The following is a 57,671-nucleotide window of genomic DNA, read 5'->3' on the forward strand; positions in this document are numbered from 1 at the left end:
GGCGGGAACGTTGTCGGGCCGCAGCGCAGAGGCGGCGTTGAGCAGGTGAGCGCGTGGGGCGGGAGCCTGTACGGGGATGTCGATGACGAGCTTCCCCGGGGACCCCGGTTCCGGTTCCCAGGTGATGGTTCCCGGTACTTTCACGGACGCGGCGGTGGGTACCGGAAGGGTGGCGGCTTCGCTGCCGGGCGGCGAAGCCTGGGCGTAGCCTTCCATCCTGCGCTCATGGTGCTCGATGACCTCGGCAACCGTTACCCGGCTGTAGGCATCACTGACGTCTGATGCGGGGGGAATCTCCTCCGCAACAAGCAGGGCCAGTGCCTGGGCATGCGGGCGTTCGTGAATGGGCAGGACGAGTTCCATCGTTTCGGCCAGGGCCGGTACCAGGGCTTCCTGCCATGAGGTCAGTAGCGGATACTCTTCGCCGTCCCCGGTCCTCGTGGGGTCGGGTGCGGGGACTGCCGGGAGGTCCATCGTGATGGTGATGGCGTAGCCGTCATCGACGATGCGAGCGGATGTCGGGGCGAGTTCCTGCAGGTGTCGTGTGGCGACGTCGGCGATGCTCCATTCGACCTGGGCAGCGTCCTCGCTGCTGAGGGCGGCGTGGGCGGCTTCCGTGCCTGCCGGGTCCGCGCTAACGCGGTTCCGGTCGACGAGGATTTCGACGCTGACGTGAGCCGGGTACAAGTCGTTCGCCCGCTTGTACGTGGCGGTCGAGACGTAGTGTTCCTGCTTCACTAATTCGGGTTCGTCGACAAAGGCGTGTTCGTCCGCAAGCGCGGCGGCTTCCCGGTCTTCGTCATCGTATGCCCGGGCGTTGGTTCTGATCGCTTCGAGCGTTTCCGGGGTCGTGCGGGCTGCGTCCAGCGCTGCTTGGAGCGTGGCGTCCGGGAGGAAGTCCCTCGCGACCATGTCGGCGATTTGGTTGGCAGACCAGGCTGGGCCGAAGACCAGCTCACCTGCTCGCACGGTGATGTAGGAGTCCCAGTCTTTGATGAGTGCTGGAACGGTGCTGTTGAGATGGTCGGCGACGGACTGGTCGGCGCCGTTGAACGCTGTGCCGGACCCGTCGCTGCGGACCGTGTCGGCGAGGGCCGTCCAAGCGGTGACGACCTCGCTGCTGTGTTCAAAGGACCGGGTCTTTTTCGGTGCCCAATAGTCGGCTGCATCGGCGGTAATGTATTCAGCCCGGCTGGCCGGGTCGTTCATATTGTGGATGTAGTCCTGCCGCATTACTTCCCCCTCAGTGAATCGTGCATCGGGTCTGAGTCTATTAATCCGGAGCCGCCTCCCGGGGGTGCGACACGCGACGGGCGCGCAATCCACCGCGGGTGCTCCGCCCAAAGAACCGCTTTGCCACCTTCGGCGGAGCAAGCTATACATTTACACGGGTGTAAATGGCGTGTCGCTCACGGCCCGGTGGTTGTTCGCTTGGCACACTGGCTTGTGTGGTCCCCGGTTCCGGGGTCGCTGCGCTGGGCTTTTGAAGTGCTGGGCCGTTTAAGGAATTGGGGGAGTGCGTGTCTGAAGAGAATGAAAAGCTACGTTCCCCGCTGTCCAGGCGGCGCCGAGCGAATGCTCCGGCAGGAACGAAGAAGCGCCGCGATGTGTGGGTGACAGCGGAGGAGGAAGCGGCCCTGATCGCGAAGGCTGCCCGGCAGAAGGTCACGGTCCCGAACCTGCTGCTGACCGCTGCGCTGTCGGAAGGCTCGGAGACGCCGACCGAGCGCAGGGCGGCGATGGCCGAGCTGATGGCGATTCATACGTTGTTGGCGCGGGTGTCGAACAACGTGAACCAGATCGCCCGGCACGCGAACGCGGGCGGTGAGTTCCCTCAGGACGCGAAGGCAGCGCTGGCGTATGTGCGCGAGGTCGCGATGCGGATTGACCGGACGATCGAGGGGCTGATGTAGGCCGATGATTCCAAACATCACCCGCGGCTCCCGGATGTCCGGGCTCATACTTTACCTGGCCTCGACCGATGCTGATAAGACGAAAAACGCGCACACCAATCCGCACCTGGTCGCCGGGGACGCGGCGATCATGGCCTGGTACGACGACGGCGTCCTGGACAAGGACGACGCGGTCGCGATCGCGAAGCACTTGGACCAGCCCCGCAAGGCCTTCGGCGTCGAGGTTTTGCAGAAGGATTTCCGCTGGGATGCTGACCGTAAGGAACGCGTGCCGAACGGGCACAAGCACGCCGATGTGTGGCACTGCTCGCTGAGTCTCCGCGCTGAAGAAGGTGCCCTGACGGATCAGCAGTGGGGTGACATCGCGAATGACTTCGTCGACGCCATGGGGTTTACCGAGGCCAGTGGAAAAGCGCAGTGCCGGTGGGTCGCGATCAACCACGGCACGTCCGAGAACGGCAACCACCACATCCACATCGCCGTGTCCCTCGTCCGCGAGGACGGCACCAAAGCCTCCACCCATGGCGACTACAAACGCGCACAACAGACGTGCCGTGAACTGGAGACCAAGTACGGGCTCGAAGAGCTCTCCAGTGTGCACGCCACCCGCGGCTACGACCGGGCGGAGAAGGCCACCGCTGTCCGGGACGACCGCGAGATGCACCGGGCTTCCCTGGTCAGGAAGGTGCGCGCCAGCGCCAGCGCGTCAGCCACCGAAGCTGAGTTCGTTCGGCGCGCCCGCGACACCGGCCTGTTGGTGCGGCCGCGCTACGCGAAGAACACCACCGACGTCATCGTTGGCTACTCCGTCGCGGAGCGCCCCAAGCCGGGGGAGCGGCCTATTTGGTTCGGCGGCGGCACGCTCGCGTCCGACCTGAAGCTCGGTGCGTTGCGTGAGGAATGGATGGACTCCCCGCACCTGGCGACCGAGGCCGCGGCGGAATGGAACGCGGCCGCGCGCAACAAACGCAAGGTCTCCAGGACCGGTCCGGAGAACGCGACCCCGTCAGCTGATGTGTGGGTGGAGTACACCCGCAACGCAACAGCACTTGCCGACCGGCTGCGGAATATTCCGCGTGATGATCACGCGACCTGGGCGAGGGCAGCGCGTGAGGTTTCCGGTGCCTTTGCAGCATGGTCGTACCGGCTGGAGGCTACGCCAGGGCCGCTGGCGGCCACAGCTGCCGAATTGTCCCGCACCGCCCAACTTCGGGCTCCCCGTCAGCACGGCGAACCCGTCGCGCTGCCGTCCATTGCCGGGACGGCCATGTTGTTCATGGCAGCGTCGAGCAAGAACAAAACGGCCGCGCAAACAGCGCTCATGGTGCAGCTGATTAACACCGCCTTCGCGGTGTACGAAATGCATCAACAGTCAGGTCGTACCCGCGAAGCCCAACGCATCCGGGCCGTAGTCGAAAACCAGCTGGCCCCGTTCACTGCGACGATGCCCAAACCTGTCCTTGTAGGAGCAGAGCAACAACCGGCCGAAGCGGCTGCAGCGCGACCGAGGGCAGTTGATATTGCCCGCCGCGGCATGGCCCCGATCCGTCCCGGTTCGGTGGTTCCCACGACACCGACACCGGCAACACCAGCGAAGACCTATCAGCCCAGCCGCGATACCGGGCCGGGACTCGACCGATAAGAATCACACCACTAGTGCAAGGGGAACACCATGAGTGAATCAGACGGCATCGACGACTTTTTCGACAACGGAATGCGGCAATCCCTGATGATCGCCTCACGCATCGCAGAGACGCTGGCCCGCCGCCGGCAGGAAGCCCAACGGCAGCAGGAACACCTGGACGCCCAGGCGGCGCACGAAGCCCAGAAGCGTCTTGCTGTTGAACGGAGTTCAGCCCTCGCTGTCCTCGCACCCGTACAGAAGGATGCGTGGTGGGACAAGGCCCAGCCGGCCGACATCGCCACGGCACACGCCGTCGCTGAAGGCTGGAAAGACCACGACCCTGCCGCCCTTGAGGCCTCCGCAAAGATCCGCGAAGAAGTCCTCGCCCGGTACGGTATCGACACACACGACGTCGGCACGGACGCCGCCTACCTTGAATCGGGAATCGCGACTATCGCAACCGAGAAGGCACGGCTGGACGAGCTGGCACGCAGCCAGGAAGAAGCACGGAAAGCCGCTGCCGAACACAAGAAGGCCATGCAGCTGGTCGCGGCTGCACAGGCAGAAGAACTTCGAGCCCAGGCAACGAAGCTGGGCCCTGAAATGGAGCGCCACCAGATACCCGTGGAGTACCTGGCAAACCCCGAACTGGCACAGGCCCTGCAGCGCGCCCACAACGCCAAAACGCCCAAAGCTGCTGCGGCTGCAGACACTGAAATCAAAGAGCGGCTGTTCCTCATTGGCAAGGACGGCATCAACGGTCCCGACATTGAGCAGCTGCGCAAAGAAACCACCGCGAACCTCAGCGGTGCCGGCGAATCCCACTTCAAGGATCCCCAGTTCGTGAAAGCAGCCAAGGAGATGCACGAAGCCAAGCTCCTGGCAGAAGGCGGATTCACAGGCTCTCAATTTGCATCTCTGGAACAGCGGTATGAACGGGCCGAGAAGGAACTCTTCGCCCGACTCGAAGGCGTCGGCCGCGAGATCGAAAACCGCGTCACAGGCAACGACAGCAGCCAGCTCAAAGACCAGGCACTCACAGCAGAAACCGCAGCAGCTACCGGCTACGGTTCAGCCGAACACCACGCGAACTTCGCGGAGTCCCTGGAGGACACCGGTGCCAATGAAGCCCAAATCCGCGGCCGGCTCACCGCGGCACGCAGCGAAGGCACCCACCCCAGCGCCGCCGTCACCATGGGCAAGGGCGCAGCCAAGGCCAGGAAGACCCGTGCAGGGGCAGCCGTCGGGGCCGAAAGGTCCAAGAGCGGCCTCAGCAGATAACCCAACGGCCAGACAAGGGGAGGGGCTGCCAAAGCGCAGCCCCTCCCCTTGGCTTTACGGTCTAGCCGGCACCCGGGTCATGCGGTCTCCGTCGTCGGCCGCCGGTGCGGCGCCTGCCTTCGCGCCATCCGGGTAGATGCTCGTTTAGCAGTGCTTCCTTTTCCGGGGCCATCCTCCCCTGGTTGTAGTTGATTCGCTGGCCATGCAGCCACACACCCAGGACGCGTTCGTCCGCATCCGGGGTCTTCTGATGACGCGGCCAGTCACCGCCAGCATCCCGAAGTTCCTTCACCTGCTCAAAACGCTTCTGCCACCGGGCCTCATCCTCAGCCTTCCTAGGGGAGGCTTGATCCCAGCCGGGAATCACATCAAGCCCGTCCCGGACAGCGGGGGAGAGGGTTCCCTTTTGTGCTTCCTTGCGACGGAGGTAAAGCCAGCTGGTGAGGGCCTGCTCCCGCGGTGACTTGGCATGGGCGACTGGCAATCGCCCTTCCGTCCGGTAGAAGGAAATAAGGTCCTGCATCCTTTGCAGAGCTGCCTCGGACGGGCCCGGAGCCTTCTTCGGCAGCGCTGCCGCGTGTTCTGCCTCGAGCTCGGGTTCAATTTTCTTCGCTACCTGCAGGTGATAGCGCACGGTGGTGACGGGAGCCGAATCGAGCACCGCGATCCTCGAGGGAAGGATACCCCGCCGGTACATCTCCACCCACTCCGGGTCGGGCGCCGGGCGCCGCCCAGGGGAGGGCGCATCCTGAAACTGAGTCACCGTCACCCCCAAATGGTCCTGCTACAAAATAACCCACGTACAAATATGCCAGCCTGCGTGAGTCTCGAAGGCGGGAAAGGAGTGTAGCCGATGGCATCAGGTATTGAGATGAAGTTTGTGATTGCGCTGCAGCCTGGCGCACAGATGCAGTGGAAATAGTCCAAAGAACTTTGGACTATTTCCACTGGCGATTGAGGGGCGTTGAATGCTGGCACCGTCACGGCTAAAAGATTGTCCAGACAGTGTCTGGACAATCTTGGGTAACTGAGGATTGGACGACGAAGCATCTTGAGTGGCAGGACTTGGAGAGTAGCCAGGTGGAAGGCTGGGGGAGCAGGCCTGCGGGCGCCCGTCGATAGGATCGAACTCATGACTGACGCCCGCGACCTCGCCCTGCCTACCGGCTACACGGACCTCCTTGGTGAGCTAAAGAACCGGGTGCGTGCTGCCCGTATGCAGGCACTGCGCACCGTGAACACCCAGCTCATCGAGCTTTACTGGTCCATTGGGAAAACCATTTTGGAACGCCAAGAGATCGAGGAGTGGGGGAGTAAGGTCATGAGCCGGCTGGCCGATGATCTTCGGGCTGAATTCCCTGAAATGAAGGGCCTTTCCCGGTCCAACCTGTTCTACATGCGCGGATTCGCTACTGCCTGGCCGGAACCAATTGTCCAACAGGCTGTTGGACAATTGCCTTGGGGCCACATCACAGTGCTGTTGGACAAGCTTGACTCGCCGGAGGACCGTGACTGGTATGCCTCCGCGGCGGTCGAATACGGCTGGTCCCGCAACGTCCTACTGAACATGATCATGAACAAGACTTTGCAGCGCACTGGGGCGGCGCCCTCCAACTTTGTCCAACGGCTTGTTGGACCAGACTCAGAACTCGCGCAGCAGGTAGCAAAGGACCCCTACAACTTCGAATTCCTCGGCCTCTCCGGCGAAGTAGCCGAACGCGACCTGGAACATGCCCTCACCAGCAGAATCACGGAAACTCTCCGCGAGCTGGGCCCCGGATTCTCCTTCGTCGGCCGCCAAGTCCACTTCGACGTCGACGGAGACGACTTCTACGTCGATCTCCTGTTCTTCCACATCGAACAATCTCGATACGTGGTCATCGAACTGAAAACCGGTAAGTTCCAGCCGGAATTCGCCGGGAAACTTAACTTCTATGTGGCCCTCGTCGATGACGTGCTTCGCCGTGACCACCACAATGAAACCATCGGCATTCTTATCTGCGGCACCAAGAACGACCGTAGTGTCCGGTATAGCCTGGGACGCTCCACGTCACCCATGGCCGTCGCCGCCTACACCTACGACAAACTTCCTCAAGCTGAAAAACAAGCACTCCCGGACGAAGGACACATCGTTGCGGCTCTGGAATGGACAGAAGCCGAAGACGAAACGTAATCGCTTGAGGCCGGCATTTCACGGAGGCTGCGACTTAGGCTTCTACACCTGCTGTTCTGTCACCGCCGACCTGCTTGATGACGTTGGCTAAGAGGGCCAGACCTGTGCAATTTGTGCAGACACTGTCTGCACAAAATAGCAGCCACTTCTCAACCCTGCCGACCGGGCTGACTGTCAGATTTGAGTCTAAGACTACTCACCCGGGGGTTGTGGCAACCGCCTTTCCGAGCCTATTCTGACGCTCTTTCCCTCGCTGCCTGACGTCAGGTTGGGGTGTGCCCTAACTAGACCGAAACTCGGCGCCCGGGCCGTGAGGCCAAGCGGCCATGCGGAGTAGCCAGGCAGCGGCGACTGGGCGGCAACTTGTCAGCGGCTTACTCGGTTGAGCCCCGCAGTTCTCGGCTGATGGCGCGTAGGCCAGTTTCGAGTGCCCGTAGTTCGTCCACGGTGAGTCCAGCGAGAACATCGCCGCCGAGTTCGGGTCGCGTAGCCATGAGTTCGCGGACAACGGAACGTCCCAGGTTGGTGGCGTAGATGCGCCGGACCCGCTGATCGTTGGGGTCAAAAGAGCGGGTCGTAAGTCCTGCCGCGACGAGGCGGTCGACGAGTTTGGACATTGAGGCCATGGAGACGCCGAAGGTGTCAACAAGGCCGCCGCTGGTGGCCCCGTCTTCCGAAGTCACAATGACGGAGAGGACCTTGAGTTGCTGGATCGTGAGGTCCGTGGAGAGAAGCGGCTGGAGAATGCGGGGGATGGACCGGATGGTGATGGCGATTGTCAGAGCGTCGATGCTTTGCTGTACCGTCTCGCGGTCTGTGTCCGGCATGAAGCCCACGTTACATCGATGAGCGCGCCACGCTTTCTAAAATTACTTAGCCTCAGGCTAAGCTTTCTTTGGTAATCGATCCGATGCCGTGTCGACGCCCTTGGAACTCTGTCTGAGAGCCGTTCAGAATTCGGGGGCTGCGGGCGCGGTACTCGTTCCCGCGCTGGAGGCGACATGGCGCACTACCGAAGCGAGGACGACAGATGACTACCGCTCAAAACCACGCAACATCAAAGCCGCCTCTCGATATTGAGGTGCTACGGGCGAAATACCGCGCAGAGCGGGACCGGAGAGTCCGCCCGGACGGTCTGGGTCAGTACCGGACGGCTGCAGGAGAGTTTGGCTACTACGCCAAGGACCCTTACACCGAACGCGTCGAGCGTGAACCGGTCTTGGATCACGTTGAGGTGCTTGTCATTGGTGCAGGTTTCGGCGGCCTGCTCGCCGCATCACGGTTGCGGCTGGAGGGCGTTGAATCCATACGTTTGATGGATGAGTCCGGCGATGTCGGAGGAACTTGGTACTGGAACCGCTACCCGGGTATCCATTGCGACATCGAGTCGTATGTCTACATGCCGTTATTGGAGGAAGTGGGGTACGTTCCTAGATGGCGGTACGCGCCGGGGGAGGAGATCCGGCAGCATGCGGTGGCGTTGGCCAAGCGGTTTGACCTGTACCGCGATGCGCTCTTCCATACCCGGGCAACTGGGCTGACATGGAACGAGGAAGCCGAGGAGTGGATTGTCCGGACGGACCGCGGCGATCTGTTCAGCGCCCGCTTCGTCATCACATCGTCGGGGACGCTGACGCAACCAAAACTGCCTGGCATTCCAGGCATTGAGACCTTCCGTGGGCACACTTTCCACACCAGCCGCTGGGATTACGGCTACACAGGCGGCAGCGCAGATGGCGGATTGTCCGGCCTTGCCGATAAGCGCGTCGCAGTCGTCGGAACCGGCGCAACGGGCATCCAGATCATCCCGCATCTGGGCAGGGACGCAGAGCAATTATTCGTCTTCCAGCGCACGCCATCCACTGTTGATGTACGGGACAACCGGCTAACGGATCAGGACTGGGCAGCTTCGCTGGAGCCGGGATGGCAACGGGAGCGGATGGAAAACTTCCTCTCCGTCCTTGCCGGCGAGCCGGTGGAGGAAAGCCTTGTGACCGACGGCTGGACTGCAACCGTTGCCCTGCAACGGAAGATGTTGACCGGGGCGGTGGATACCAGCCTGAGTCCGGAGGAGCGTGAGCTGCAGGACGAACTAGCAGACTTCGACACGATGAACCGGATCCGTGCACGCATCGATGACATCGTCACGGACGCGCGGACTGCCGAGATGCTCAAGCCGTGGTACCGGTACATGTGCAAGCGTCCGTGCTTCAGCGATACCTACCTGCAGACCTTCAACCGGCCAAACGTCACTCTTGTAGACACCGCGGACTTTGGTGGCATCACGGCAATGACCGAGACGGCCGTCATCGTGGGTGACGCGGAGTACGAAGTTGACTGCGTCATTTTCGCCACGGGGTTCGACGTCGGTGTCTCCGGCGTCGTCTCCGGCACCCTTCCAGTTGCAGGACGTGCCGGGCGGTCCTTGTTTGAGGCTTGGGCCAATGGGCCCCGCACTCTTCACGGGTTCTATACCCATGGGTTCCCGAACCTCTTCCACCTTGGCGCTCTTCAAAACGCGAACTCGGTGAACTTTGTCCACATCCTGCAGGAGCAGGCCGAACACATAGCGGCCGTCATCTCCCGGGTGCGGGCCACGGGAGCGCGTGTGGTCGAACCGACCGCGGCGGCAGAGGAGGACTGGGTCCGGACCGTTGTACAAACCGCGTCGGATACCACCGCATTCCAGGCCGAATGCACACCTGGGTATTACAACGGGGAAGGAACCCGTTCGATCTCCGGCGCATCCTTCAGTCCAGGCCCCGTTACCTTCCACCGCCTGCTGCGCGAGTGGCGACAGGGAAACATGAGCGACATTCTCATGCCGGCGCGGGTTGGGGCGTCACGGTGACCCCGGCGCCCAAGAGGACTGCCGGCCTGCTGGCCGCAACTGCCTTCTCACTGATGTTTGCGCTTGCACTGACCGGGTGCGCCATAACGGAGCCAGCTGAGCCCGCCGACGCCAAAAGACCCACGGAACAGACGGCAAGAGAACTCCTCCAGGTCACGTCGGTCCATCAGGCAACCGGGATGACGTTGCTCGAAGGTCCGACATTCGGGCCCGACGGCCATCTTTACCTGGTCGATGTCACCGCGCCTCCCGGAGCACCCAAGGTTCTGCGCATTGACGTCGCATCCCGCCAGACCAGCACCGTGTACACGGATGACACCAGCGCGCTGACCTCCGCTCAGTTCAGCCCGCGTGACGGACGTCTGTATCTGACCGACTTTATCGGCGGAACAATCCGAAGCATTTCCGGCGACGGCGGCGATCCGCGGCTTCTGTTCTCGGGGCCGGTGGAAGGGAAACAGATGAACCCGGACGACATCGCCTTTGACCAGGAAGGACATCTGTTTATTACCGACGCGGCCGGCTCCCAGGATCCCCACTGGAAGCCCCAGGGGCGCCTGATCCGTATAGACGGTGGCACCTCCGAGGCCACTGTTCTGGCCCGGGACCTGCCGGCACCAAACGGTGTCGCCTTCACACCCGACTATGACGGGCTGTGGGTGAGCCACAATACGGCCAACCGTATCGATTACCTCCGGCTGGATGGGGAGGGGCGAAAGGTCCTCACGGCCTACCCCGGAATCCATGTGGACGCCGGCTCCAGCCAGATTGATTCTGCCGCAGTCGACGCGGACGGGAACCTCTACATAGGTCTGCACAACCGCCCGGCCATCCTCGTCTACAACGTCCACGGCGAACTGGTCTCAACAATTACTATCCCCAGCAAAGACGACAGCTTGTCATCGGCGACCAACATCGCCATCAAACCCGGCACAAAACAGGCTTTTGTGACGGTCAGCGGCAAAGCTGGCGGATGGATATTTACCTTTGATGCCCTGGGGGAAGGTTCGAGACAAAGCAACGGAGGCTGACCGCCTTAACAGTTCGGACGAAAGGCGTCCTGTCGGTATTGAAAACTCTGCCCGGAGCCGGCCCCTGCACCCCCTGGAGATCGAATTACCTGGAATCTCCTCCATGGAGTGCGGGGTCGGCTTTGGCGCACGTTCCAGCGCCCCGGCTGTTCTGCTGCCGCACTGCTGTGTGATGTATTCATCTGCCGCACGCTTGCCAGTAAGCGGGACTCACAGCGATTCGTCGACGGCAGTGCATGCAGGCAGGCAGAGCGGCGGCAGGCCTTGCGAACTGTACCCGCGATGGCTACCCTTCCGTAAGGTAACCACACTGGTTACTGTTCCTTCGGGTCGACGTCAAGGCCTCCCCATCCACCCGTTGGCGGCCGGAGAGCCTAATAGAGGAAGCATCAATGACCACGAAACAAGTGCGACGGTCCTGGTCGCAGTGGCCGCACACCGGCCTGCACTCCGTTCGGGCCGGCGGCCCTGGACGGCACGTTGGCCTGCCCTTCGTCGCAGCGCCCCTTCCAGCAGGACGCCGGCGGCGGACGTGACCCACGGTCAGGGGCGAAGCGCGGCGTACTTGTTCCATCGATTGCCAAAGGGCTGGAACGCCCCAGGACCCTCGGATCCGGGGCGGGCCGCCGGTTGTCCCTGGCCGGCCTGTCCTCCCCGCGGACCTTCGAGCTGAAACAATACAAAAAATTCTGGCAACCGGTTGTTATTTGGTTGCTGACATGTTTCACTTGTGAGAACGATCACCTGAATACGTCGGAGCTAGTCCCTTCAGGGACAGCCTCCACCCAATTCCAGATTGACAAAGGAGTCCCTAGACATGGTTTCTGTCCTGTCCCGAGCCCGGTCGCTGACGCGAGCCGCATCGGCCACTGTGGCCGTTGCAGCCTTGTTGGCAACCGCTGCCTGCTCATCCCCGTCCCCCGAAGGTTCAGCTGAGCAGGCCCCCTCCCGCGATGGCGAGTTGAGCATTGCGGTGCAGGCGCCGCCGGCGTCCCTGGACCCGTCGCAGCTTTCGGAGGGTCAGCAGTCCTACGTTTGGGCGTCGATTTTTGACACCCTGCTGCTGGTTGACAAGGAGGGAAAGGTCCAGCCCAACGCGGCTGAGAGTTGGCAGTACTCGGAGGATCTTCGCACTCTGACTCTCAAACTTCGTGGAGATCTCAAGTTCAGCGCAGGGGATCCCGTAACGGCAAAAGACGTTGTCGGCACATTGGAACGGACCAAGGCCACTCCCGGCCAGCAGCAGTCCAAGCTCGCCAAGGTGACCTCCGTGTCGGCGCCTGATGATTCCACCGTCGTCATCCAGCTCTCCGCACCCGAGCCGTCGCTTTTGAACTACCTGGCCCAGGCAACCGGCGTCATAGGCGATCCCGATACTCTGGCCGCTGAGACGACCAAGCTTCGCCCGGCCGGATCAGGGCCTTATGTCCTCTCGGACGCCACTGTTGACGGTACCGAGTACGTTCTCGAACGCCGGGAGGACCACTGGAACTCGGCCGCCTATCCCTTCAAAACTGTCAAGGTTAAGGTTATCCAGGACAGGACCGCGCAGTACAACGCGCTTCAGGCCGGAGAAGTTAAGGCCGCCTTTATCCAGGCCCCGCAGCGCCAGCAGGCGGAAGCTGCCGGGTTCAAGGTAAAGGAGGTGCAGGCTGTTGCTGCGCTTACTCTCATTCTGGCTGACCGGAAGGGCGAACTCGCCCCCGCTCTGGCCAATGAGAAGGTCCGCCAGGCAATCAACATGGCCTTCGACCGGGAGCAGGTCGTCAAGGCACTGCTCCAGGGTGTCGGCCGACCCACGGTACAGGTCTTCAACCCCAATGGTGAGGCCTACAACTCCGAGCTTGAGGGCACTTACGACTTCGATCCTGAGAAGGCCCGCAAGCTCATGGCTGAGGCAGGCTATCCGGACGGTTTCGCCATGACGATGCCCAGCACTGTCATCTCGCAATCTTTTGAGCCTGTCATCACCCAGGCCCTGGCGGACATCGGGGTCAAGGTGACCTGGGAACCGGTGCCCCCGCAAAACACCGCGGCGTCAATATCTTCAAAGAAGTATCCCGCCGTGCTGTGGTTCGCAGGCCTCAACGAGGCAGGGCGTGAAGTAGGGGACATCTACACCCCTGAAGCATTCCTTAACCCGTTCAAGTGGCAGGACCCAGAGTTCGACAAGTTGCTCCAGGAGGTCGCCAACGAGTCCGATGAAGGAGCCCGTGCGGACCTTTACAAAAAGGTCAGCGAATACACTGTCAAGCACGCTTTGAACGCCCCGATCGCGTACACCGGCACACTCTGGGCGACTGCACCTGGCGTCGAGTTCATTCCTTCGGTCGTCGTTTTGCCCACGGTCCGGGACTTCGGGGTCACCAGCGGCTAAACCGGTAGAGGTGGGAAGGCCCGGGTCCCTGCCGGCCTTCCCACCTCTTTCTTATATTCAAGTCCTGCAGCCGGTTCCCGGATCCCTCCGGGCCCGGAGAACGCCCTGCAGGGGACGTACCTGAATCCCCCCATCACCATCACGGTGTCTTGACCAAACAGCACCACCCGCCCCGGCTGGGGCTCCACTCACAATAAGGAGTTTTGAAGATGCCAGAGGAAATGTCACGAGGCAGCTCATGATCATCTACGCCCTCCGACGTCTTGGCGCCGGCATCGTCCTGGCACTGCTCGTCACTATGATCACGTTCTTCCTCCTCAGCGGCTCCCTGGAATCCGTTGCCCGCGAACGCCTTGGCAGTGCAGCGACCCCCGAGTCCATAAAGGGCCTGATGGCCCAACTCGGTTTCGACAGGCCGGCTATCGTCCAATACCTGGATTGGCTTGGCGCCGTACTGACTGGCGACTTCGGCACTTCGCTCTTCACGAGCCAGCCAGTCGCCCCGGCGGTTGCTGCACGCTTGAGCGTCACGCTTTCCCTCGTGGTCACCGCGCTCATCATTACCGTGATCATCAGCGTCGCACTCGGTGTCTGGGCGGCCTCACGCGGCGGGGTTGCCGACAAGGTGTCCCAGGGCCTGTCATTGGTGGGCTACATTGTGCCCGGGCTGCTGATTGCGATTGTCCTTGTGGCCGTGCTGGCTGTGAATCTGAAGCTGTTGCCAGCCACCGGGTTCACCCCCTTCGCCCAGAACCCCGCTAAATGGGCGGCATCGATCACAATCCCCGTGATCGTGCTGGTGATTGGTGGGGTGGCGAACATGGCCGCCCAGGTCCGCGGGTCCATGATCGATGAACTCCGAAAAGACTACGTCCGCACATTGCGGACCCGCGGAATTCCGATCCGCTCCATCGTGCTCCGGCATGCGCTGCGGAACGCCGCGAGCCCTGCCCTGACCGTGCTGTCCCTTGAATTCATCCAGATGCTGGGCGGGGCGCTGATCATCGAAAACGTGTTCGCGCTACCTGGGTACGGCCAATACGCGTTCAATGCATCCCTCCAGGGCGATATCCCGATCATCATGGGCATCACACTGTTCAGCGTCATGCTCGTGGTGACCGTAAACCTCATCACTGACGTAGCAAACGGCTGGCTCAACCCGAAGGCGAGAATCTATTGAGCATCGAAGAACTCAGCGTCGATCCCGGGCTGGCAGCCCCACCCCGAAAATCTCCGCTGCGGAAACTCCTGAAAGACCCCCAGGCGATCATCACCTCCGTGCTGCTGCTGGTCATCATCGTCCTCGGACTCCTCACGCCATGGATCGCCCCGCACGATCCCAACGAGGCCCAGCTCAATGCGATTAACGCCGTGCCGGGGACGCCCGGCTACCCCCTGGGCGCGGACCAGAACGGCCGCGACATCGCCTCCAGGCTGCTCCATTCGATCAACACAAGCATCATCGCAGGCCTGATCGGCGCGAGCGTCGCCCTCGTTATCGGGGTGACCTTCGGCCTCATTGGCGGCTACTTTGGACGGCGGCTGCGCAGCGCAACCGAGTGGGTCTTCAGCCTCATCATGACTTTCCCCGGGCTGCTGCTGCTCATCGTCCTGATGCCGGTCACCAAAGGTGACTACCGCGCAACCATGCTCATTTTCGGTGTGCTGCTATCACCTGGGATCTATCGCATTGTGCGGAACCTCGTCGTCGGTGTGAAGAACGAGCTCTACGTTGACGCGGCACGTGTGTCCGGCCTGTCCAACCTGCGTATCCTCGGCCGGCACGTTCTCTTCGTTGTCCGTGGCCCTATCATCATTGCCGCCGCGTTCCTGGCGGGTTCCGCGATCAGCCTTCAATCCGGTCTCGCTTTCCTCGGTGTCGGATCGAACCTCGTTCCCAGCTTCGGCGCCATGATCGCGGACGGCTTCACCAACCTTTATGTTGACCCGACACAATTCATCTGGCCCAGCATCCTGCTCGGTACCCTCACTGCGTCCCTCGTGCTTCTGGGCAACTCCCTGCGGGACGCATTCGAGGGTGTAAAACTGAAGCCATCAAAAATATCGGCGCCAAAAGTGGAAAGCAAAGCACTCGAAGCCGGTGAGGGCACTTCGGCAGACCTGTTGTCCGTGCAAGACCTGGTCATCGCCTATCCCACCCCATCGGGCGAGCTCAAGGAGGTCGTGAAAGGTGTCACCTTGAACCTTCGCGCAGGGGAAACCCTTGGCCTGGTAGGGGAGTCCGGTTCCGGCAAGACCCAAACGGCTTTTTCGATTCTTGGTGTTCTCCCGTCGGAAGCTGTGATCGTGCGTGGCTCCATCAAGTTGGATGGACGCGAGCTGCTTGGCCTCCGTGAGCAAGACCTGCGCGCCCTGCGGGGACGTGAAATCGCCTATATTCCCCAGGAGCCGATGTCGAACCTCGACCCCTCCTACACCATCGGCGCCCAGCTTGTGGAGGGCATCCGCGCCTCCGCCCGCATGTCCACCGCAGACGCCAGAGCCAGGGTGCTTGCATTGCTGAAGCGCGTGGGAATCCAGGATCCACAGCGGACCTTCGACTCCTACCCGCACCAAATCTCAGGTGGTATGGCCCAACGTGTCCTGATTGCAGGGGCGGTGGCAAGCCGCCCCAAGCTGCTCATCGCCGACGAACCCACAACCGCACTCGACGTGACAGTCCAGGCCGAAATCCTCGACTTGCTGCGAGACCTCCAGGCTGAACTGAACATGGCGGTCCTGCTCGTGACCCACAACTTCGGTGTAGTCGCCGACATCTGCGACCGGATCGCCGTAATGCAAAACGGTCAAATTGTCGAGTCTGACACGGCTCTGGAACTGTTCCGGGACCCAAAGCACCCGTACACACAAATGCTCCTGGGGTCGATCCTCGACGAGCACACCGTACGCACCGACCCGCCAGTGCCTGTCGCGGCGGCAACAGGGGAGAGAAACTGATGACTACGCCACTATTGGACGTGACCGACCTCCGCGTCGCCTTCACCGGCCGAGGCTTCCGTCCCAAGGCCGTTGAGGTCCTGCACGGGGTGTCCCTGAGCATCGGCGCGGGCGAGACCTTGGGCGTGGTTGGAGAATCGGGATCAGGTAAGACCACCATCGGCCGGGCGGTCCTGGGTCTGGTAAAGCCCAGCGGGGGCCGCATCACCTTTAGGGGTGCCGACATCACCCATGCCAGCCCCAAGGACCGCCGGACACTGTCCAAAGACATCCAGGTCGTATTCCAAGACCCTTACACTTCGCTGAATCCGTCATTGACGATCGGTGACACCCTGAGTGAACCCCTCGTGGCGCAGGGCGCCAGCACCAGCGAAGCCAGGGCCCGCGTTCAAATGCTGCTTGACCAGGTGGGCCTTCCACGGGACGCTGCCGAGCGTTTGCCGCGTGAATTCAGCGGCGGGCAACGCCAAAGAGTTGCCATCGCCCGTGCGCTGGCCCCCGAACCAAAACTTATCGTCTGCGACGAGCCAGTCTCCGCGCTGGACCTCTCCACACAAGCCCGGGTGATGGACCTTTTCATCGACATCCAGCGCCGCACGGGGGTGGCCTACCTCTTTGTCTCCCACGACCTGGCAGTCGTGCGGCACATCAGCCACCGTGTCAGCGTTGTCTACAAGGGGGACATCGTCGAAACCGGACCCGCAGACGTGGTGACGTCCACACCCGAGCACCCGTATACACAGAAACTATTGCTGGCAGCTCCGATCGCAGATCCAGTCGAGCAGGAAAAACGCCGGGCAGAACGTCACCGGCTTGCCGAACTCCACCGCGAACAGCACGTCCAGGCCGGGGTTGGATGATCCGGGGGCTGTGCCACCACTCACAGGGTTCCATCCTGACTCATCCAGCTACCGCGCGGGTGGGTGCAGGGTCGTCCTGGAGCTGCACGTTCACCCGACGGTCCTCAAGCGCGCGACTGGCCTGAACCCGACACAGGTGTAAGCAAGCGAGCGTTGGAGGGCCATGCGCGTAATCGAACGTCTCTAACTAGCACCGGGACGAGGGCTCTTCCCAGCGGGTCGGTGCCATCAGAGATGAAGCGGACGGCGACGGGCTGGTTCCGTCCGCTGGGCGACCGGTAGGCTCCGTTCACGTGGATGGAGCTTACAAGGAAGGGTCAAGCTCTTACTCGGGCCTCGGGAGGCAAGCCGGAGCTGCCCGCCTGCACTGGTCGGCGCGATGTCAGAAAGGCTTAGCAATGCCGATCGGACGCGAAAACTTTCCCGCGCGGACTCCGGAGGCGGAGCCGGCTAGCACTGTGAAGTGAAACGGTTCTCCGCCAATCAGGACCTGCGCCGCTTTGGACCTCAACGGTCCGGACACCGACTGGCAGCCTTTTGGTGTCAACTACCCCGCCATAGTTACAACTTCCGCGACGAAGTCATGGAGATAGGCAGCATTTGGGTTCCAACGATCGGCGTGAGGGACAGGCATCCCGCCTTCCGCGCCCTACTGCTGCGCCACGGCCACGCTGAAGCGCATCGCGCACGGTCACACTGGCAGCTCGCCCAAAAAGCTAATTTCTGATGCCGGCGCTGCCGTCCGGATTAGGTACGGCTGTAGTGCCTCGACCGACTGAGACGGGCCTCGTAGAGCCAGCCGGAGCGGGGGTGAGGGCCGCTGATGTGCTGTGGTTTCGTTGGCACGGGCCCGTACCGGGGGTTAAAGGGCGGCTTTTGCTGCCGGCTCCTGAAGTTGTTTGCGGATTGTATCCAGCGTGCGGAAGACGGCTATCGTGTCGGTGGCTGGGTGGATGGGGTGTTGCAAGGATCCTGAGCGAATGGCCTCCCCGGCGGCCCTGAGCATGGGCACGTACCCATTGCCTTCGCGCTCATGCTCGATCGGTTCAGGGGAGAACATTTTCGTCCAGGAACCCGCGTGGACGTGAACGGTTGTCGATGTCCAGAACATGCCAGGGATCGTGATCCAGCCCATGGTGCCGCTGATGGATGCGGAGGGGTCAACAAACTCAGTCATCGAGCTCGCGCACTGGGCGAACCGGCCCTCGGCGAAATCGAGGGTGAAGTGTTCGGCGAAGTCGAGTCCGTCCGCCCGGAGGCAGCCGTTGGTGTGAATACTCGTAGGTTCGCCGAAGATGGTCTGAGCCAGGGTCACGGGGTAGATCCCTTGATCCAAAAGTGTGCCGCCGCTGCGTGTCACGTCCCACCGGCTGCCGCCATCAGCGGGCAGAGGGAACCCGAATCCAGCACGCAGGCTTGATGGTTTCCCGATTAGTCCGGTGGCCAGGAGTTCGAAAAGGTGCCGGAAGGCCGGGTTGAATTTCATCCACATGGCTTCCATCAGGAACAGGCCTTGCCGGTCGGCCAGGGCGAACAAATCCTCAACCTCGGCTGCGTTCAGCGCCATCGGCTTCTCCACCACTACATGCTTGCCGGCAAGCAACGCCTCCCGGGCCATGGCAGCGTGCGTGGCAAAAGGGGTCGCAAGGTACAGCACATCAATTCGCGGATCCCGCACCAGTGCAGCAAAGTCGTCGGTCCAGCGGCCCAGACCGAACTCGTTCGCGAAGCTGGCTGCCTTGGTGATGTCGCGGCTGAAAACAATCTCGACCTGGTTGTGGGGGATAAGCATTAGATCAGGCACGATGCTGCGCGAGATTGTTCCGGCGCCCGCAACAGCCCACCGCAGCGGGCCTGGAGGATCGGTTAATTCGTCCAAGGTTCTACCTTTCAAAAGTCGGGGATAAAGGACTGCAGGAACTTCCTCAGCGCAGTCTCCAGTTCTACGGATGTCCGGTCGAGCAGCCACTGCATCTGCAGCCCGCTGATCAGGGCAAGGGTCATGGTCGCAAGCGTTGCAGGATCGACCAGGGAATTGAGCCGTCCTTGCCCATCGAGTGTCTGGAAAATGACGGTGTAGAACTGGCGCGCTGCCCTTGAACGCCGGGCAAAAAACTCATGAGCCGGATGCTCAGGGGCTGTCGCTTCACCCGCCAGCACGCAGTTGAGTTCCATGAGGCCAGGTTTGAGTTCGCTCTCGACAACGACAGCAACCATTCCGTGCAGGGCCTTGAGCGGGTCGATGCTGGCGTCGAGTGCTTCTGCGGAGCGCAGGAAGGCCACACTCTGTTCCTCCCGCAACTCCAACAGGGCTGCCAGCAGGATCTCCTTATTAGGGAAATGATGCAGGAGGCCGGTGTAGCTGATCCCGGACCGCCGCGCGATGTCCTTCATGTTGGCGCCGTAGAAGCCGGTCTCGGAAAATGCCTCGATGCAACCGTCCAGGATGCGCCGTTTGACCTCAACCGATTTTGAATACTGACCTCTTATGACCGCGCTCACACTTGAATATAGCATTGCGATACGGTTTGTGTTAGTTTATGGCAATCGGTTTCCGTGATTCCTATGGGTCCAACCTATGAAATGAGCGATGATGCCCACTTTTCCCGCCGGTCTTCTTCGGGGCGTTCAAGCGGCCGCTCTTGTGAGTGCGGGGGCCGGCGTCGACTTCGACATCCGCGCAACCCTCGTTGCGACGTCTGGCCGGAATCCCGCACAAGGGTGCCTGGCGCTATTGGGGCTGCATCCGTGAGCCCCGAAGCGCCTCCTGACGACAGTACGGAGACGGAGAAAAGCGAGGGGCAGGCCTACCTGGGATCCTCAACGTCGCTTATGCCCGAGGTAGCGGGGCCGTTCCCGGCACCGGCCGGGGACCCATTCGAGCCAGCGAGTGAACCTGACATGCGCTTAACCACGGTTGGGCCGGGCACCGTTGGCCTCCTGATCCTGGCAACATTCGGCGGTGCCATGGCATTGATTGTTCCCATGTCCTTTACGCTCGCGCTGCAACTGAATGCCTTGGCACCTGGGCAGGAGGAACTGCTCGGCTACACGATCGGCATTGGCGCCGTTTTTTCGCTCTTTGCCTCACCGCTCACCGGAATCCTCAGTGACAGGACCCGGAGCCGCTGGGGCCGTCGCCGGCCCTTCACCCTGGGAGGCCTGGTCCTGGGCCTACTGGCAACTCCAATCATGGCTTTCGCCCCCGACCCCGCAATTCTTACCGCAGGCTGGGTGCTATGCACTGTGGGTTGGGGCACTGCCGTGGGCTCGATCGGAAACTACCAGGCGGACCGATTGCCCCCGCACCAACGGGGTAAAGTTTCCGCGCTCACCGTGATGACGATGCACGTGGCACCAGTGGCAGGGATCCTCCTCGTCGGACTCGTGAGCAAAAACCCGTTTTGGGTTTTTGCGGTCCCTTCCCTTATCGGATCCCTCTGCGTTGCCGCGTTCATCGTTTTTGTTAAGGAAGCGGACAGCCGCGGCACCGTGTTCCTTGAGCCGTTGTCGCTTAAGCGTTTCCTTGCCAGCTTTGTGTTCAATCCCCGAAAGGAGCGTGACTTTGCCTGGACGTGGCTGGGCCGGTTCGTCTTCTTCTTCGGCCTGTCACTCACAATGAGTTTCAGCACCTTCTTTTATGCCCAACGTCTCGGCATCAATGTCTCCGAGGTTGCCTCGGTTCTGGCGGTCATCTCGGCAGCCAGTGTTGCAAGTGCTGTGCTTGGTTCGCTCGGGGCCGGTTGGCTTTCAGACCATTGGGCACGCCGACGCCCGTTCATCATGGCAGCCACGGTCCTGTTCGCCGTGGGTGCATCGCTGACGGCCTTCGCAAACGATCTGATCTCTCTTGTAGCCGGCACGCTCGTATCATCGCTGGGAATCGCGATTTTCAGCGCGGTAGGCCAGGCGCTGGTCCTGGACGTGCTGCCGCACAGGGAAACCCAGGCCGGGCGCTTTATGGCCATTACAGGCTTTGCACAAAAAATACCTGCAGCGCTTGCCCCGTTCGCCGCCACCCTGCTGCTCTCCCTCACGATCGTCGGCGACGAGAAAAACTACACCCTGCTGTACCTCAGCTCCGGCGCGTTCGCGTTGGCCGGAGGCATCATCACCGTACTGGCGGTCCGTTCCGTCCGATAGCAGCAGCCCGCACCCACACCCATCCATACCGATCCGGCGGGGACCGCTTCTTCCATTCCCGCCCTCAACCATCAACCCGTTTGAATACCCGCAGGAGGAAATGCCGTGTTAAAACCCCGTCCCACCCTTACCCGAGAACTTGTAAACCTCGATGGCCTCTGGCGCTTCGCCCTCGAAAATCCAGATGTCCGGGAACCTTGGACCGGAACTTTGGATACCACGCTCGAAGCCCCGGTGCCGTCCAGTTACAACGATCTCTTTATCGATCCCAAGATCCGTGACCACGTTGGTTGGGTGTGGTACCAGCGGAGTGTGCGGGTACCCCGAGGCTGGGCAGGGGAACGGATACTCCTTCGCCTGGATGCGGCAACGCACGAGGGCGCTGTTTACGTCGATGACGTCCTCGTCGCCCGGCACGTCGGCGGCTACACACCATTCGAAGCTGACATCACCGAGCACGTGACACCCGGCGGGGAATTCCGGCTGACGGTCGGGGTGAACAACGAACTGACCAGCGCCACCATTCCCCCTGGCAGCATTACCGTGACCCAGGATGGCCGGCGCCAACAGACTTACCTGCACGACTTTTACAACTACGCCGGCCTGGCCAGATCGGTGTGGCTCTACAGCAAACCCCAACGGCACATCAGTGACATCACGATCGTCACCGACGTCATCGGTGGGACGGGCATCGTCGATTATTCGGTAGCAGCGAGCCACGAAACCGAAGTCCGGGTGCGAGCTTTGGATGCCACCGGACACGAAGTTGCTTCCGCTGCAGGGAGCAAGGGAACGCTCAGCATTAACGACGTCGTGCTCTGGCAACCGGGCGCCGCCTACCTCTACGACCTGGTGGTGGAGCTTCTCGACGGCGAGGATGTAATTGACAGCTACACCGAGTCCTTTGGTGTCAGGACAGTTGAAGTCCGCGGAATGCAGTTCCTCATCAACGGCAAGCCCTTCTACTTCACCGGTTTCGGCAAGCACGAGGACACGGCGGTCCGCGGCAAGGGACACGACAACGCCTACCTGGTGCATGACTTCCAGCTCCTGGACTGGGTGGGAGCAAACTCCTTCAGGACCTCGCACTACCCGTATGCCGAAGAAGTCCTGGAGTTCGCCGACCGCAATGGAATCGTCGTCGTTGATGAGACAGCTGCCGTCGGGTTGAACCTGGGTGTCCAAGGCGGGCTGACGGGAATCGGTCCCAAGCCCACCTTTTCCCCGGAAACCTTCAACCACGAAACCCAGGCAGCCCACGCACAACACATCCGGGAGCTGATAGCACGCGATAAGAACCACCCCAGTGTTGTCATGTGGAGTATCGCCAACGAGCCGGCATCCAACGAGGAAGGAGCGCGCGAATACTTCGAACCTCTCGTGCAGCTCGCGCGGGAGCTGGACCCCACGCGCCCCCTGACCTACGCCGCCGTTATGTTCGCCACCTTCCAGAACGACAAAATCGCCGACCTCTTTGACGTCCTCAGCATCAACCGCTACTACGGCTGGTACGTCTTCACCGGAGACCTTAAGACTGCAGAGCAGTACCTCGAAGGCGACCTGCGCGGTTGGGCGGAGGCCTTTGGCAAGCCCATCATGATGAGCGAATACGGCGCCGACACCATGCCAGGACAACACTCCGTGTGGGATACGCCCTGGAGTGAGGAATACCAGCAGTCCTACTTCGACATGAACCACCGGGTCTTTGACAGGATCGAGGCCTTCATCGGCGAACACGTCTGGAACTTCGCGGACTTCCAAACCTCCAACGGTATCCACCGCGTGGACGGCAACAGAAAAGGCGTCTTTACCCGCGACCGGAAGCCAAAGGCCGCGGCACACACACTCCGAGCCCGCTGGACCGGCCTCAACGGGACCAAGCCCTCCGGAAATGACACAGCAATCCCTGAGGGTGTAAAAGCGTACGCCCTCCCCGTACCGGCCCTTGAGGACGCAAAATGACCACAAACACGACACCCCTGACCGGCAAGCGTTCAATCCGCGAATGGCTTGACCACCCCGACGGTGGACCGCTGCTACGGGGAATGCTCGCTGGCGCCGGTCAGGACGAAACTGCCCTGAAACCCGTCGAACACTTCGCACTCCAACAGCTGGTCGAACTGGGGGCAGGCCAATTCCCCCAATCAGCCCTCGATCACTTGGTATTGGAAGCCAACGGGGGAGCGGCCCCCGCCGACAACCCTGAAGATGATGCCGCCGCAACCGAAGGCGGCCCGTGGGTGGAGCGCGTCACGGACGGACGGTTCACCGGCAAGACCGTGATTGTCACCGGCGCAGCCTCCGGCATCGGTCGGGCGACAGCATCGCGCATCGCACGCGAAGGTGGCAGGGTCATCGCAGTCGATATCGCCGCTGAACGCCTGGACGCCCTGACGGCAGCCCTTCCGAACGCAGATGTTGTCCCGGTTGCAGCTGACATCACCAAGGATGAGGACATCGCCCGGATTGTTGAAGCAGCAGGCGCCCGAATTGACGCGTTAGCCAACGTCGCCGGAATCATGGACGACATGACACCACTGCATGAGGTCTCCGACGGGGTGTGGAACCGGGTGTTCGCAGTCAACGTGGACGGCATGTTCCGTCTGACCCGTGCTGTCCTGCCCTCGATGATCGCCGCAGGACGGGGTTCAATCGTCAACGTCGCCTCAGAGGCAGCCCTCCGCGGCAACTCTGCAGGACTGGCCTACACCGCTTCCAAGCATGCCGTGCTCGGCATCACCCGCAGTACGGCGTTCATGTATGCACCACAAGGGATCCGGGTCAATGCCATCGCTCCCGGTCCTGTCGCTACAGGAATTGAGGCCACATTCGGATCCGAACTTGGTGCGCAGCGGCTTGGCCCGTTCATGCAGATGATCCCGCCGGTGGCAGAAGCCTCCCAGCTGGCAGCGTCCATCACGTTCCTGCTCAGCGATGACGGCACGAACGTCTCCGGCGCCGTCCTGCCCTCAGACGGTGCCTGGTCAGTGCAGTAAGCCCACAACAGTCAGCGCCGGGAAGGGGCCGGCATGCCGGCCCCTTCTTCAGGCGGTGCATAACCCGGCCCTCCGCCGGCCCGCCTCGCCGCCGCCGTCCGTAATGGCAGGTAGGCGCTACGACGGGATATCGATTCCGGCCTCGCCACGAATACAGCTTTGGACGAAGACAAGTCATGGACAGCAAAGATCAGGTTGAGCCAACCTTTTGGCAGCCGGAAGATGAATGGACCCGGATTGTCGGCCAGCACATCGAGATTCACGAAAAGGGCCGAATGATTGACGGGGGCCAGGTGGAGGACGTCACAAGGGACGGCACCGTCCTCTGGTTGAAAATGGAGGGGGCAAAGCACCGACGTCTTGTCGAAAAATACCCAGGAAGGCACGTAAAAATACTGCCCGACACCCGACACCACGACAGATGACTGCCGCCAACAACAGCTGACAGCAGCGCACAGCGAAGATCAACTTATTTTGCGCACCACGGCACCACCCACTCACCAGACGTTCAACTAGATTGGCAACCGGATGCAATTTCAGTTATTGGCTGTAGGATAACCGAGTGACCGAATCAAGTTCGTCAAGAGCGCCGTCCGCGACTGCTGACGGCAGTCTTCGCCATGAGCCCTCCAGCGGCGCCCCGCGCGCCGCTTCGCATCCGGACTCAAGGAATGACAGAACCAGCAGGTCGAACCCCACCATCTACGACATCGCCAGGGTGGCGGGAGTCAATCCTTCCACGGTGTCCCGGGCGCTCAGCAAGCCCGGCAGGGTCAGTGCCAAGACGAAAAAACTTATCGATAATGCTGCGGCCGAACTGAATTACCAGGTAAACGCGTTTGCCCGCGCCCTGCCCACAGGCCGGACCAATACCTTCGCCCTGATCGTTGCCGACATCACCAACCCCACGTTCTTCGACATCATCCGAGGCGCCCAAACCACCGGCACCCTGCATGACTACACCCTGCTGCTCGCCGAGTCCGCCGAGTCAGCGGTCACCGAGCTCACGACTGCCCGACGGATGATGACCACCGCCGACGGCCTGATTCTCGCCAGCCCCCGAATGGACGATGACGACATCCGGGCACTTGCCCTCGACAAGCCTGTCGTAGTCATCAACCGCGAAGTGCAGGACGTTCCCTGCGTCATCCCGGACGTCCGAAAGGGCATCGGCGAGGCGGTCCGCAGCCTGGCAGGCAACGGACACAAGAAGCTCGCCTTTGTGGCAGGCCCGGCAAGGTCCTGGATGTCCGCCCGCCGTTGGGAAGGCGTACAGGCTGCCTGTGAATGGTCCCGGGTTGAGGCGGTATGCCTGGAATCCACCAAACCAACGGTCGACGGAGGCAGGCAGGTCGCGCGTGACGTGCTGGCCAGCGGAGTCACCGCAGTGCTGACCTACAACGACCTCCTGGCCATCGGCCTCATGCAGGAACTCCAGGCCGGCGGCATGGTGGTGCCGGACCAGATGAGCATCGTAGGCTTCGACGATATCTTCGGGGCAAACTTCACCACCCCGCCGCTGACCACCATACGCTCACCGCTCGGGGAATGCGGCGCCAGGGCCACCACCCGGCTGCTGGCCCTCCTGCAGGGCGACAGCGATCCAGCAGAACCTACAGAGGTGGAGACTGAACTCGTCCTGCGTGGCTCCAGCGGCCGCCTCCTGCAGGCAGACTGAAAAACCGCTTTCACACAACGCTAAGGTCGCACTTGGCAATCTTGTGCAACCGGTTGACAACCGCTTGCCCAAACAGGATCATTGTCCTATGCCCCAACCGATTGCCGTGAGCCCAGACCGGCTTCTGCCCGCTGATCCCGCAACCCGCCGCATAGCGCGCGAGCTCCTGCAGCGCGTCCAGGACCTCCCCATCATTTCCCCGCACGGGCACGTTGACGCCGCAGTCATCGAGCAGAACACACCCTTTCCGGACCCCGCAGCGCTGCTGGTCAGCCCGGACCACTACGTCACCCGCCTGATCCACGCCAGCGGTGTCCCGCTGGAGCAGTTGCGCGAATCGAACACCTCCCGGCCCGACTCCCGTACGGTGTGGCGCGAGTTCTGCAAGGCATGGCCGTTGTTCGAAGGCACCGCCTCCGGCTATTGGCTCCGCACACAGTTCCACAGCGTCTTCGGTCTGCAGGGCGAGCTGAGCGAGGCAACGGCTGATGCCAGCTACGACGCGATCTCCGCCAAGCTCCAGGAGCCGGGCTTCCGGCCCCGCGAGCTGTTCAAGGACTTCAATATCGAGGTCCTGGCCACCACGGACGATCCCCTGGACACCCTGGCGAGCCACCAGGCCATCGCCCAGGACCCCACCTTCCACGGCCGCGTCCTGCCCACCTTCCGCCCGGACGCGTACCTGAACATCGCACAGCCGTCGTGGTCGGACAACGTGGACAGGCTTCTCGCGGCAGCGGGCGACGGCGGCACCGGTTATGGTGCCTACCTCACCGCACTGGAGAACCGGCGCCGTTATTTTGTGGAGCACGGCGCGGTCTCCGCCGACCACGGCGTCCGCACCCCGGCCACCCTGAAGCTGGACGCCGCGGACGCAGCCAGGCTGTTCGACCGTGCCCGTTCCGGCACCGCGACGGCACAGGACCGCGACGATTTCGAAGCCCACATGATGTACCAGATGGCCCGCATGTCCGTGGAGGACGGGCTGGTGATGACCATCCATCCGGGCTCGTACCGCAACCACCACGAGCCCACCTTCAACACCTTTGGTGCGGACACCGGGCACGACATTCCGTTCGCGGTCAACTACACCGAGGCCATCCGCCCGGTCCTGCAGGACTTCGGCACCGCGAAGGACTTCCACCTGGTGCTCTTCACGCTGGACGAGACCGTGTTCTCCCGCGAACTCGCGCCGCTGGCCGGCTTCTATCCGTCCGTGTACCTGGGTGCGCCGTGGTGGTTCCTGGACGCCCCGGACGCAATGCTGCGGTTCCGTTCCGCCGTCACCGAGACCGCAGGCTTTTCCCGTTCCTCCGGCTTCATCGACGACACCCGGGCCTTCTGCTCCATCCCGGCCCGCCACGATGCTTCCCGCCGCATCGAGGCCTCCTTCCTGGCCCGGCTCGTGGCGGAACACCGCGTCAGCGAGGACCGCGCGCATGAACTCATCGTGGACATTGTGGACGGGTCTCCGCGCCGGGTGTTCAAACTGTGAGCACCCAACTGCGCACATCGTCCCCTGCGCCCGTCACAGATCTTCCGCAGCTGAACCGCTCACTCGGGCCTGTACCGACGGCCCCGGCACGAATTGTCCACCTGGGGCTGGGGGCCTTCCACCGCTCGCACCAGGCCTGGTACACCCAGCAGGCCCGGGACGCCGGCGAGTGGGGCATCGCGGCCTTCACCGGCCGCCGCCCCGATGCCGCCGCAGTCCTGGCAGCCCAGGACGGGCTGTACACCCTGGTGGAACGCGCAGACACCGGCGATTCCTTCACCGTGGTGGACAGCATCGTTGAAGCCGTAGACGGAGCGGACGTGAAGCGGCTTGCCGAACTGGTGGCTGCCCCCGGCACAGCAGTGCTGACCCTGACGATCACCGAGGCCGCCTACGGGTTGGGTTCCGACGGAAGGTTCGACACAGCAGCGCCCGACGTCGCCGCTGACCTTGCGCTGCTGGCTTCCGGCAGCGGACACCCGGCCACGCCACTGGGACGGCTGGTGCTGGCACTCGCCGCCCGCCGGGACGCCGGGTCCGGGCCCATCGCCGTGGTCTGTTGCGACAACCTTTCCAACAACGGGGCCGTGACGCGGCAGGCGGTGGCCGGATTCGCCGGGGCACTGGACTCCCGTGCACTGGGCGCCGGGTTTGCCGCCTGGATCGACGCCAACGTCAGCTTCGTCAGCACCTCCGTTGACCGCATCACCCCAAGGACCACGGATGAGGACATCGCCCACGTTCGGGATGCATGCGGCTACCGGGACAAGTCACCTGTAGTGACGGAACCCTTCTCCAGCTGGGTGCTCAGCGGGGACTTCCCCGCCGGCCGGCCCCACTGGGAAGACGCCGGCGCCCTCTTCGTCGAAGACATCGAACCCTACGAAAACCGCAAACTCTGGCTGCTCAACGGCGCACATTCGCTGCTCGCCTACGCCGGGCAACTGCGCGGCCACAGCACCGTGGCCGAAGCCCTGACGGACACGGTCTGCCGCCAGGGCGTGGAAGCTTTCTGGGACGAAGCAGAAGCCAACCTCCCCGCCGGGGAGCTGCAGATCCACGCATACCGTGCCGCGCTACTCGCCCGGTTCAGCAACGCCCGGATTGCCCACAACCTCTCACAGATCGCCATGGATGGCAGCACCAAACTGCGGATGCGCGCCGTTCCAGTCCTCCAAGCGGAACGGGCCGCCGGCAGGTCCGGTGCTGCCGCGGCTCTCATGATCGCCGCCTGGACTGATTACACCGCCACTGCCGCACCGTTGCAGGACGGTCAGGCAGATGCAATAAATGCGGCAAATCTTCTGGCCGGAACAAAACGAATCCATGCCCTGTTGCGTGTGCTTGATCCTGCACTAGCCAAGGACGACGAAACCGTGCACCTCGTGGAAAGCCTGCAGGGCAGGTTCCCCCGTCCCGCCTCCACCTCTTACTGACCCTGCCCCAGCCCTTGAAAGGACCTGCTGTGAAAATCATTGCCGCTGACGTCTTTGTGACCAGTCCCTCCCGGAACTTTGTGACCCTCCGGATCACCACCGAGGACGGTGTGACCGGTATCGGTGACGCCACCCTGAACGGGCGTGAGCTCGCGGTCGCCGCGTACCTGAAGGAGCACGTTGCGCAGCTGCTGATCGGCAAGGACCCGCACCGGATCGAAGACACCTGGCAGTTCCTCTACCGGTCCTCCTACTGGCGCCGGGGCCCGGTGACCATGGCCGCGATCGCCGCCGTGGACATGGCGTTGTGGGACATCAAGGGCAAAATGGCCGGCATGCCGGTCTACCAGCTGCTGGGCGGGGCGTCCCGGAACGGGCTGCGCGCGTACGGCCACGCCTCGGGCGCGGACCTGCCGGCCCTGTTTGACTCCGTGCGGGAGCACCTGGAGCTCGGGTACAAGTCGATCCGGATCCAGACCGCCGTGCCCGGCATCAAGGCCGTGTACGGGGTGGCCGCGCAGGCGCAGGCCTCCGGGGAGCGGTACGACTACGAACCCGCCGGCCGCGGTGCGTTCCCCGTGGAGGAGGACTGGGACACCCGGGCCTACCTGCGCCACCTGCCCACCGTGTTCGAAGCGGTGCGGAACGAGTTCGGCCCGGAGATCCCGCTGCTGCACGACGGGCACCACCGGATGACGCCGATCCAGGCCGCGAAGCTGGGCAAGGCCCTGGAGCCGTATGACCTGTTCTGGCTGGAGGACTGCACCCCGGCCGAGAACCAGGAGGGCCTGCGCCTGGTCCGCCAGCACACCACCACCCCGCTGGCGATCGGGGAAATCTTCAACACCGTGTACGACTACCAGACCCTCATCAAAGAGCAGCTGATCGACTACGTCCGGGCCGCGTCCACCCACTTTGGCGGGATCTCCCCGTTGAAGAAGGTGATGGACTTCGCCGCGCAGTACCAGATCAAGTCCGGCTTCCACGGCCCCACGGACATTTCCCCGGTGGGCTTCGCGGCGCAGCTGCACGTGGGCCTGGCGATCCACAACTACGGCATCCAGGAATACATGCAGCACTCGGACAAGACCAACGAGGTCTTCGAGCAGTCCATGACGTTTGTGGACGGCTACCTGCACCCGGGCGACAAGCCGGGCATCGGCGTCGAATTCAACGAAGAAGCCGCCGCAGCCTACCCCTACCAGCAGGCCTACCTGCCCTACAACCGCCTCATCGACGGAACGGTCCACGACTGGTGAACACTACCAATCCTGAAACAACTGTTCCCGCCGCGGGAAAGCCCAAGCTTCGCATTATCGTGATGGGCGTGTCCGGCTGCGGCAAGACCACCATCGGCGACCTCGTGGCGCGGGAACTCGGCGTCCCCTTCCTGGACGGCGATTCCCTCCACCCCGTGGAGAACGTCGCCAAGATGGCCGCCGGCACACCCCTGACGGACGCGGACCGCTGGCCCTGGCTCGCCACCGTGGGCGCCGAGCTGGCCAGCGCGGCCGACGGCGGCCTGGTCCTGGCGTGCTCCGCGCTGCGCCGCAGCTACCGCGACGCCATCCGGGCGCAGGCGCCGGACACCATCTTCCTGCACCTGCACGGCAGCAAAGAGGTTTTGCGGGCACGCACCGAAGGGCGGACCGGGCACTTTATGCCGCCCGCCCTCCTCGAATCCCAGCTGGCCACGCTGGAACCGCTCGGCGCCGACGAAGCCGGCCTCGTCGTCGACATCGCCGCCCCCGTTCACGACGTGGTTGGGGCAGCCCTGGCCATTAGGGACAAGGAGCACCCGGCCACTACTGCCCCACACGAGGGAGGTGCTGTCGGTGCGGTATCGGTCCGGACAACTGGTGGCTCCCTCGGGCAAGGGTGAAACCGGGCCGCCAGGCGGTACCCGCTACTAAACAAGAGTGAAGCAGGAGCACCATGGCAGACAGCCTTCGAGTGGCAATCGTGGGATGCGGCATCATTGCCCGCGTTCACGCCCAGGCGGTTAGGGCTATCCCCGGTGCCTGCGTTGTGGCCCTGGTGGCCCCGTCGCCGCCGTCGGCCGAGAAACTGGCGAACACTATGGCAGAAGCCGGAGATCCGAGGCCGCTGGTCTTCCGGACTCTTGGTGAAGCACTCGCGGGCTGCCCCATTGATCTGGTTGCCGTCACAACCCCGACCGGCTTTCACGTCGAGCTCGGGCTCGAAGCCCTCGCTGCAGGAAAACACCTTGTCATAGAAAAACCCCTCGACGTCGATCTCGGCCGTGCCCGGCGACTGGAAGCGGCAGCATCGAAGGCTGCGGAATACGGGACAGTCAGCTCAGTAATCAGCCAGCATCGATTTGACCCGGCCAGTCTTGCAGTTGCCGCCGCGGTCTCCAAGGGCCGCTTTGGCAGACTCGCCTCCTCGGTCGCCTCAATTCCCTGGTGGCGAAGTCAGGGCTATTACGACAGCAGCGCCTGGCGCGGCACGTGGGCGGCCGATGGTGGCGGGGCGCTGATGAACCAAGGAATCCATACAGTGGATCTGCTGCTCTCGCTGATGGGACGACCTGTTGAGATCAGTGCCCGCACGGGATTACTTGTCCATCGTGGCATCGAAGTGGAAGACACTGCCGTTGCAACCATTTCGTTTGAAGGGGGCGGACTGGGTGTCCTTCATGCAACCACCGCCGCTTATCCTGGCCTCCCGACCCGGCTGCAAATCATGGGATCGCAAGGGTCTGCAGTCATCGACAACGATCGCCTCGCCTACTTTCATTCCTCGGACAGGGGAAGTGTAGTTCCGGGCATGGGACTTGCCGGACAACAAAACCAGTCAGCAGATGAACTTGCGTGTCTTGCCCTGCGCGGACATGAGGACCCTGATCCAACAACGTTCCCGTCCGGACATATACGGCAGTACCGTGACGTCGTAGAAGCCATCACAGAAGGCCGTCCTCCCACGGTGACTGTTGGTGATGCGGTCCATGCCCTCGCTACCGTCCGGGCTGTTTACATCTCGGCTACACGGAACGAACGGGTGCTGTTCAATGACGTCCTCGCTGAAGAATTCAGCGGGCTGACTACAATCACCGGCGCCCCGGAGAAGGGTGCTGCGAACTCAGGGGTGGGGCTTTGAGTAACACGCTGCTGGCTAGCATCAGCGTGGGACCACCCACTGTGTTGGCTATTGCCAGCAGGGGAGCGTTGCCTAGCAGGATCTGCCCGCAACTCAAGGGGCTACTCGTCCTGGGGTGTGGCGATGAGCCGCATGAGTGTCTCCAGGAGGTGGAGCGTGGGTCGGCCGGGATCGAGCAGGTACTGGATCCTGAGCCCGTCGATCATCGCCATCACCATCGTGACCTTGTCGGCTGCGCTGAGTTCCTCGGTGTCCTCAGAAGTGGCAAGCCGCGTGCTGGTGAAATGTTGGCGCATGCTTTCCCGCCTGGCGACAAAAAAATCGTGCGCCGGATGATTGGGATTGGTTGCCGCTATCGTGATGGCCAGCCAGTTCCGCAGCTGCTCGGGGTGCGCAAATTCTTCCTGCAGGATGCTGCTCAGGACTCGTTCCCTGGGCACCTGCGCTTCCATGATGCTCCGGGCGAGTTGGGCGTCTTCGGCGTCCCGTTGCGCGAGGGCTGCCAGAAGCAGGTCATCCTTCGTCGCGAAGTGGCGGAGCAGAGCTGCATGGGTAACCCCAGCCCGGGCAGCAATGTCGCGCAGGGAGGCACGCTCATAGCCATGTTCGGCGAAACTCGCAGACGCCGCACGCACGATCTCCGCACGGCGGGCAGGAGTGGACGCGTAGGGTCCACGCCGCTTCGGCTCAGCCATCTTCCCAACCACTTGCTCGGCAACTTTAGGCACGGAACTCGTCTTCTTTCCTTGCTGCGGCATGCACTTCCTGCGCATTGCCAATAGTAACCGCCATGGCTACTATTTGTTCAAGAGTAACCACGATGGTTACTTTTACTGGGTCTTGACGCATAACTCGCCCCGGCGCGTCCGCGCTGTCGCGGACGGAGAGCCACCCGATAGAGGAGTCATAGGTGACTACGAACAAACACGAAGCTACTGACCTGGTTGACGGCATGGCGGCCGCCCAGCCGGTGCCAGGAAATCAGCCCCCCGCCGGCGGGATCGACGACGCCGTCGGGACCAACGTGGAGGAGCCCCAGGCTCCGGTGAGCCGGGGCTATATTTTCTGGCTGATGCTGGCCAGCTTTGGGGCTTCGATGGCGATGATGGTCCCGTTGTCCTACGGCATCGCTGTGCGGATTACCGAATTGGCTCCCGGACAGGAGGAGATCCTCGGTTACATCACGGGCACCGCGCAGCTGATCTACCTTGTGATCAGTCCAGTGATCGGCATCTGGAGTGACCGTATGCGCTCCCGGTTTGGGCGCCGTACGCCATTCATCTTTCTGGGTACGGCGATCGGCCTGACCGGCCTGATCGTGATGGGCTCGGCCCCGAACCTGCTGATCGTCGGTGCAGGCTGGGTCTTGGGTATGTCTGGCTGGTCGATTTCCGGGGCGGCGATCCAAAACCTGATGGCCGACAAGCTGCCCGAGCAGCAGCGCGGACGGGTCTCCGCACTCACCGGGCTGATGACCCAGATCGCCCCCGTCCTGGGCATTGGAATTGCCTACGCGGTTTCCTCTAACACGCTGCTCGTCTTCGTCGTTCCCGGTGTGATCGGCGCGGTGCTCCTGGCACTGTTCCCGATCATCAAACCCGAAGGCAGCTCCAAAGATATTGCCGCCGCCCCGGATGTCACCGCCAAGTCTTTGGTCGCCAGCTACGGCTTCAACGTGCGTAAGTACCCCGACTTTGCGTGGAACTGGCTGGGCCGGTTCGTGTTCTTCATGGGCCTGTACTTCAACACCACTTTCGGCACCTTCTTCTACGCACAGCGCCTCGAACTCCCCGTCCGGGAAGTCGCCGGCGTCGTCGCCACCATCGGTATGCTCGGCGTAGTCGCCGCCGCCGGCGGCGCACTGCTGGGCGGATTCCTGTCCGACAAACTCAAGCGCCGGCGCCTGTTCGTGCTCATCGCTGCGGTTCTCTTTGTCGCAGGAGCGGCGACTGAGGCCTTTGCCTGGTCGTTGCCGCAGCTGATCGTGGGGGCCGTGCTCATGCAGACCGCCATCGCCGTGTTCGCGACCGTCGATCAGGCCATCATTTTCGCCATCCTGCCCAACCGCATCGAAACCGGGCGCTACATGGCAGTCGTGGCCTTCGCGCAGAAAATTCCCAGCGCCGTCGCCCCGCTCATCGCTTCGCTCGTCATCACCCTGGGCGCCGTAGGAGCGGAGAAGAACTACACACTCCTGTACCTCACCGGCGCCGTCCTTGCCCTGCTGGGCGGTGCGGTAATCGCGATCAAGGTCAAAGCAGTTCGATAGTCGCCCAGCCCCACTGAAGGAAGAAGGACTAGACATGGGCAAAGCGCCCTACGATCTGACCGTCGACAGCGGCGGAGACCAGTTCCCGGTCACCGGACCTGCCCCCAGGCTTTCCTGGAAACCTGGTTCCGCCGCCGCGACCGCATATGAGATTGAGGCAGTCGTCGAGGACGTGCCGCAACCGGCGGCGAGCTCCACTAGTCACCTGTACGTTCCCTGGCCCTGGCAGGCACTGCGCAGCCGACAACACGTCCAGTGGCGCGTCCGGCCTGCTGCCCCGACTGCACAGTGGTCTGACTGGTTTGCGTTCGAAGCCGGACTCCTCGACCAGGACTGGACAGCCTCGTGGATCTCCCCGGCGGAGCACGGGGATCCTGGCTACGGCCGACGACCTGCGCATATCCTTGCCACGGAGTTCGAGCTGCCCGCCGGCGTGAAATCTGCCCGTCTGTACGCCACCGCACTCGGCCTATACACTGCGGCGGTCAATGGACAGCCGGTCGGCGCGGCGGAACTCTCCCCAGGCTCAACGTCGTACGACCGCACACTCTACGCGCAGGCATCCGATGTGACGTCTTCGCTGAAGCCGGGACGCAACCGGATCGACATTGAACTCTCTGACGGCTGGTACCGGGGCCAAGTCGGCGCCTTCCGGATCCCCGCCGGGTGGGGCACCACGCTCGGAGCCCGCGCCGAACTGCACATGGAACTGGCCGACGGAACTCATCAGGTCGTGGTAACGGACAACACTTGGACAAGCGCACCGTCCACAACGGTCCGCGCAGACCTCATGGACGGGCAAACCGTCGACCATACATCCACCCCCGCGCCGGCCGTGAAAGCCCTCGTCGGCCTTGTTGAGGCGCCGGCGATCGACTGGTCGCCTGCCCCGCCGGTGCGTGTCATGGAATCGCGTCCCCCGGAGCGCTTTCACGAGCTCAGGCCGGGGGTGTGGGTTGCCGATTTTGGCCAGAACGCATCCGGGTGGATCCGGCTAGAGGACTTGGGGCCTGAGGGCACCCGCACGGTGATTGAGTACGGCGAACACGTCGACCCGGACGGCGACCTCTCAACCGCCCACCTCGATTCCCACCGGCCCGGAGAGCCCACGAGGATCTTCGCCCAGCGCGACGAAGTAACGGCTGGCTCAGATGACGCGGTCTTCGAGCCGCGCCACACGGTCCACGGCTTCCAGTACGCCCGCATCAGCCGCGAGGGAGCTGCCTTGGATCCCGCGGCGCTGACCATGCAGGTTGTCCATAGCGACCTCCGCCGGACCGGCGAATTTTCCTGCAGCAACGAGGACCTCAACCACCTGCACCGCATCGGCGCGTGGAGTTTCCTCGGGAACGCCGTCGATGTTCCAACGGATTGCCCGACGCGGGAGCGACTGGCGTGGACGGGCGACTACCAGGTGTTTGTCTCCACAGCCACCAGGCTGCGGGACGTCCTGGGGTTCAGCCGCAAGTGGCTGAGGTCAGTGCGGGATGACCAGCTAGGGGACGGCAGGATTGCCAATTTCTCCCCGGATGGCCGCCGCATCAAAAACAAGCTCGATGACCAGTTCGCTATGATGACCGGCTCCGCCGGCTGGGGGGACGCCATCGTGGCCGTTCCCTGGGAACTCTACAAGGCGTACGGCGACGACGTAGTCCTGGCCGAAAACTGGGAAGCCATGGAACGCTGGGTGCAGTGGGCCCTGGAGAAGGCACGCACAACCCGCCACCATGCCCGCGTCCAGCAGTCTCCCGAGCCGGAGCCCTTCGAACAGTACCTGTGGGACGGGACGTTCCACTGGGGCGAATGGATCGAGCCCCAGAAGCGTGACGCGGACGGGAAGCTGATCAACCCCGTCCAGGACAACCCTATGGCCTGGTTCACCCAAGATAAGGGCGAGGTCGGAACGGCTTACCTTTACCGGTCCACCGCCACACTCGCACAGATCGCACGAGTCCTGGGGCGGCGTGAGGATGCGTCGAAGTACGCGAAAATCGCCGACTACGTTCGGGAGGCGTGGCAGGCCGCCTACCTTCGCCAGGACGGAACAACCGCCACAGACACCCAGGCTGCCTACGTCCGTGCTTTGTCGTTCGGCCTCCTGCCCGAGCAGGACCGCCAGAAGGCGGCCGACCGGCTCGTCGCGCTCATCCGCTCTGCGGACACACATCTGGGAACGGGATTCCTTTCCACCGGAGATCTCCTACCCGTCCTTGTTGAGGCCGGCCGGGCGGATGTCGCGTACGAGCTGCTCCTGCAGCGCACCGCGCCGTCCTGGCTCTACATGGTCGACAAGGGCGCCACGACAATCTGGGAAGCATGGGAAGGCGTCGACGACGAAGGCAACGCCCATGAGTCCCTGAACCACTACAGCAAAGGAACCGTGCTCCGGTTCCTCCACGAGCACACCCTTGGTCTGCGACAGGCACAGGATTCGGTGGCCTGGCGCTCCATTGTCATCGCGCCAACCCCTGGCCCGGACCTGACGTGGGCGCAGGGCTCGCACGAGACACCCAACGGAACCATCAGGGTGCACTGGCAACTCGACGGCGAAGAGCTGCGCATCGATGCCGACATCCCCGCAGGCACGTCCGCCCGCATCGTCTTCCCCGACGGCACCGAATACACAGCTGGCCCTGGAAGATTCCGTGCGGGCAGCGCCTTCCGGCAAGCAGGGGCCGCCGACCCACGCCGCTCCGCGGCGACAGTGTGAAGAACCTGCCGAAATCTCAATGCACAACAACACTCACAGAAGAGGATGACATGACAACTTTCCCCGACGGCTTCCTATGGGGCGCCGCGACTGCCGGGCACCAAATCGAAGGCAACAACGTCAACAGTGACTGGTGGGCACGCGAGCTGACAATGCCCGGCATGGAGCTCTCCGGAGACGCCTGCGACAGCTACCACCGGTACCGGGAGGACATCGCCCTGCTCGCCGACGCGGGCCTGACCTCCTACCGGTTCAGCCTCGAGTGGTCCCGGATTGAACCCGTTCCCGGACACTTCTCCAAGGCCGAGCTTGCCCACTACCGCCGCATGATCGAGTACTGCTTCGAGCGCAACATCACTCCCGTCGTTACGCTGCAGCACTTCACTACCCCCCAATGGTTCGCGAACGACGGCGGCTGGCTGGCCCCGGATGCCTCCGAGAAGTTCCAGCGCTACGTCAAAGCCGCCACGGAAATCCTCGACGGCGTCGAGTGGGTGGTAACCATGAACGAACCCAACATGCAGGCCGCCATCATGACTGCCATGCGTCGGATGCAGCAGAACCAGGGCGGTCAGTGGCAGAGCCCGACCGTGGAAGGAGAAGGGGAGGAGAAGAAGTCACACGGCGAGTTCCTCACCTACGCGGATCCCGAAATCGGCCGCACCTTTACGGCCATCCACCACGCGGCCCGTGAAATCATCCGTGCCAACACCAGCGCGAAGGTCGGATGGACCATCGCGGCCGGAGCGCTCACCGCAGCGCCCGGCGGTGAAGAGAAACTGCTTGAGATCCGGTACGGCAAAGAAGACGTCTACTGGGAGGGCGCCCGCGGCGACGACTTCGTCGGCGTGCAGGCCTACTCCAGCCAGGAAGTGGATGCAAACGGCCTCGTCCCGCACCCCCCACACCCCGACAACACCCTCGTCGGCACCGCATACCGCCCCGACGCACTCAGCGTGGCGGTCCGCCACGCATGGGAGATCACAGGTGGTGTGCCAGTCCTCATCACAGAGAACGGTATAGCGACCGCCGATGACAACCAGCGGATCCGCTACACCACCGAAGCGTTGCAGTACCTCCACGAGGCCATGACTGAAGGCATCGACGTGCGCGGGTACCTCCACTGGTCGCTCCTGGACAACTTTGAGTGGGGACACTGGGAGCCCACGTTCGGCCTGATCGCCGTCGACAGGGACACCTTCGCCCGCACTCCCAAGCCAAGCCTTGCCTGGCTCGGACGCGTCGCCCAGCACAACGAACTCGATGCCGAGGTCCTCTCATGACAACCGCATTCGCCGACGTCTCCGCAACACCTCTAGCTGACCTGCTGTCCCTGACCGGCCGGACCGCGGTGGTCACCGGTGGCGCGCAAGGCCTCGGCAAGGCCATCGCCTTCCGGCTCGCAGAAGCAGGCGCCGATGTCCTCATCGGTGACGTCAACGCGCAGAGGGCACGTGCCGCGGCGGAGGAAATCACGGAACGCTATTCCGTGCGGGCACTCGGTCTCGCCATGGACGTCACCGACTCCGAATCGGTCCGGACCGCCGCTTCAGCTGCGGCCGAAGAGATCGGCGGCATCGACATCTGGGTGAACAACGCCGGCATCTTCCCCAGCGTCCCGGTCCTCGAAACACACGATGACACTTGGGAACAGGTGTTCGCCGTGAACACCCGAGGGGTCTTCAACGGCTCCCGTGAAGCCGCACGGCACATGACCGGTGGTAGCCGCGGCGGAGTCATCATCAACATTGTCTCGACTGCCGGGTTCGGAGGAACAGCGCCGGGACTATCCGCCTACGTCGGATCCAAACACGCCGTCCGCGGCATGACGAAGCAAATGGCACTCGAATTCGCGCCCCTCGGCATCCGCGTCCTCGGCGTCGCCCCCACCTTCGTCCCCACCGAGGGCAACATGGCCGCAGCTGCAGCGCATCCGCCCAGCGAATCAGGCGGAACGATGGCCGTGATGACCAAAAGTCTGATCGGCCGCATCGGAACCCCGGACGACATTGCACGTGTCGTTCTGTTCTGCGCGAGCGACCTGTCCACCATTATGACCGGAAGCACCCTCCTCGCCGACGCGGGACAGACCATCTAAAGCCGGACGGCGCTCAGCCAGCGACCTTGCCCCGCCAGCAGGAGGCGGGGGAGCGCCTGCGCTGAGGCCCAAGGGCTCCGGGTCGCTGCACCTCCTGACGGTTTTTGCCCCGCAGGAGGTGCAGCCCGGGCGCCCCCCAAGGGGCTCCAACGTCAGGTGCTTCGTTCTCTTTCAAACCCGCAACACGTAACGACAGAATCCAGAAGCCCAATGACCGATACCGCGCGCATCATCTGCAATCCCCTGGACCTCGCCTACCGGTATCAGGACATCCGCTACTCAGGCGTAAGTGAGGGGCATGAAGATCGGAGAACCGCGTCGAACGGTTCACCGTGAAGCCGCAGACCCCTCAATCGTCTTATACCGCCAGCGCTACTACCTGTTCGCCTCAATGTCCGCCGGATTCTGGCACTCCGCCGACCTAGTGACCTGGAAGTACCAGACAACGGACAAGCTGCCCGCCCTCGATTACGCTCCGGACGTCAGGGAGGTCGACGGCGCCCTCTACATCAGCGCTTCCCGCAAGGAAGGTAACTGCCCCTTTTTCCGAAGCGTCGACCCGCTGGCCGACGACTTCACCGAGATTACGCCGGGAACGTTTTCCTTTTGGGACCCCCACCTCTTTCAGGACGATGATTCCACCAGATACCTCTATTGGGGTTGCGACAACAAAACGCCGCTCTGGGGTGTCCAGGTCAACGACTCCTTCAGCCAGACTGGCGAGCCGCTCCCGCTGATCTCATCCGACACGGACGCGCACGGCTGGGAGCAGATTGGCGAGGACTACGTCCAGAAAGTACCGGTCACAGAGCAGGAGAAGCTGGTCGCTCAGTTCATGGGAACGTCCCCCTATGTTGAGGGCGCGTGGATGACAAAGCGGCAGGGAACGTACTACCTGCAGTACGCCGCACCAGGCACCGAACTGAACACCTACGCCGACGGTTACTACACTGCCGGTTCCCCGCTCGGCCCCTTCAGCTACTCCGAAAACAGTCCATTTTCAGCCAAACCCGGAGGCTTCATCACCGGCGCCGGACACGGCAGCACTTTCCAGGACCGCCACGGAAACTGGTGGCATGCGTCCACCATGCGTATCTCCGTCAACGACGTATTCGAACGACGGATAGGCCTGTTTCCCGCCGGCTTTGACAAGGACGGGGTCCTGTTCTGCAACCAGAACTTCGCCGACTACCCCTTCGAAGTTCCGGACGGCCCCTTCGACCCCTGGGGGCCGCCAAAGTGGATGCTGCTGTCCTATAAGGCGAAAGCCACGGCGACATCCTCAAGACCTGGACATGAACCGTCCGAAGCCGTCGACGAGAACATCCGGACCTGGTGGGCGGCTGCCGGATGCACTCCCGGGGAGTCCCTGACCGTCGACCTCGGCGCACCAAAAACCATTCATGCCCTCCAGATCAACCTGGCCGACCATGACCTCGGCACCATCGCGCCAGGCGCACCCGAAGGTGTCGACCAGGGTCACTCCTGGCGGGGCATCATGCCGGAGCACCAGCCGGCAGAAATCCTCGTTGAAACGTCCATCGACGAAACCACCTGGACCGCACTGCACGACAGCCGAGGCGCTGGCAGCGACCGGCCCCACGCGCTGATAGTCCTCGATAAACCCCGCCCCGGGCGGTATGTACGTGTCACCAACGGCCGGCTCCCGTTCGGCGGACCCTTCGCGGTCAGCGGTCTTCGAGTCTTCGGCCATGGTGATGGCCCCGCCCCTGCCCCGGTTTCTGCCCGTGCAAAGCGTATTGACGGGCGCACCGCGAGGATCGAATGGGAGCCTTCCGAACAAGCTACTGGCTACAACGTCCGCTACGGCTCTCACCCTGAGAAGCTGTACCACAGCTGGCAAGTCCACGACCGCACCTACCTTGACTTGCCCTCCCTGAACGCAGGTGTCGACTACTGGGTTGCAGTTGACGCCTTCGGGGAAAAAGGGGTTACAACAGGCTGCACACTCCCCATACCAGGAAAGGAGGAAACAGTTGACAATCGGTTGCCAATCGGATGAGAATTTATGCAACTTCCATTCAAGGACCAAAACAACGGGGCACACATGGCGCTGCTGAGCAACGATACCGACCACGAGCCCCGGCCTTCCGAGGTCGGCGACGTGTCAAACATTCCGCGTGTTGTGCGTACAGGCTTAGCCTCGCACCTGCTGGTCGACGGCTTACCGTACCTCGCCGTAGGGGGAGAGCTTCACAACTCCAGTCCCTCAAGTCCGGCGTACATGGCGCCTATTTGGGATCGGCTCGAACGTAACGGCGTTCCCTCGGTCATCGGCGCCGCCAGCTGGCAGCTCGTCGAGCCGGAAGAGGGAAGATTCGACTTCGCTGCCGTCGATGATCAAATCGAGCAGGCCCGGGCACGCGGGATGCGGCTGATCCTCATTTGGTTCGGTTCGTACAAGAACGCCGATTCCGCCTACGCACCGACCTGGGTCCGGCGGGACGAAGGGCGCTTCCCTCGCGCGCAGCGCGATCCGGAGCGGCTGCTTAGCGGCCGCTTCAGCATTGATGGTCCCGTCCTTAGCGTCTTCGGCGGTGAGCTGCTCAAAGCCGATGCCCGAGCGTTCGCCGCTTTTATGCGCCATCTGCGCGAAGTGGATCCCCGACACACTGTGATCGCTGTGCAGGTGCAGAACGAAGTCGGACTGCTCGGTGACAGCCGTGACCGCAGCGCCCTTGCCGAAAGGGTGTGGGCAGGACCTGTTCCCCCGGAACTGCTGTCGGGCCTGGACGCGCGCGTAAATGATCTGCATCCGTGGGTAAAGGAGCTGTGGGCGCGCAACGGCTCGCGGGCTGCCGGCACCTGGGCGGAAGTCTTCGGCGAGGGCCGGGATGCGGAGGAACTGTTCATGAGCTGGGCCTTCAGCCGCTTTGTAGGGCAAGTCGCCGAGGCCGGGATCGCGGAATACCCGCTCCCGGTGTACACGAATGCCTGGCTCGGTCCGCAGCCGAACGCGCAGGAACCCGGTCAGTACCCAAGCGGCGGGCCGGTAGCGCGAATGATTGATATCTGGCAGATCGGTGCGCCGTGCCTGGATTTCCTTTCCCCTGACATCTACATCGACGACTTCGCGTGCACGCTGAGCGATTACTCTGCCGCCGGCAACCCAATTTTCGTTCCCGAGGCGCGGCCCGATCCCGGACTCCTGTTCCTCACTGTCGGCCGATTCCGCGGGATTGGATTCCACCCTTTCGGGATTGAGGACGTTCCCGACGGGCACGATCTCTTCGACGCTTACGCCGTCCTCCAGGGAATGCAAAGGATCATTACGCAGGCGCAGGCATCCAGAGCCATCCATGGTTTCCGGGTCGAGACCGGTCAAGAGGAGCAGGTCACGCTCGGGGATTACGACATCGCAATCTCCGGACCGCTCGACACCCGGGGCATGTTCGGGGAAGGAACAGGCTCTGCTGCCGCATCCCAGACTGGGTACGGCCTCCTCATTCAGACCGCCCCGGACGAATTCCTCGTCGTCGCCCGCGGTGCATCGGTGCAATTCTCCAGCCCAAATGCGATCGTTGAGCTCAACACCCTGACCGAGGGGACGTACCGAAACGAGCAGTGGAGCCCCGGCCGGGTTTTGAATGGTGACGAGCGCTACTTCATGTTCCCAAAGGACACTTTGCGGACGGTCCGTATTGAACTGCTCCGACGCGCCGGTCACTAATCACGCCGTCAGCATCATGTTGCTGCCCGTGAAGACGTTGGCGGACCACTTGCCCTCTCAAGGGCGCGGATGCCGAAACCGCCCCAAACATGGATCAAGTGGCAACGGGCAAGCTGCCATAGTGCAAAGAGCCCGTTGGTTTAGATAGCAGCCACCCTTAGGCCGGGGAGCACCTGTTGAAGGAACCGGCTTACCAAAGAATCTCGATCCGTTGGCGCTGAGGGTGGCGAACGTGCCCCCGGGCGCAAGGCTGGAACCTAGGGGAGTCCAGGAGTACTGCTGGAGCAAAGCCGCCTTTCACATCCGACGTGCCGGTCAGGCCCAGTGCCATAGTTTCGTTCCGGTGCCTCGGGAGCATGCTGTGCTGGACCTGACCGCCGGGCCGACCCGGGCAGCGCCGACAGCGTGGATGCATTCCTGGTGCAGGATTAGGCCAACCCGCTTCATCGAGTTTCGAGAGACAAAAGGCCCAACAAATTTGGTGAGGGTGGTTCTCAGCCGATTCCGGCGGCCTCACCGACAAAGGCGAGGGAGATTTCCGTTCCGGCCGACCGGCCCAGCTGGGAAGCTCACAACGAGCTCTCGAAGAGGAAACACTGCAGGGGCCGCCGGCGACGCAGCTGGGAAAGGCCTGGCAGGCCTTTCCCAGCCTTGGTCAAACTGCGCTCCGGACGGGCTAACCCAGTCGCTGATTCACGGTGAAGGTGGATCAGCAGCCTTAAACCTGCGGGCTTGGCTTAATGTTTCCGTTGGTAGTCCACCGTTTTCGCAATGAATGCGCTGCAGCTTTCGGCTGCCGGTCTCGAGTGAACACGCCCTTTCGGTTCCCGTCCACCCTGTAGATACCCTTGGTGGTTTGGAAGTCCGCGAAGTTCCACACCTGCTCACCGACGAGTTCGGGGATACGGTCGAAAACGCGGTGGTAAGTCTCAAGGAAATGCGACTGAAATTCTTCTGACCACGGCATGTCCCAAAACGAGTGGAACCCAGGCATGGTGTCAGCACCGTATTCGCTCATGATGATTGGCTTCTTGAACTCCGACGCCCAACCTTTCAGATCGGCCTCCAAATATTCCTCCGCGGTCTCCATATCCCCGGTGAAGACATACCAGCCGTAGTAGCGGTTTACGCAGATAACATCAAAGAGATCGGCAATCTTGTCATTCTTTGAATGTGCGAGCATCACGGCCGAATATGTCAAGGGCCGTGTCGGGTCCAGATCCCGGGCGAGCTTCACCAACGGCTCAAAGTACTCCCGGGCCCCTTCCTCGTTCGATGCGGGTTCGTTGGCAATGCACCACATCAGGACGCTGGGATGGTTCTTGTCGCGTTGAATGAGTTCACGGAGGTGTTGCTCGTGACTGGCGCGGGTCTGTTCATTGAATGCTTCCGGCGAGAAGGTGGGGCTGGGAGCGCCACCTGTCAGTCCACCGGCGACTCCGAGGTTGATACCCACGCCGGCTGACTCGTCAATGACCACAACCCCGTGGCGGTCTGCGAATTCCAGAACTTCTTCGGCGTAGGGGTAGTGGGAAGTCCGGAAGGAATTGGCTCCCGTCCACTCCATCAATTGAAAGTCGTGGACCAGGTAGGCGTTGTCGTGCCCTTTGCCTCGGACAGGTGTGTCTTCATGCTTGCCGAACCCGGTGAAGTAGAAGGGCTCCCCATTAATGAGAAATTGGGCGCCCCGCACTTCTACGGTTCGCACACCAACGGAAACAGGGTACGAGTCAATGACTTTGTCATTGTTGAGCAACTGCACTTCGAGGTCATAGAGGTACCCCTCTCCGGGCTGCCACAAGGTGACATCAGGAATTCGGAGCGTTCCTTTGGCACCGGTTGTGGAAGACACTTCCACACCCTGGGCATCTCTAACGACTACGCGGGTTTCGGCATCACCTTCCGCGACAGTGTCGTAGTCGATGTACCCGTCGGATCCCTCCGCGCGGGTAACCACTGTCACGTCCGTGAGGGACGTCTGGGGCCTGCTGTATAGCCAGACCGATCGAGCAATGCCCGCATAATTGTAAAAGTCATGCAGGTATGTCTGCTTTTCCCGGCCCTTCTTGTCGACGGTAATGGTTCCTGGGGGAATCGTGACGTTGGTCAGTCGGTTATCAACACCGACGGTGAGTCGAAACTCCTCGCCGGGTTCTACTTCTGCGGTGAGGTCTACTTCAAACGGTGTATAGCCGCCCACGTGTTCAGCCACCTGACGCCCGTTAACGAACACGACGGCAGCATGAGTCACTGCGTCAAAGCGCAGGAGAATCTGCTCCCCGGACCATACAGTAGGGACGATAACGGCCCGCTGGTACCACGCGAGACCCACATGGTCGCGTATAGCAGGATCCAGGAAAAGGTCGTTGTAACTCGCTGGCACAGGCACCTCCAGCTTGCCTGGAAGGAGGGCATTGGAGGCAGGTTCTTCAATACTGAACCTCCATAGCCCGTCGAGGCTGAACAGGTTGCGGCTCTGTGTAGCGCGTGGTTTCAACATTGAAGACTCCAGGATCGTGCAGACATTGTTAACCACCATTGAACCAACAAGAGGGCAACTTTGGCAACCGATTGCTAAAGATTGTGGACGCGCCACACAATTCGCTCCGCTTGGATGTGCAAGTACCCCGATGCGCGCTGACAAGGGGTGACCAGCGCGCTATGAAACACCTGAGTCCTGTGGCGATTGCCGGGAAGCGGCTAGTTACTTGCCCTGCACTCCAATGGCTCCCCTTCAAGCCCTCGCCCACCTACTGACAGCTCCATTTCACAGGAAGCAGCTTCTGACCCGCCCACCAAGTCGTCGGCAGGACGAGCCGAAATCCATGATCGAAAGACAAGGGGCGGTGAATCATCGCCCCTGCAATGCCTCCGCCGGCAACGCTGGCTCCTCGTCCGTTACCCGGGGAGGGTTCGGAATAAGGGCTGCCGTCACGGCGCAGAGGACAGCTGCGAGCAGTCCCAGGAGTAGGGCAAGGTCGAAACCGGCCTCAGTCGGCACAGCTCCACCAGAAGCCCCCTCAGCGGTGTTGGCAAGTGCCGCAGCCACTGCGGCCGCGGCAATGCTTGTCCCCAGTGAACGCATCAGCGTATTCAGGCCGTTTGCCGCGCCCGTTTCACTGATGGGAACCGCACCCATGATCAGGGTTGGCATCGCGGCATAGCCGAGGCCAATACCGATGCCGATAACGGTATTTATTCCTAGGATCAGCCAAGCATCGGCCTCGACAAGGACGGCAGCCAGATACGACGCCGCGATAATCACGGCACCGGCAACCAATAGCGGCTTGGCGCCGATAAGACGCTCCAGGCGTCCCGCCGCGGGTGACATCGCGAGCATCGCCAACCCCGAAGGCATAAGGATCAGGCTCACATTCAGCAGGGAGAGTCCCAGACCGCCGGCATGTTCGGGCAGTTCCAACATTTGGGGAAAGACGATGCTGGAGGAGAACAATGCGAAACCCATCGCCATTGAGGCGAGGTTGGTCATGAGTACCGCGCCACGAGAACTTACCCGGAGGTCGACGAGCGGATTGCTGTGCCGCAACTCGTACCAGCCCCAGATCAGGATTGCCACGAGCCCGCCGCCCAAACATACAAGGGTTGGAGCACTGAACCACCCCCATCCGTTACCTCTCGAAATGGCCAGGAGTAACCCGACGAGGCCGATGGCGAGTCCGATAGCCCCACCGACATCGAACCGGCCCGGCGAGTGCGGGTGATCTGCAGGTATCACCAGCAGATAGAGAGCCAGCGATACTGCCCCTATGCCGCCCGCGAGCCAGAAGAGGACATGCCAGTCAAGATTCTCGGTCACCAGTGCACTGACCGGGAGGCCCAGGGCTCCACCAACCCCGAGGGTTGCGCTGACCAAAGCAATGGCAGAACCAAGCTTCTTTGCCGGAAGAGTGTCACGAAGAATCGCGATTCCAAGGGGAATCACACCCATGCCGGTGCCCTGCAGTGCGCGGCCGACTATCAGAGATGTCACAGATGGGGCTAATGCACAAATTATCGAACCGGCGATCAGCAGCCCGAGCAGGATCACAGCAATGCGGCGCTTGCCATACATATCGCCGAGCTTGCCGGAAATGGGTGTACAGATCGCTGAGGCCAACAGCGTGACGGTGATGACCCAGGCGGTATCCTCGCGGCTTGCGTTGAGCAGTTCCGGGAGCTTCGCTTGTATCGGAATCAGGATCGTCTGCATAAAGGAGGCCCCCATGCCAGCGAAAGCAAGAACGGTCACGACGAGATTTGGTCGCACGCGCTTCCGGGCAAGTGCCGGTTCAGGTTCCGTGATTGAAGAACTCATTATTTCCCTCGAAGTTCTGTAGATGGACGTCCTTCACCGGGCATAGGGTGTTGCTCGGCGCGGGGGAGCGCGGGCGGACGCGGAGCCGAAGGTCGTGTCGATCAGCGAGAAGGTCGGGGCGCTGAATGGAATCGGGGGGTCGCCCTTTCCGTACCCGACTGGTTTAGTCAGCCGCCTGCAGCTTTAGCGGGGCAACTGCTCTATATCTACGAGGTGTCAGGGCGAACTGTAGGCGAAGCAACTGACCAGGGCGTCGGAGCCGAGAGCCTCAATTCCGATTAGCCGACCGGTAAATCCGCCGGCCACCTCGGTTGAGAGGTAACGGCCGTCGACGGAAGCGATTTCTTGGAATGCATCTCCGGCACCCACGCCGAGAATCAGGCGATCAGGCCCCTGCCGCTGACCTGGCTGGCCGCCAAAGGGTACGGAGCGAATCGTGAGCGCCCAATCTTCGGGGACTGCATCTTGCACAGCTAGAGTTTGATCGGCTGGACCAATCACGACCCGAGCCGTTACCTTGCTGCCTACCCGCTGCACGGTTGCCTGGTGAAGGTCGTCTATGCGCACGGTCAGGGCAAAGTCACCGATGCCGTGCACGCTTGCGCTCCATTCGAGATCCCTCGCACGAACGCCAAGCATGCGCTCTGCTTGGGCAGAGCCGGGATCGCGCCCGGCCCGCAGTTCAAGCCCGTTATCACCCGGTTCGGCAAAAGAGGCGGGATTGACTCCCGGGGAAATCCACCTTGAGTGCAGCCGGTCGCCGGCGAAACGGTCTTCGAACGACGTGTTGAGGTCCGGTGCAACAAAGCGGTCCTCGACCACGACCGGCCAGTCATCCACCCAGTCAATTCCGGCGAGGAAAGTCTCGCGCCCGTTCGTGTGCCACTTCGGGAAGGACCCGCGGGGACGGATCCCGAGGTGCACCAACGCCCATCCTCCGTCGTGCAGCTCGAGAAGGTCACCGTGACCGACAGCTTGCACCGGATCGGCGGTACTGCGGTGCGTCAGAATTGGGTTCGCTGGGTTGGGAACGTACGGGCCGTCAATTGCTCGCGCCCGAGCGACAGTGATCATATGGCCAGCCGCAGTGCCGCCTTCCGCTGCCAGGAGGTACCACCAGCCGTTCCTTGCATAAACGTGCGGTCCCTCCACATGGGCGCCGCCCGTGCCACGCCAGAGCTCTTGCGGTTGGGACAGCACGCGTCCAGTCTGCGGATCAATCTTCGCCTGCGATATGCCACCGCGCACAACATCAGACCACGTTATAAAGCAGTCACCTTTTTCGTCCCAAACGAGGTCGGGATCAATGCCAATGAGGCCAGCCGTGAATACAGGGTCGCTCCAGGGGCCGCAGGGATGCTCTGCCGAGACGATGAGATGGCCCTCACGCACGTCATGCAGGTTGGTTGTCGTCATCCAGAAGCGGCCACCGTGGAAGCGGATGGTCGGTGCGTAGATGCCTCCACTTGCCCCTTCGATACCTGTACGTACGTTGAGTTGACTCTCACGATCGAGCACATTTCCCACCTGGCGCCAGTCAAGCAGGTCACGGCTCGAGAAGATGGGGACTCCAGGGAAGTATTCAAAGGTGGAGTTAACCAGAAAGTACTCATCACCCGCCCGGCAGATCGAAGGGTCGGGGTGATATCCCGGAAGGATAGGAGTACTCATGGAAGACAGCTACTTTCTCTCGGCGCGATCTTTTCCGCTCAGCGGGGCAGCGCTGATGCGACCGCAGCCACTGGTGCAGCCCTCCATCGCCCTCGGACCAACGCGCGGCAACATCTTGCCACCCATTCAACCACAAAGGCCGAGTCATTGGCAACCGGTTGCTTGTTTGCTTTTCATGAGCCTGCCGAAGAAGAGTGGCGGCCCAGTGAACGGGCGTGCCATTTGGGCTCGCCGGTGCCATGGAGGTCGTGACTGCGAGCAGCAGCGGTGACAAACATCCGCTATCAGCACCGACTCCGCCCAGCTCACACGGAATCCTAAGGTCTTCCGGCACACCACGGACCAAAGCTCCGTTCAACCGCTGTTTGACTAGAGCTTCGCCATTGCAGGTCCGGGCAGGGTTGATGCCAGGTTCGAACACATGGTGAATTGCTCTGGTTGACGCAGATGGAGCGAAAAAGGAATAGGCAAGCCTTCCAGCGCCTTGTTGCTGATGGGGCCGCTGACCGTTGGCTGCCTCATTCGAAAGGGCCCTCTTGCCCACAGCTTTCATTCCCCTCACCATGCGCGCGTCAGCCCGTAATGACCACCGCGGCACCTTCCGCACTGACATTGAACGACTGAGCGCCGGACACCGGCACTGGGCGCCCCTTGACGTGCTCAGGTCCACGAATACCAGGCTGTTTTCCGCGGTGCCGTCCCGAAGGGCGCACACACCGCGACTGATGCGAGCCTTGCACGCTTCCTCCAGGACCGTCTCGCCACTGTTGACATCCATCTGGACCTCAGCGTCACGATCGAGCGATAGCCGACCTCAAAGCCCCGGACCACGGTCCGGGGCTTTTCTTGTGCACCTTATAGTCACCAGTCCGGTCGGCCAAAGGAAGGCCCAAGGAACCGCTGCTGACATGGCTCTTGAATGTCGCGGGCAACTCGTAACCGGGAATTCGTCCCGGAAGGTAAGACGAACGCCTGCCCTCTAACGCTCACCTGGCAGGCGCAACTCGAAGGAACGATCGGCGTGGCGTCAGAATAGGGTGAAATTTCCGTTTATTGACAGTCCCTCATGATGTTCTCAAATCCCACCCTGACAGTCGAATGGCAGGAAACCGAGGTGCGGTAGCCCGAGAATCATCGACATAGGCCAAAGAATCGGCACTCGATGAGACTCGCTTGCGGCAGGAGCTGACGAAGACCCCTCTTGCGGCTCGAGAGGTGTCTGACCTGAGTTGGCTCACGGGCTGCGGTTTGGCGGGAGCGCAGGTCACTGACCTGCGGTGATGTTGGCGGGTGGGCGGTTTTTCACGCACTAATGGGTTTTGTTCTAGTGTCGCCGTGTGGCATTCATCAGGAGGGTGCGGACGGCCTCGGGCGCGACCGGGGTGCAGATCGCTGAGTATGTGCGGGGCCGGCAGTGCATCGTTGAGCACGTCGGTTCGGCGCATACGGAGGCTGAGCTCGGGGTGCTGCTGGCACGTGCCCGCGAGCTGCTGGAGAACCCTGCGCAGGGCGTCCTGGAACTCGGTGTTGAGCCCACGCCTCCGGCGCTGGGGTTGGTCGCTGCGGCCAGCGATCCGGGCCTGTTCGATCTCGCCGGCACTGCAGCACCATCTGGGCGCACCGGCCCTGCCCGCGTGGTTGGCACGGACTCGCGCGTCCTGTTCGGTGCGTTGGCCAGCGTCTTCACGGCGCTGGGGTTTGACGGCCTTGAGGATGAGGTGTTCCGGGACTTGGTGATCGCCCGGGTCGTCGAACCTAGCTCACTGCTGGATGCCGGCAGGGTCCTGCGGGACCTGGGCCAGGCCCCTGCTAGCTACGCGACCATGAAGCGCACTCTCGCCCGCGCCGCTGCGGGCAAATACCGGGATCAGGTTGCGACCTGGTGTTTCGAGCATGCCAGTACCAGCGGGGATGTTTCCCTGGTGCTGTATGACGTCACCACGCTGTATTTCGAGGCGGAGAAGGAAGACGAGCTGCGCAAGGTCGGCTACTCAAAGGAACGCCGCGTCGATCCTCAGATCGTTGTCGGTCTGCTCGTTGACCGTGGTGGGTTTCCGCTGGAGATCGGCTGTTTCGAAGGCAACAAGGCCGAGACGGCAACCATGATCCCGATTATCAAGCAGTTCCAGGCCCGCCACGGCCTGGCCGACATGGTCGTCGTCGCTGACGCGGGCATGCTTTCGGCGGGGAACCTGCGCGAGCTGGACGAGGCGAACCTGCGGTTTATCGTCGGCTCCCGAATGACCAAGGCTCCCAATGACCTGGCCTCGCATTTTCGGTGGCACGGCGACGCGTTCATCGACGGGCAGCTGATCGATACCATCACCCCCAGGACAGGTCACAAGAGCGAGAACAACCCCGACCTGCGCGCCGAACCCGTCTGGGACCCAGAGCAGCACCCGGGCTCCTGGCGTGCCGTGTGGGCGTACTCCCGCAAGCGAGCTGTTCATGACAACAAGACGCTCACGGCCCAGGAGAACCGGGCCCGCGAGGTCATCGAGGGCCAGAAGACGGCCCGGACCCCGAGGTTCGTCAGGACCTCCGGCGGGGCGCGCAGCCTCGACGAGGCATCACTGACGCGTGCGAGGCAACTGGCCGGCCTGAAAGGGTACGTGACGAATATCCCCGCAAACATCATGACCGCAGGGGAAGTCATCGGCTCCTACCACGACCTATGGCATGTCGAGCAGTCCTTCAGAATGAGCAAAACAGACCTGCGCGCCAGACCCATGTTCCACCGCACCCGCGACGCGATCGAAGCCCACCTGACCATCGTGTTCACAGCGCTTGCCGTCTCCCGGGCCGTCCAGAACCGGACAGGCCTCGCGGTGCGGAACGTCATCCGACAACTCCGGCCCCTACGCTCAGCGACCATCACCATCAACGGCACCAACCAAACATTCGCCCCCGACATCGGCACCGAGCAGCAGGTCATTCTCGACGCCATCCGGAGCCCAAAACTCACGCACTAAGCAAATGAGCCAAGTCAGGAGGCCAAAGAATCGGCACTCGATGAGACTCGCTTGCGGCAGGAGCTGACGAAGACCCCTCTTGCGGCTCGAGAGGTGTCTGAGAACAAGACCGAAGCCCCATCCGGCAGGTGAATCCTCCCTTGTGAGACCGCCTTTACGTCAGGCTGGGGTGTAACTCATATAGAAGAGACAACTCCCACTCACACGGGTAGATGGTTCAAGGGAATGCGTTCAGCCGCAGCTGGCACTCAGAGGAACTTTGTCCTCGAGGCTATATTGATGGCGCACACCCAAGTTGTGATGTCCTCTAGTTCACCTTTGCGCGATCTATTAGCGGGACTCCCGAGTTGTGCCGCATGGCACTTCGTGGTCGACGCGAACGGTGTACTTGCCGTAATTGTGTTGTATGACCAGGATGCCCTGCCTGTGTTCAAGAGCGGCGGGTATGAGCCTGCTGATGACACGGTTTAGCTTCTCGTCCCTACTTTGGGAATCCTCTAAAGCGATGACTTCAAGGGAAAGAGGAAGCGCCGGGTTTGAGAAGAGGCCGCCGCTTGTCAGCGAGAAGGCAGCGTTGGCTGCCGGTTCATGCAAGTTGTAGGACACAAGTCCTCCTTTTACTAGGTCGACCGGCGTGTACGGTCGGAATTGCCGTTTATGTGGTTTCCTGCCGGGTCACACGTACCGCTTGCAGTTCTCTCGTCTGGTAAAGCGGAAGCTCCCATCCGACTACATATGTGGTTGGTTCCCTGGGCCTGTCGTACAAAAATTCAAGGTCAGGTCGAGGAGAGTCAGATTGGGGTGTGTGCGTTACGCAGACTCATCCCGATAACCCATCGGTGCTGCCCAATAGGCTCAACTCTGTGCCGTATGGGTAGCGAGCGGTGCCCAAGTCGCCGATCTTGTCAGGCGCTGCTGCGCCGACTGGGTGAGCAGCTGGGGCAGGCACACGTTTAATCCATTTGCTCGCGGCGGGGGAAGGAGGCTGAATTGTCGACACGCGGTTGTCGTATGCCGACCGTGACACCGACTGACGCGGCGGTGACCAAAACCAGTGCAATGATCTCGCGGAGACCAAGTACTTGGCCCAACACCAGCAAGCCAGCGAGGGCAGCTACAGCCGGGCCCAGGGCGGACAGGACACCGAAGACTCGGGTGGACAGCCGCCGCAGCGCCAGCATCTCCAGCGCATAGGGAAGCACGCCGGCCAGCAACGCCACACCCACAAACACAGTTAGCACTGGCGGCGAGACGACCGCTCCGCTTGTGGCGGCCATTGCACCAAAAGGCAACGCGATGACCGCGCCTATGGCCATTGATACTGCCAGACCTTGGACGCCAGGCACCATCTGGCCGACGCGTGCACTGGCCAGGATATAGACAGCCCAAAACGCGCCCGCGCCGAGTGCGAAAAGTGTACCGGCTAGCGAGAGGACGCTGCCGCCGTCATACCCCAGGAGAACGACGCCGGCGAACGCCAACAGCGCCCATGCGGCGTCGGTAAGGCGCCGGGTCTGCACAAGGGCAAGCATAAGGGGCCCGGTAAATTCGAGGGTCACGGCGACACCTATCGGAATCTCACCGATGGCCAAATAGAACAGGGTATTCGTTCCAGCCAGGGCGACGCCCAGCACTGTTGCCGCTGCCCACTGCTCCAGCTTCCATCCCCTGACCTTTGGTCGGGCGGTGACCAGCAGGATGATTGCGGCGAAGATCAACCGTAGAAACGTTGCGCCGGTGGCACCCACGACTTCGAACTGGGTCTGGGCCAGGGCTGCGCCGAACTGAACGGATAGTACGGCGGTGATCATTAGCACCGGAGCCGGAATAGAGGTGCTCCACCCACGGGTGGCGGAGTAGTTTAGCCGAGAACTCATCGAAACCTCTTAAGGGTCTCTTGACAGTATCTATCGGCTGATCCGCAAGGTTCGGCTCGGGGAATGGGTGAAGGGGTCAAGGTCTGAGCAGTGTGCTCTCCGAGAGTTGATGGCGCCATGTTGAGAGGTGCGGCTTTGGTCCTTGATCCCAGGGAAAGGAACACCAGATCGCGAGCTACGGCTTCAATAGAAGCCGTGCGGCTCAGATGTCCGTTGCCAAAGAGCTTCTTTTGTCGTTTCGATGTCCAAGTACGTTCAGCGTCTGGCTGAGAAGTCCCGCTTTGATCCGGCTTCGGGATGTCACCGGCAAGGATGGGGTCGTAAAAGACGAGGTCTGTGCTCCTCCAGTTGAAGAGGCTATCTTGTGGTACGGGCGGCCGGTTTTGTTGTGGGCGCTGGTTGCGTTTCGGGACTGCAATCGGATACATCACACCCAGAAGGACCACACTGTACTCGTCTGCGCCGGAGTGCCACCGCTCCCTTGGTAGGAAGGGCATCATCGCTTTTCTCGTGACGGCAGATGCGCTTGGGAGCATTGCTGAAATCTCAAAGCCGTGTTGACGGTGGTGCTTTCCATGGAGCTTTAGCCCTTTCTGGCACGAGTATCAATGTTTGGCTGCATTTGGATGCAGCCGGTTCCCAGCAGGTGTGGCATCCACAATGCAGCACACACGGCCCGTACTACCGGGGCCGATAATTCCGCTGCGCTTAGAAAAACCCCGAACGACGGTTCGTAGCCCTTTCGTGCTGGTGCTGGTGAACAAAAGAGGTGGGCATGGCCGGGGATGTAATTAGGGTTCCCGGTCCCGACCTTGTTCTAGGGGGTTGCACTCTGGCGCTTTTTCTGCCAGCATGCTCACCCGTCCCCTACTCAGGCCCGAGAGGGCTGCCAACCACCAGGCGTTGAGCTGAGCGGCCTAACCAGGATCCCAAGCTTCAGGTTCTGTCTAAAGTGGTCCGGAGAGGCACAGGAAATAGGAATGGTGTCCTGATCCGTTCGCTCCTAACCAGGTGCGGGGGGTGGATGTCCGTCAGCGGGGCCTGGTGACTCGGCCTGCTCGAACAGCATCCGTCCAATCGCCGCCAGGCGCTGGGTATTAACAAAGATTTCGCGAATCGTTGCGTCGCCGCTACTGAACGGCGAAGCTTACATGCCTTTAAGAGGCGGGCTTAGCTCAACCGAGTACCCTTCCTCTTTTAGAAAAAGCTGACGAAGATCTGCACCGTAATTTTCGATCCATAGGGCGTCCCCACCGGGTGCCACTTCTTCAACCAGGCCGTTACGGACCAGTTTTCCATTTTTTCGGATGAGGACTTGCTGCCCTTGCAAGTTTTCCCAGTTTTCAATGTCCATTTAGGTTCCTTGCTCTTGAAGCCCATGCGGACCGCATCATCGTTCGCCCTCCCGGAAGCAATGGGGGGCAGCAGATATCGAAAATTCGTGACTTGTTTCCGCTTGGCATCCCAGCACCAGCACGCACCTTGGAATACAGGTCAGCATCGGGGGGACAGCGCCGACGACCATGTCACTCATTTCCGAGCAGGTGCATGACTTGATGGACAGGTGAGAACGGCCGGGGCACTGCGTCAGAACGGGGAAACCACGCAGTGCCCCGGCCGTCGTGGCATTACAGAACCTGGCTGAGGAACGTTTGAAGACGCTCGGTCTTCGGGTGCTCGAAGACCTCTTGGGGGGTGCCGCTCTCGACGATCATTCCTTTGTCCATGAAGACGACGCGATCGGCAACGTTCCGAGCGAACTCCATCTCGTGAGTCACGACGACCATCGTCATTCCCGATTGAGCAAGTCGCTGCATCAAGCCGAGCACACCCTTCACGAGCTCAGGATCCAGAGCGCTGGTTGCCTCGTCAAACAGCATCAGCGCGGGCTCCATCGCCAGAGCCCGTGCGATAGCCACTCGCTGTTTCTGTCCTCCGGACAGGCTCGCAGGATTGAACGGCGCCTTCTCCTTGAGTCCGACATCTTCAAGCCGTGCTAGTGCGATCTGCCGAGCATCTTCTTTCCCGAGCTTTCTTACCTCGCAGAGGGGCATCATGATGTTCCCCTCGACAGTCATGTGGGGGAAGAGATTGAAGTGCTGGAACACCATGCCAACCTTCTGCCTCAGCACATCGACCGACATTGCTGCCGTGTCTTCTCCATTCAGAAGGATAGATCCGCCGGTCGGTTCTTCGAGTCGATTCATGCTGCGCAGGACAGTGGACTTCCCACTACCGGAGGGACCGATGACACACACAGTCTCACCCTTCCGGATTTCCAAATCTATGCCTCGGAGGACGTTGTGCTCCCCGAAGCACTTCTGCAAGCCTTTCAACTTGAGCACCACCGGACGGACTTTGTGCGATGTTTCGACGCCTGATGCCATCGTCATTTCATACACCTCGCTCTTGAACCTTGATCGTTCCGGTCATGAGATCCTGTTCTGGATCGATTACAGCCTTGACGTTTTTCCCCTTGCGCATGCGCTTGTCCACGACGTTTACGAGATGCGTGAGCGGGACCGTGATCAGGAGGTAGGACACGCCTGCGAGGACGAGAGGCGACAGGTTCCCATTGGTGATCGATGCGTCCTGGCCGATGCGAAACAGTTCTCGCTGACCGGCGGTGAGACCAAGCACGTACACGAGTGAGCTGTCCTTGATGACGGCGATGAGCTGGTTCATCAGTGACGGCAAGACCGTCCGGACAGCTTGGGGTACGATGACCCGGCGCATCGACGTGCCGTATGAGACACCCAAGGCACGGCTAGCCTCCATCTGCCCTGGATCGACCGACTGGATGGCCCCCCGGAAGATCTCGCCGATGTATGCGCCGACGATAAGTCCGAGTGCGATGATCGCCAGCACGTAGGGGTTGCCTTTAGTGAGCCCCGACAGGGGCTGAGCGAGGATGGAACCGACCACGAGGATCGTGAGGATTGCAGGCAGCCCTCGGAACAAATCCGTGTACACCCGCGCGATCGCTCGCAGGAACGAGTTCTGGCTCACGCCAAGGATTGCCAGGAGCAGCCCGACCACCAGCCCGATCATCATGGCGAACAGCGACAGCAAAAGCGTGTTCAGGAAGCCGTATGTCAGAACTTCGGGGAGCGCTTTGAGCATGACCTCAAAGTTGAAGAAGTTGTCAAAGATGTTCATCTTGAGAACCAGAGCGCTTAGCCCTTGAGTCCCGAAATGTCAGCCACTTCTTGGTCCGGGAAATACTTCTTGAAGATCTCCTGATACTTTCCGTCTTCTACCGATTTGGCAATGCTCTCATTGATGGCTTTTTGCAGCGCAGTGCGGTCCTTCGGGAGCGCAAAAGCGGCTGGAGCGTCCTCCGCGGCGATCTCGAATGCCACGGTCAGCCCGTCCTTCGGGTTGTTCTCCATGAATTCCTGCGCCAGGGGGAGATCGATGAGCACAGCGTCAACTGCGTTGTTGCGGAACCCCGTCATAGCAAGGGTGTTGTCGGTGAAGCGGACCAACTCCGACTCGGTGTAGTTTTTCGTCGCGTAGGCATCCATCCAAGAGCCCTGGGTGAATCCGACACGCTTGCCCTTGAGACCTGCAGCGTCCGTGATGCCGGCACCTTCCTTGGTGACGATGGAGTACACCGGCAGGAAATAGCCGTCGGTGAAGTCCACCCTCTTGCGCCTCTCTTCGGTAACCGAGATCGATCCAGCGCCAAGATCGTACTGCCCACTGGAGACTGCCGGGAGCAGGTTCGCGAACTCCACGGAGGTGTATGTGACCTGTAGGCCAAGATCCTTGGCGACGTAGTCGAGCAGATCGATGTCGAAACCGTTGGGCTTGCCGCCTTCGTTGTAGGTGAAGGGCTTGGCGTCACCGTTGATGCCGACGCTGATGGTGCCGGGGTTCTTTAGCCCGAAATCGTTGGAGGCCGCTTCACCTGCAGCGGCTCCTGTCCCACCCGAGCAGCCGGCAAGCATTAGGGCAGCGCTTGCGAGTGCGGCCAAGGCTCCCAAACGGCCCAGTTTCTTGTGCGAGTTCATTTTCTTCTCCTCTGAGTGACCCTCGCGAGATACAGCAAGATGCAAATCTTGTGTCTCGCTAAGTTTTGTGCGCCGAAGCCGGGGAAGCTTCAGACAATGGGTGAATGCATGTTTTT

Annotated in this window: 42 protein-coding genes (1 of these 42 only partly in view); 27 read left to right on the forward strand and 15 right to left on the reverse strand. The window is 61.9% G+C overall.

What is annotated here, in order from left to right; genetic code table 11:
- Positions 1 to 1,233, reverse strand: partial view of a hypothetical protein gene (locus ACZ9BC_RS17925; protein WP_476247100.1) — the 5' portion only. The gene continues 543 nt to the left of window position 1, outside the view; only the first 1,233 of its 1,776 coding nucleotides appear in the window; its start codon is at positions 1,231 to 1,233; the stop codon falls past the left edge of the window.
- Positions 1,234 to 1,520: 287 nt separating this feature from the next.
- On the opposite strand from ACZ9BC_RS17925, the gene ACZ9BC_RS17930 reads away from it, so the two are divergent.
- The 3 genes from ACZ9BC_RS17930 to ACZ9BC_RS17940 are packed head-to-tail and all read left to right on the forward strand — an operon-like array spanning position 1,521 to position 4,818.
- Positions 1,521 to 1,913, forward strand: coding sequence for a MobC family plasmid mobilization relaxosome protein (locus ACZ9BC_RS17930; protein ID WP_476247101.1), 393 nt, complete (start codon positions 1,521 to 1,523; stop codon positions 1,911 to 1,913).
- A gap of 4 nt (positions 1,914 to 1,917) precedes the next feature.
- A complete protein-coding gene (locus ACZ9BC_RS17935) occupies positions 1,918 to 3,555 on the forward strand; it encodes a relaxase/mobilization nuclease domain-containing protein (protein ID WP_476247102.1) in 1,638 nt (545 codons plus the stop codon).
- 30 nt (positions 3,556 to 3,585) lie between these two features.
- Positions 3,586 to 4,818: a hypothetical protein gene (locus ACZ9BC_RS17940; protein WP_476247103.1), complete on the forward strand. Its 1,233-nt coding sequence runs from the start codon at positions 3,586 to 3,588 to the stop codon at positions 4,816 to 4,818.
- 61 nt (positions 4,819 to 4,879) lie between these two features.
- On the opposite strand, the gene ACZ9BC_RS17945 is transcribed toward ACZ9BC_RS17940, so the two are convergent.
- Positions 4,880 to 5,581: a helicase associated domain-containing protein gene (locus ACZ9BC_RS17945; protein ID WP_476247104.1), complete on the reverse strand. Its 702-nt coding sequence runs from the start codon at positions 5,579 to 5,581 to the stop codon at positions 4,880 to 4,882.
- A 369-nt stretch (positions 5,582 to 5,950) separates the two neighbouring features.
- On the opposite strand from ACZ9BC_RS17945, the gene ACZ9BC_RS17950 reads away from it, so the two are divergent.
- Positions 5,951 to 6,991 carry a PDDEXK nuclease domain-containing protein gene (locus ACZ9BC_RS17950; RefSeq protein ID WP_476247105.1) on the forward strand — a complete coding sequence of 347 codons (1,041 nt, stop codon included), beginning with the start codon at positions 5,951 to 5,953 and terminating at the stop codon, positions 6,989 to 6,991.
- A 374-nt stretch (positions 6,992 to 7,365) separates the two neighbouring features.
- Here the strand turns inward: ACZ9BC_RS17950 and ACZ9BC_RS17955 are convergent, their stop codons facing one another.
- Complete coding sequence (locus ACZ9BC_RS17955; RefSeq protein ID WP_476247106.1) at positions 7,366 to 7,818, reverse strand: MarR family winged helix-turn-helix transcriptional regulator; 453 nt, start codon at positions 7,816 to 7,818, stop codon at positions 7,366 to 7,368.
- Between the two features lie 203 nt (positions 7,819 to 8,021).
- On the opposite strand from ACZ9BC_RS17955, the gene ACZ9BC_RS17960 reads away from it, so the two are divergent.
- From ACZ9BC_RS17960 to ACZ9BC_RS17985, 6 genes are all read left to right on the forward strand, one after another.
- A complete protein-coding gene (locus ACZ9BC_RS17960; RefSeq protein ID WP_476247107.1) occupies positions 8,022 to 9,842 on the forward strand; it encodes a flavin-containing monooxygenase in 1,821 nt (606 codons plus the stop codon).
- A gap of 179 nt (positions 9,843 to 10,021) precedes the next feature.
- Entirely contained in the window at positions 10,022 to 10,873 is an 852-nt protein-coding gene (locus tag ACZ9BC_RS17965) for an SMP-30/gluconolactonase/LRE family protein (protein WP_476247108.1), read from the forward strand.
- Between the two features lie 817 nt (positions 10,874 to 11,690).
- The gene (locus ACZ9BC_RS17970; RefSeq protein WP_476247109.1) at positions 11,691 to 13,250 is read left to right on the forward strand and encodes an ABC transporter substrate-binding protein; all 1,560 of its coding nucleotides are present in this window, start codon (positions 11,691 to 11,693) and stop codon (positions 13,248 to 13,250) included.
- A 238-nt stretch (positions 13,251 to 13,488) separates the two neighbouring features.
- Positions 13,489 to 14,430: an ABC transporter permease gene (locus ACZ9BC_RS17975; protein ID WP_476247110.1), complete on the forward strand. Its 942-nt coding sequence runs from the start codon at positions 13,489 to 13,491 to the stop codon at positions 14,428 to 14,430.
- Positions 14,427 to 16,208 (forward strand): dipeptide/oligopeptide/nickel ABC transporter permease/ATP-binding protein, encoded by a 1,782-nt coding sequence (locus ACZ9BC_RS17980; RefSeq protein WP_476247111.1) that lies wholly within the window; start codon positions 14,427 to 14,429, stop codon positions 16,206 to 16,208. Before ACZ9BC_RS17975 ends, ACZ9BC_RS17980 begins: the two co-directional genes overlap by 4 nt.
- Positions 16,208 to 17,068, forward strand: coding sequence for an ATP-binding cassette domain-containing protein (locus ACZ9BC_RS17985; RefSeq protein WP_476247112.1), 861 nt, complete (start codon positions 16,208 to 16,210; stop codon positions 17,066 to 17,068). Before ACZ9BC_RS17980 ends, ACZ9BC_RS17985 begins: the two co-directional genes overlap by 1 nt.
- Before the next feature lie 862 nt (positions 17,069 to 17,930).
- On the opposite strand, the gene ACZ9BC_RS17990 is transcribed toward ACZ9BC_RS17985, so the two are convergent.
- Together ACZ9BC_RS17990 and ACZ9BC_RS17995 are read right to left on the reverse strand one after the other, a co-directional pair.
- Entirely contained in the window at positions 17,931 to 18,947 is a 1,017-nt protein-coding gene (locus tag ACZ9BC_RS17990) for a Gfo/Idh/MocA family protein (protein WP_476247113.1), read from the reverse strand.
- 11 nt (positions 18,948 to 18,958) lie between these two features.
- Complete coding sequence (locus tag ACZ9BC_RS17995; RefSeq protein WP_476247114.1) at positions 18,959 to 19,570, reverse strand: TetR/AcrR family transcriptional regulator; 612 nt, start codon at positions 19,568 to 19,570, stop codon at positions 18,959 to 18,961.
- Positions 19,571 to 19,969: 399 nt separating this feature from the next.
- Here ACZ9BC_RS17995 and ACZ9BC_RS18000 point away from each other — a divergent pair, with 399 nt between their 5' ends.
- The 10 genes from ACZ9BC_RS18000 (at position 19,970) to ACZ9BC_RS18045 (ending at position 31,936) form a co-directional block, all read left to right on the forward strand.
- Complete coding sequence (locus ACZ9BC_RS18000; protein WP_476247115.1) at positions 19,970 to 21,211, forward strand: MFS transporter; 1,242 nt, start codon at positions 19,970 to 19,972, stop codon at positions 21,209 to 21,211.
- Between the two features lie 105 nt (positions 21,212 to 21,316).
- The gene (uidA, locus tag ACZ9BC_RS18005) at positions 21,317 to 23,173 is read left to right on the forward strand and encodes a beta-glucuronidase (RefSeq protein ID WP_476247116.1); all 1,857 of its coding nucleotides are present in this window, start codon (positions 21,317 to 21,319) and stop codon (positions 23,171 to 23,173) included.
- Positions 23,170 to 24,207, forward strand: coding sequence for an SDR family NAD(P)-dependent oxidoreductase (locus tag ACZ9BC_RS18010; RefSeq protein ID WP_476247117.1), 1,038 nt, complete (start codon positions 23,170 to 23,172; stop codon positions 24,205 to 24,207). The genes uidA (ACZ9BC_RS18005) and ACZ9BC_RS18010 overlap by 4 nt, the downstream gene beginning before the upstream one ends.
- 176 nt (positions 24,208 to 24,383) lie before the next feature.
- Positions 24,384 to 24,632 (forward strand): hypothetical protein, encoded by a 249-nt coding sequence (locus ACZ9BC_RS18015; RefSeq protein WP_476247118.1) that lies wholly within the window; start codon positions 24,384 to 24,386, stop codon positions 24,630 to 24,632.
- A gap of 137 nt (positions 24,633 to 24,769) precedes the next feature.
- Entirely contained in the window at positions 24,770 to 25,885 is a 1,116-nt protein-coding gene (locus ACZ9BC_RS18020) for a LacI family DNA-binding transcriptional regulator (protein WP_476247119.1), read from the forward strand.
- A gap of 88 nt (positions 25,886 to 25,973) precedes the next feature.
- Complete coding sequence (uxaC, locus tag ACZ9BC_RS18025; protein ID WP_476247120.1) at positions 25,974 to 27,380, forward strand: glucuronate isomerase; 1,407 nt, start codon at positions 25,974 to 25,976, stop codon at positions 27,378 to 27,380.
- Entirely contained in the window at positions 27,377 to 28,816 is a 1,440-nt protein-coding gene (locus ACZ9BC_RS18030; RefSeq protein WP_476247121.1) for a mannitol dehydrogenase family protein, read from the forward strand. Before uxaC ends, ACZ9BC_RS18030 begins: the two co-directional genes overlap by 4 nt.
- A gap of 29 nt (positions 28,817 to 28,845) precedes the next feature.
- Positions 28,846 to 30,075 carry a D-mannonate dehydratase ManD gene (gene manD, locus ACZ9BC_RS18035; protein WP_476247122.1) on the forward strand — a complete coding sequence of 410 codons (1,230 nt, stop codon included), beginning with the start codon at positions 28,846 to 28,848 and terminating at the stop codon, positions 30,073 to 30,075.
- Positions 30,072 to 30,698 carry a gluconokinase gene (locus ACZ9BC_RS18040; protein ID WP_476247123.1) on the forward strand — a complete coding sequence of 209 codons (627 nt, stop codon included), beginning with the start codon at positions 30,072 to 30,074 and terminating at the stop codon, positions 30,696 to 30,698. Before manD ends, ACZ9BC_RS18040 begins: the two co-directional genes overlap by 4 nt.
- Before the next feature lie 53 nt (positions 30,699 to 30,751).
- On the forward strand, positions 30,752 to 31,936 hold the full coding sequence (locus ACZ9BC_RS18045) for a Gfo/Idh/MocA family protein (protein ID WP_476247124.1): 1,185 nt from the start codon (positions 30,752 to 30,754) through the stop codon (positions 31,934 to 31,936).
- A gap of 101 nt (positions 31,937 to 32,037) precedes the next feature.
- Here the strand turns inward: ACZ9BC_RS18045 and ACZ9BC_RS18050 are convergent, their stop codons facing one another.
- Complete coding sequence (locus tag ACZ9BC_RS18050) at positions 32,038 to 32,631, reverse strand: TetR/AcrR family transcriptional regulator (RefSeq protein WP_476247125.1); 594 nt, start codon at positions 32,629 to 32,631, stop codon at positions 32,038 to 32,040.
- Positions 32,632 to 32,846: 215 nt separating this feature from the next.
- On the opposite strand from ACZ9BC_RS18050, the gene ACZ9BC_RS18055 reads away from it, so the two are divergent.
- The 6 genes from ACZ9BC_RS18055 to ACZ9BC_RS18080 all read left to right on the forward strand — a co-directional run bounded on the left by ACZ9BC_RS18055 (position 32,847) and on the right by ACZ9BC_RS18080 (position 42,704).
- Entirely contained in the window at positions 32,847 to 34,205 is a 1,359-nt protein-coding gene (locus ACZ9BC_RS18055) for an MFS transporter (protein WP_476247126.1), read from the forward strand.
- 34 nt (positions 34,206 to 34,239) lie between these two features.
- Complete coding sequence (locus ACZ9BC_RS18060; protein WP_476247127.1) at positions 34,240 to 36,915, forward strand: family 78 glycoside hydrolase catalytic domain; 2,676 nt, start codon at positions 34,240 to 34,242, stop codon at positions 36,913 to 36,915.
- Positions 36,916 to 36,965: 50 nt separating this feature from the next.
- Positions 36,966 to 38,198, forward strand: a complete 1,233-nt coding sequence (locus ACZ9BC_RS18065; protein ID WP_476247128.1) for a glycoside hydrolase family 1 protein — start codon at positions 36,966 to 36,968, stop codon at positions 38,196 to 38,198.
- Positions 38,195 to 39,013, forward strand: coding sequence for an SDR family NAD(P)-dependent oxidoreductase (locus ACZ9BC_RS18070; RefSeq protein WP_476247129.1), 819 nt, complete (start codon positions 38,195 to 38,197; stop codon positions 39,011 to 39,013). Before ACZ9BC_RS18065 ends, ACZ9BC_RS18070 begins: the two co-directional genes overlap by 4 nt.
- A 298-nt stretch (positions 39,014 to 39,311) precedes the next feature.
- The gene (locus tag ACZ9BC_RS18075; RefSeq protein WP_476247130.1) at positions 39,312 to 41,036 is read left to right on the forward strand and encodes a family 43 glycosylhydrolase; all 1,725 of its coding nucleotides are present in this window, start codon (positions 39,312 to 39,314) and stop codon (positions 41,034 to 41,036) included.
- 45 nt (positions 41,037 to 41,081) lie between these two features.
- Positions 41,082 to 42,704 carry a GH35 family beta-galactosidase gene (locus ACZ9BC_RS18080; protein ID WP_476247131.1) on the forward strand — a complete coding sequence of 541 codons (1,623 nt, stop codon included), beginning with the start codon at positions 41,082 to 41,084 and terminating at the stop codon, positions 42,702 to 42,704.
- Between the two features lie 718 nt (positions 42,705 to 43,422).
- Here the strand turns inward: ACZ9BC_RS18080 and uidA (ACZ9BC_RS18085) are convergent.
- The 3 genes from uidA (ACZ9BC_RS18085) to ACZ9BC_RS18095 form a co-directional block, all read right to left on the reverse strand.
- Positions 43,423 to 45,204 carry a beta-glucuronidase gene (gene uidA / locus ACZ9BC_RS18085; protein WP_476247132.1) on the reverse strand — a complete coding sequence of 594 codons (1,782 nt, stop codon included), beginning with the start codon at positions 45,202 to 45,204 and terminating at the stop codon, positions 43,423 to 43,425.
- A 351-nt stretch (positions 45,205 to 45,555) separates the two neighbouring features.
- The gene (locus ACZ9BC_RS18090; RefSeq protein ID WP_476247133.1) at positions 45,556 to 47,019 is read right to left on the reverse strand and encodes an MFS transporter; all 1,464 of its coding nucleotides are present in this window, start codon (positions 47,017 to 47,019) and stop codon (positions 45,556 to 45,558) included.
- Positions 47,020 to 47,235: 216 nt separating this feature from the next.
- Positions 47,236 to 48,690, reverse strand: a complete 1,455-nt coding sequence (locus tag ACZ9BC_RS18095) for a glycoside hydrolase family 43 protein (RefSeq protein ID WP_476247134.1) — start codon at positions 48,688 to 48,690, stop codon at positions 47,236 to 47,238.
- Positions 48,691 to 50,027: 1,337 nt separating this feature from the next.
- Between ACZ9BC_RS18095 and ACZ9BC_RS18100 the strand changes: the two genes are divergently transcribed.
- Positions 50,028 to 51,662, forward strand: a complete 1,635-nt coding sequence (locus ACZ9BC_RS18100; RefSeq protein WP_476247135.1) for an IS1634 family transposase — start codon at positions 50,028 to 50,030, stop codon at positions 51,660 to 51,662.
- Between the two features lie 330 nt (positions 51,663 to 51,992).
- Here ACZ9BC_RS18100 and ACZ9BC_RS18105 read toward each other — a convergent pair whose 3' ends face one another.
- The 6 genes from ACZ9BC_RS18105 to ACZ9BC_RS18130 form a co-directional block, all read right to left on the reverse strand.
- Positions 51,993 to 52,268: a hypothetical protein gene (locus tag ACZ9BC_RS18105; protein ID WP_476247136.1), complete on the reverse strand. Its 276-nt coding sequence runs from the start codon at positions 52,266 to 52,268 to the stop codon at positions 51,993 to 51,995.
- 347 nt (positions 52,269 to 52,615) lie between these two features.
- Positions 52,616 to 53,539, reverse strand: a complete 924-nt coding sequence (locus ACZ9BC_RS18110) for an EamA family transporter (protein WP_476247137.1) — start codon at positions 53,537 to 53,539, stop codon at positions 52,616 to 52,618.
- A gap of 1,147 nt (positions 53,540 to 54,686) precedes the next feature.
- Positions 54,687 to 54,893: a hypothetical protein gene (locus ACZ9BC_RS18115; RefSeq protein ID WP_285251186.1), complete on the reverse strand. Its 207-nt coding sequence runs from the start codon at positions 54,891 to 54,893 to the stop codon at positions 54,687 to 54,689.
- Positions 54,894 to 55,167: 274 nt separating this feature from the next.
- A complete protein-coding gene (locus ACZ9BC_RS18120; protein ID WP_476247265.1) occupies positions 55,168 to 55,926 on the reverse strand; it encodes an amino acid ABC transporter ATP-binding protein in 759 nt (252 codons plus the stop codon).
- Positions 55,927 to 55,933: 7 nt separating this feature from the next.
- On the reverse strand, positions 55,934 to 56,698 hold the full coding sequence (locus tag ACZ9BC_RS18125; RefSeq protein WP_285251184.1) for an amino acid ABC transporter permease: 765 nt from the start codon (positions 56,696 to 56,698) through the stop codon (positions 55,934 to 55,936).
- 17 nt (positions 56,699 to 56,715) lie between these two features.
- Complete coding sequence (locus ACZ9BC_RS18130; RefSeq protein ID WP_285251183.1) at positions 56,716 to 57,555, reverse strand: substrate-binding periplasmic protein; 840 nt, start codon at positions 57,553 to 57,555, stop codon at positions 56,716 to 56,718.
- Positions 57,556 to 57,671: the final 116 nt, after the last annotated feature.

The sequence above is a fragment of the Pseudarthrobacter sp. TE3704 genome (assembly GCF_056279405.1).

What these genes read in the sequence shown, in the direction of transcription:
- ACZ9BC_RS17935 (WP_476247102.1), top strand. Translation starts at nt 1,918, where the DNA reads ATGATTCCAAACATCACCCGCGGCTCCCGGATGTCCGGGCTCATACTT.
- ACZ9BC_RS17940 (WP_476247103.1), top strand. Translation starts at nt 3,586, where the DNA reads ATGAGTGAATCAGACGGCATCGACGACTTTTTCGACAACGGAATGCGG.
- ACZ9BC_RS17950 (WP_476247105.1), top strand. Translation starts at nt 5,951, where the DNA reads ATGACTGACGCCCGCGACCTCGCCCTGCCTACCGGCTACACGGACCTC.
- ACZ9BC_RS17955 (WP_476247106.1), bottom strand. Translation starts at nt 7,818, where the DNA reads ATGCCGGACACAGACCGCGAGACGGTACAGCAAAGCATCGACGCTCTG.
- ACZ9BC_RS17960 (WP_476247107.1), top strand. Translation starts at nt 8,022, where the DNA reads ATGACTACCGCTCAAAACCACGCAACATCAAAGCCGCCTCTCGATATT.
- ACZ9BC_RS17965 (WP_476247108.1), top strand. Translation starts at nt 10,022, where the DNA reads ATGACGTTGCTCGAAGGTCCGACATTCGGGCCCGACGGCCATCTTTAC.
- ACZ9BC_RS17970 (WP_476247109.1), top strand. Translation starts at nt 11,691, where the DNA reads ATGGTTTCTGTCCTGTCCCGAGCCCGGTCGCTGACGCGAGCCGCATCG.
- ACZ9BC_RS17975 (WP_476247110.1), top strand. Translation starts at nt 13,489, where the DNA reads ATGATCATCTACGCCCTCCGACGTCTTGGCGCCGGCATCGTCCTGGCA.
- ACZ9BC_RS17985 (WP_476247112.1), top strand. Translation starts at nt 16,208, where the DNA reads ATGACTACGCCACTATTGGACGTGACCGACCTCCGCGTCGCCTTCACC.
- ACZ9BC_RS18000 (WP_476247115.1), top strand. Translation starts at nt 19,970, where the DNA reads ATGCGCTTAACCACGGTTGGGCCGGGCACCGTTGGCCTCCTGATCCTG.
- ACZ9BC_RS18010 (WP_476247117.1), top strand. Translation starts at nt 23,170, where the DNA reads ATGACCACAAACACGACACCCCTGACCGGCAAGCGTTCAATCCGCGAA.
- ACZ9BC_RS18015 (WP_476247118.1), top strand. Translation starts at nt 24,384, where the DNA reads ATGGACAGCAAAGATCAGGTTGAGCCAACCTTTTGGCAGCCGGAAGAT.
- uxaC (WP_476247120.1), top strand. Translation starts at nt 25,974, where the DNA reads ATGCCCCAACCGATTGCCGTGAGCCCAGACCGGCTTCTGCCCGCTGAT.
- ACZ9BC_RS18045 (WP_476247124.1), top strand. Translation starts at nt 30,752, where the DNA reads ATGGCAGACAGCCTTCGAGTGGCAATCGTGGGATGCGGCATCATTGCC.
- ACZ9BC_RS18050 (WP_476247125.1), bottom strand. Translation starts at nt 32,631, where the DNA reads ATGGCTGAGCCGAAGCGGCGTGGACCCTACGCGTCCACTCCTGCCCGC.
- ACZ9BC_RS18060 (WP_476247127.1), top strand. Translation starts at nt 34,240, where the DNA reads ATGGGCAAAGCGCCCTACGATCTGACCGTCGACAGCGGCGGAGACCAG.
- ACZ9BC_RS18065 (WP_476247128.1), top strand. Translation starts at nt 36,966, where the DNA reads ATGACAACTTTCCCCGACGGCTTCCTATGGGGCGCCGCGACTGCCGGG.
- ACZ9BC_RS18070 (WP_476247129.1), top strand. Translation starts at nt 38,195, where the DNA reads ATGACAACCGCATTCGCCGACGTCTCCGCAACACCTCTAGCTGACCTG.
- ACZ9BC_RS18075 (WP_476247130.1), top strand. Translation starts at nt 39,312, where the DNA reads ATGAAGATCGGAGAACCGCGTCGAACGGTTCACCGTGAAGCCGCAGAC.
- ACZ9BC_RS18080 (WP_476247131.1), top strand. Translation starts at nt 41,082, where the DNA reads ATGGCGCTGCTGAGCAACGATACCGACCACGAGCCCCGGCCTTCCGAG.
- uidA (WP_476247132.1), bottom strand. Translation starts at nt 45,204, where the DNA reads ATGTTGAAACCACGCGCTACACAGAGCCGCAACCTGTTCAGCCTCGAC.
- ACZ9BC_RS18090 (WP_476247133.1), bottom strand. Translation starts at nt 47,019, where the DNA reads ATGAGTTCTTCAATCACGGAACCTGAACCGGCACTTGCCCGGAAGCGC.
- ACZ9BC_RS18095 (WP_476247134.1), bottom strand. Translation starts at nt 48,690, where the DNA reads ATGAGTACTCCTATCCTTCCGGGATATCACCCCGACCCTTCGATCTGC.
- ACZ9BC_RS18110 (WP_476247137.1), bottom strand. Translation starts at nt 53,539, where the DNA reads ATGAGTTCTCGGCTAAACTACTCCGCCACCCGTGGGTGGAGCACCTCT.
- ACZ9BC_RS18115 (WP_285251186.1), bottom strand. Translation starts at nt 54,893, where the DNA reads ATGGACATTGAAAACTGGGAAAACTTGCAAGGGCAGCAAGTCCTCATC.
- ACZ9BC_RS18120 (WP_476247265.1), bottom strand. Translation starts at nt 55,926, where the DNA reads ATGGCATCAGGCGTCGAAACATCGCACAAAGTCCGTCCGGTGGTGCTC.
- ACZ9BC_RS18125 (WP_285251184.1), bottom strand. Translation starts at nt 56,698, where the DNA reads ATGAACATCTTTGACAACTTCTTCAACTTTGAGGTCATGCTCAAAGCG.
- ACZ9BC_RS18130 (WP_285251183.1), bottom strand. Translation starts at nt 57,555, where the DNA reads ATGAACTCGCACAAGAAACTGGGCCGTTTGGGAGCCTTGGCCGCACTC.